At 64.8% G+C, this 46,874-nt stretch carries 38 protein-coding genes; 18 read left to right on the top strand and 20 right to left on the bottom strand.

The annotated features are described in order from the left end of the window. From SO156_RS35655 to SO156_RS35645, 3 genes are all read right to left on the bottom strand, one after another. A partial coding sequence (locus tag SO156_RS35655) for an EAL domain-containing protein (protein WP_498538037.1) occupies positions 1-2,459 on the bottom strand: 2,459 nt, incomplete at its 3' end. 156 nt (positions 2,460-2,615) lie between these two features. Next, positions 2,616-3,917, bottom strand: coding sequence for an MFS transporter (locus tag SO156_RS35650; protein ID WP_498538036.1), 1,302 nt, complete (start codon positions 3,915-3,917; stop codon positions 2,616-2,618). 116 nt (positions 3,918-4,033) lie between these two features. Further along, on the bottom strand, positions 4,034-6,436 hold the full coding sequence (locus SO156_RS35645) for a bifunctional diguanylate cyclase/phosphodiesterase (protein WP_498538035.1): 2,403 nt from the start codon (positions 6,434-6,436) through the stop codon (positions 4,034-4,036). Between the two features lie 314 nt (positions 6,437-6,750). Here SO156_RS35645 and SO156_RS35640 point away from each other — a divergent pair, with 314 nt between their 5' ends. Then, positions 6,751-7,911, top strand: a complete 1,161-nt coding sequence (locus SO156_RS35640) for an ABC transporter substrate-binding protein (protein ID WP_498538034.1) — start codon at positions 6,751-6,753, stop codon at positions 7,909-7,911. Positions 7,912-8,092: 181 nt separating this feature from the next. Further along, positions 8,093-9,157: a tetratricopeptide repeat protein gene (locus SO156_RS35635; protein ID WP_498538033.1), complete on the top strand. Its 1,065-nt coding sequence runs from the start codon at positions 8,093-8,095 to the stop codon at positions 9,155-9,157. A 143-nt stretch (positions 9,158-9,300) separates the two neighbouring features. Here SO156_RS35635 and SO156_RS35630 read toward each other — a convergent pair whose 3' ends face one another. From SO156_RS35630 to SO156_RS35605, 6 genes are all read right to left on the bottom strand, one after another. Continuing rightward, positions 9,301-10,389 carry a C45 family autoproteolytic acyltransferase/hydrolase gene (locus tag SO156_RS35630; RefSeq protein WP_498538032.1) on the bottom strand — a complete coding sequence of 363 codons (1,089 nt, stop codon included), beginning with the start codon at positions 10,387-10,389 and terminating at the stop codon, positions 9,301-9,303. Positions 10,390-10,543: 154 nt separating this feature from the next. Further along, a complete protein-coding gene (locus SO156_RS35625; RefSeq protein WP_498538031.1) occupies positions 10,544-10,933 on the bottom strand; it encodes a hypothetical protein in 390 nt (129 codons plus the stop codon). 99 nt (positions 10,934-11,032) lie between these two features. Further along, positions 11,033-12,010 carry a hydroxyacid dehydrogenase gene (locus tag SO156_RS35620; RefSeq protein ID WP_498538030.1) on the bottom strand — a complete coding sequence of 326 codons (978 nt, stop codon included), beginning with the start codon at positions 12,008-12,010 and terminating at the stop codon, positions 11,033-11,035. 13 nt (positions 12,011-12,023) lie between these two features. Next, positions 12,024-13,877, bottom strand: a complete 1,854-nt coding sequence (locus tag SO156_RS35615) for a TRAP transporter large permease (protein WP_498538029.1) — start codon at positions 13,875-13,877, stop codon at positions 12,024-12,026. Positions 13,878-13,884: 7 nt separating this feature from the next. After that, positions 13,885-14,916, bottom strand: coding sequence for a TRAP transporter substrate-binding protein (locus tag SO156_RS35610; protein WP_458144124.1), 1,032 nt, complete (start codon positions 14,914-14,916; stop codon positions 13,885-13,887). 370 nt (positions 14,917-15,286) lie between these two features. After that, the gene (locus SO156_RS35605; RefSeq protein ID WP_458144123.1) at positions 15,287-15,727 is read right to left on the bottom strand and encodes a DoxX family protein; all 441 of its coding nucleotides are present in this window, start codon (positions 15,725-15,727) and stop codon (positions 15,287-15,289) included. Between the two features lie 96 nt (positions 15,728-15,823). Between SO156_RS35605 and SO156_RS35600 the strand changes: the two genes are divergently transcribed. The 3 genes from SO156_RS35600 (at position 15,824) to SO156_RS35590 (ending at position 20,193) form a co-directional block, all read left to right on the top strand. Next, positions 15,824-16,744 carry a LysR family transcriptional regulator gene (locus tag SO156_RS35600; RefSeq protein ID WP_498538028.1) on the top strand — a complete coding sequence of 307 codons (921 nt, stop codon included), beginning with the start codon at positions 15,824-15,826 and terminating at the stop codon, positions 16,742-16,744. A 146-nt stretch (positions 16,745-16,890) separates the two neighbouring features. Beyond that, a complete protein-coding gene (locus tag SO156_RS35595; protein WP_498538027.1) occupies positions 16,891-18,378 on the top strand; it encodes a caspase family protein in 1,488 nt (495 codons plus the stop codon). Positions 18,379-18,525: 147 nt separating this feature from the next. Continuing rightward, on the top strand, positions 18,526-20,193 hold the full coding sequence (locus tag SO156_RS35590; protein WP_498538026.1) for a SulP family inorganic anion transporter: 1,668 nt from the start codon (positions 18,526-18,528) through the stop codon (positions 20,191-20,193). A gap of 6 nt (positions 20,194-20,199) precedes the next feature. Here the strand turns inward: SO156_RS35590 and SO156_RS35585 are convergent, their stop codons facing one another. From SO156_RS35585 to SO156_RS35570, 4 genes are all read right to left on the bottom strand, one after another. Further along, entirely contained in the window at positions 20,200-20,595 is a 396-nt protein-coding gene (locus SO156_RS35585) for a hypothetical protein (protein WP_458144119.1), read from the bottom strand. A gap of 122 nt (positions 20,596-20,717) precedes the next feature. Continuing rightward, on the bottom strand, positions 20,718-21,761 hold the full coding sequence (locus tag SO156_RS35580; protein ID WP_498538025.1) for a Spy/CpxP family protein refolding chaperone: 1,044 nt from the start codon (positions 21,759-21,761) through the stop codon (positions 20,718-20,720). Beyond that, positions 21,731-22,018, bottom strand: a complete 288-nt coding sequence (locus SO156_RS35575) for a hypothetical protein (protein WP_498538024.1) — start codon at positions 22,016-22,018, stop codon at positions 21,731-21,733. Before SO156_RS35575 ends, SO156_RS35580 begins: the two co-directional genes overlap by 31 nt. A 179-nt stretch (positions 22,019-22,197) precedes the next feature. Further along, entirely contained in the window at positions 22,198-23,616 is a 1,419-nt protein-coding gene (locus tag SO156_RS35570; protein ID WP_498538023.1) for an FAD-binding oxidoreductase, read from the bottom strand. Between the two features lie 85 nt (positions 23,617-23,701). Here SO156_RS35570 and SO156_RS35565 point away from each other — a divergent pair, with 85 nt between their 5' ends. Continuing rightward, positions 23,702-24,220, top strand: a complete 519-nt coding sequence (locus SO156_RS35565) for a thioesterase family protein (RefSeq protein ID WP_498538022.1) — start codon at positions 23,702-23,704, stop codon at positions 24,218-24,220. Positions 24,221-24,222: 2 nt separating this feature from the next. On the opposite strand, the gene SO156_RS35560 is transcribed toward SO156_RS35565, so the two are convergent. After that, on the bottom strand, positions 24,223-24,396 hold the full coding sequence (locus SO156_RS35560) for a DUF1328 domain-containing protein (RefSeq protein WP_027522311.1): 174 nt from the start codon (positions 24,394-24,396) through the stop codon (positions 24,223-24,225). A 253-nt stretch (positions 24,397-24,649) separates the two neighbouring features. On the opposite strand from SO156_RS35560, the gene SO156_RS35555 reads away from it, so the two are divergent. From SO156_RS35555 to SO156_RS35530, 6 genes are all read left to right on the top strand, one after another. Then, entirely contained in the window at positions 24,650-27,232 is a 2,583-nt protein-coding gene (locus SO156_RS35555; RefSeq protein ID WP_498538021.1) for an ATP-dependent helicase, read from the top strand. A 90-nt stretch (positions 27,233-27,322) separates the two neighbouring features. Then, positions 27,323-27,739 (top strand): hypothetical protein, encoded by a 417-nt coding sequence (locus tag SO156_RS35550; protein WP_458144114.1) that lies wholly within the window; start codon positions 27,323-27,325, stop codon positions 27,737-27,739. Continuing rightward, positions 27,739-28,419, top strand: coding sequence for an OmpA family protein (locus tag SO156_RS35545; protein ID WP_458144113.1), 681 nt, complete (start codon positions 27,739-27,741; stop codon positions 28,417-28,419). The genes SO156_RS35550 and SO156_RS35545 overlap by 1 nt, the downstream gene beginning before the upstream one ends. A gap of 169 nt (positions 28,420-28,588) precedes the next feature. Continuing rightward, entirely contained in the window at positions 28,589-29,107 is a 519-nt protein-coding gene (locus tag SO156_RS35540; RefSeq protein WP_458144112.1) for an Mpo1 family 2-hydroxy fatty acid dioxygenase, read from the top strand. Between the two features lie 32 nt (positions 29,108-29,139). After that, a complete protein-coding gene (locus SO156_RS35535; protein WP_498538020.1) occupies positions 29,140-30,171 on the top strand; it encodes an NAD-dependent epimerase/dehydratase family protein in 1,032 nt (343 codons plus the stop codon). A gap of 30 nt (positions 30,172-30,201) precedes the next feature. Continuing rightward, a complete protein-coding gene (locus SO156_RS35530; protein ID WP_498538019.1) occupies positions 30,202-30,831 on the top strand; it encodes a methyltransferase family protein in 630 nt (209 codons plus the stop codon). A gap of 119 nt (positions 30,832-30,950) precedes the next feature. On the opposite strand, the gene SO156_RS35525 is transcribed toward SO156_RS35530, so the two are convergent. Both SO156_RS35525 and SO156_RS35520 read right to left on the bottom strand, forming a co-directional pair. Beyond that, positions 30,951-31,928, bottom strand: a complete 978-nt coding sequence (locus SO156_RS35525; protein WP_458151593.1) for a LysM peptidoglycan-binding domain-containing protein — start codon at positions 31,926-31,928, stop codon at positions 30,951-30,953. Positions 31,929-32,050: 122 nt separating this feature from the next. Continuing rightward, positions 32,051-32,614, bottom strand: coding sequence for a DUF3016 domain-containing protein (locus tag SO156_RS35520; RefSeq protein ID WP_498538018.1), 564 nt, complete (start codon positions 32,612-32,614; stop codon positions 32,051-32,053). 92 nt (positions 32,615-32,706) lie between these two features. Here SO156_RS35520 and SO156_RS35515 point away from each other — a divergent pair, with 92 nt between their 5' ends. Continuing rightward, positions 32,707-33,834, top strand: a complete 1,128-nt coding sequence (locus SO156_RS35515; protein WP_498538017.1) for a threonine synthase — start codon at positions 32,707-32,709, stop codon at positions 33,832-33,834. A gap of 138 nt (positions 33,835-33,972) precedes the next feature. Here SO156_RS35515 and SO156_RS35510 read toward each other — a convergent pair whose 3' ends face one another. Continuing rightward, positions 33,973-34,701 (bottom strand): hypothetical protein, encoded by a 729-nt coding sequence (locus tag SO156_RS35510; RefSeq protein WP_458151589.1) that lies wholly within the window; start codon positions 34,699-34,701, stop codon positions 33,973-33,975. A gap of 274 nt (positions 34,702-34,975) precedes the next feature. Here SO156_RS35510 and SO156_RS35505 point away from each other — a divergent pair, with 274 nt between their 5' ends. Next, positions 34,976-35,899 (top strand): ABC transporter ATP-binding protein, encoded by a 924-nt coding sequence (locus tag SO156_RS35505; RefSeq protein ID WP_498538016.1) that lies wholly within the window; start codon positions 34,976-34,978, stop codon positions 35,897-35,899. Next, positions 35,896-36,657, top strand: coding sequence for an ABC transporter permease (locus SO156_RS35500; protein ID WP_458151587.1), 762 nt, complete (start codon positions 35,896-35,898; stop codon positions 36,655-36,657). Before SO156_RS35505 ends, SO156_RS35500 begins: the two co-directional genes overlap by 4 nt. Before the next feature lie 113 nt (positions 36,658-36,770). Here SO156_RS35500 and SO156_RS35495 read toward each other — a convergent pair whose 3' ends face one another. Further along, entirely contained in the window at positions 36,771-37,094 is a 324-nt protein-coding gene (locus SO156_RS35495) for a hypothetical protein (RefSeq protein ID WP_458151585.1), read from the bottom strand. Positions 37,095-37,374: 280 nt separating this feature from the next. Between SO156_RS35495 and SO156_RS35490 the strand changes: the two genes are divergently transcribed. Further along, positions 37,375-38,160 carry a L,D-transpeptidase gene (locus tag SO156_RS35490; RefSeq protein WP_498538015.1) on the top strand — a complete coding sequence of 262 codons (786 nt, stop codon included), beginning with the start codon at positions 37,375-37,377 and terminating at the stop codon, positions 38,158-38,160. A gap of 29 nt (positions 38,161-38,189) precedes the next feature. On the opposite strand, the gene SO156_RS35485 is transcribed toward SO156_RS35490, so the two are convergent. Then, positions 38,190-41,396 (bottom strand): CHAT domain-containing tetratricopeptide repeat protein, encoded by a 3,207-nt coding sequence (locus SO156_RS35485; protein ID WP_498538014.1) that lies wholly within the window; start codon positions 41,394-41,396, stop codon positions 38,190-38,192. A gap of 268 nt (positions 41,397-41,664) precedes the next feature. Between SO156_RS35485 and SO156_RS35480 the strand changes: the two genes are divergently transcribed. Continuing rightward, entirely contained in the window at positions 41,665-42,600 is a 936-nt protein-coding gene (locus SO156_RS35480; RefSeq protein WP_498538013.1) for a glycerophosphodiester phosphodiesterase, read from the top strand. A gap of 119 nt (positions 42,601-42,719) precedes the next feature. Here SO156_RS35480 and SO156_RS35475 read toward each other — a convergent pair whose 3' ends face one another. Continuing rightward, positions 42,720-45,011 (bottom strand): spermidine synthase, encoded by a 2,292-nt coding sequence (locus SO156_RS35475; protein WP_498538012.1) that lies wholly within the window; start codon positions 45,009-45,011, stop codon positions 42,720-42,722. Positions 45,012-45,175: 164 nt separating this feature from the next. Here SO156_RS35475 and SO156_RS35470 point away from each other — a divergent pair, with 164 nt between their 5' ends. Further along, complete coding sequence (locus SO156_RS35470; protein WP_498538011.1) at positions 45,176-46,786, top strand: phytoene desaturase family protein; 1,611 nt, start codon at positions 45,176-45,178, stop codon at positions 46,784-46,786. Positions 46,787-46,874 lie beyond the last annotated feature (88 nt).

Here is a 46,874-nt window from a genome sequence, read left to right as displayed (position 1 = left end):
GATGCCGGCGCGTAGAGGAAGCCCTGCACGACGTCACAGCCGAGCTCGGCCAAGACCCTGCGCTGTGCTTCGGTCTCGACGCCTTCGGCAACCACGGTCATGCCGAGGCCCTGGCCGACGCGCACGACAGCGGTCGCGATGGCGAGCGCGCCGGCATCGGCTTCGATATCGCGCATGAAGCTGCGGTCGATCTTCAGCTCGCGGATCGGCAGATGCGCAAGCCGGCTGAGGCTCGAATAGCCGGTGCCGAAATCGTCCAGCGACAGTCCGACGCCGAGCGCGCGGATCGCCTTCATGGTCTCGAGCGCAACCGCCCGCTCCTGCATGAATGCGCCCTCGGTGATCTCGAGCATTAGGGCGTCCGGCGGCAGATCGTGCGCCGCGAGGACGCTTGCGACATGCTTTGCCAGCACGACGTTACGGAAATTGATCGGCGAGAGATTGACCGACACGCTGGGGATGTCGAGCCCGGCGCGGCGCCAGCCAGCCATCTGGCGGCAGGCCTCGCGGATCGACCACAGCCCGATCTGCTCGATCAAGCCGCATTCCTCGGCGAGCGGAATGAATTTGGCCGGCGAAACGTCGCCGAGATCAGCGTCATGCCAGCGCGCCAGCGCCTCGACGCCATGGATCGCGCCGTCGGCGGTGCGAACCTGCGGCTGGTAGCGCAGGCTGAGCTTGTCCTCGGCGATGGCGCGACGCAGCGCCGCCGTGAGAGCGAGGCGCTGCTCGGTTAGTCCGTTCATGTCGGCGCAGAAGAAGCGATGGGTGGAACGTCCCGCCTGCTTGGCGTTGTACATCGCCGCATCCGCCTGCTGCATCAGCGCGTCGATATCGGTGGCGTGATCGGGATAGAGGCTGATGCCGATGCTGGCGGACATCTGCATCTGCCGCGCGCCGAGCCGCAGCGGCTCGGCCAGAGCCTCGGTGATCCGGCGCGCGACGCGCGCGGCACCTTCGGCGTCGCGGTTCGGCAACAGGATCACGAATTCGTCGCCGCCGAGCCGGCCGAGCATGTCGCCGGGCTCGATCTGCGCGCGCAGGCGATGCGCCAGCTCGACCAGGAGCTCATCGCCCGCGGCATGGCCGAGCGTGTCGTTGACGTCCTTGAAATGATCGAGATCGAGGAACGCCAGCGCGACATGGCTGCCGGGTCGACAAGCGTCGATCGCGGCCGTGATCAGGTGGCGCAGTTGCACGCGGTTCGGCAGACCCGTGAGGATGTCGTGGTAGGCGAGCCGCGCGATCTCGGCGCGCGCCTCTTTCCGTTCGATCGCGAGCGCACCGAGATTGACGCAGGCATCGACGATGCGCCGGTGCCAGCGGCTCGGCGCGCGCGGCTCCCTGTAGTAGAAGGCGAAAGTGGCGATGACCCGTCCGTCCTTGGACTTGACCGGCGTCGACCAGCAGGCGCGCAAGCCGATCGACAGCGGCATCGCCTTGTAGGGCTGCCAGCGCGGATCCCTGTCGATATCAACAGCGAGCACCGGCTTGCCGTAATAGGCCGCCGTTCCGCAGGAACCGACATCGGGTCCGATCGCGACGCCGTCCAGCGCCCGCGAATAGTCCTCCGGAAGACTGGGACCGCCGAGCGGATGCACGAAGCCGGCGGCATCGACATGAAGCAGCGAGCAGACGACGTCCGGCGCGATCTCCTCGACGCGCCGGCACAACCGGTCGGCGATCTCGGTGATCGGGACTTCGTCCGCCAGCGCAGACGTGATCAATTGCTGGAGCGATCGCAGTTGCTTGGTTTCGGTGATGTCCTCGAGCAGGGCGAAGATATGCTTCACCCTGCCCTTGCGATCGCGAAAGGCGTCGATCCTGGCAGTGACCCAGATCTCCTCGCGATCCTTGCTGTACAGCATCACCTCGGCTTCGCCGCCGCGGCCACCCGCCATCAGCCGTTTGCCGAGCCTTGCAAGCGCCCTGCGGTTGGTGTGACGTCCGGCCACGAGCTCGCTCACGCGCCGCCCTTCAGCCTCATCGGTGGCATAGCCGAACACGGCGGCGAAGGCCGCGTTGGTGTAACGGATATTCAGCTCGGTATCGGTGATGATCACCGCGCGATTGGTCTGGTCGGACACCGCGTTGAGCAGCCCGATCCGCACGCGGCGTTCGGCCTCCTCGGTGACGTCGCGAACGAAAACGGCGTGATGGGTCGTTCCGATGGACGAAAGCGATATGGCGGCCCTGAGCCTCGTGCCGTCGCGCCGCACGAGGCTGATCTCGTCGCGGATATCGGTAACCGGGTCGGCCTGCAGGCACTTGAGCGCGAGAATGCCGGCGTCACGTCCAAGCGCGTCCGTCCGCGGGAGTTTCCAGAGCCGCTCCGCGGCTGCATTGAAATGCGTGATTCTGCGGTCGGCGTCGACGATGACAACGCCGTCCTCGGCCAGCTCCAGCGCAGCCAGCAGGACTTCCGGAGTTCCGATCGCAGGGCAATCCTCGGCGGACATCGTTGGACCCGGGCGCGTCGCAAGGTGCGACAAGGGCTGCAAGCCTAGCGGTCCGATAGTGTCCAAGAAGTTGGCTCAACCTGGCGTCGGCTTGCCAAGATGAGACATGCTTAAGAAACCGCGAAGAGGACCACGGAATTTGTGAAGCGGGCGACCCTATCCGGCGCCGGCTCCGGGGTGAAGCTTGTGCAGCCGGCCGGCGACCGCCCTCACCTTGCGAGGTGCGGCCTGCCAGATCGACAACGCCGACAGACCGCTGACGACCATCGCGATGGCAAAGGCGAGCGTGTAGTCGCCGGCAAGGTCATAGAGGAGGCCCGTCGCCCATGGTCCGGCCGCGCCGCCCGCCAGCGCGGCCAGCATGATCATACCGAAGATGCTGCCCTGATTCCTGCCCCCGAAGATCTCGAACACCACCGCGCCCATGATCGATGTCAACCCGTAGCCGAGAGCCCCTTGCGAAAACACCATCACGTAGACGAGCCAGAGTGAGGCTTCGAATTTCAGGGCGATCAGCGCAGCAAAGCAAATCGCAAAGCCTGCGCAGCTCGTCGCCCAGACCCATTCCCGGCCGATCCGGTCCGAGACATGGCCGAGCAGGATCTGGCCGGGAATGCCGAGCAGGCTGACCGCGCCGAGCGCCCACACTGCGACGCGCGGGCTGAAGCCGATGTCGAGCAGGAATTTGGTCTGGTGCACCTGCACCGCGTACCAGATGTACAGGCCGCAGAAATAGCCGAGTGCGATCCACCAGAAGCGTGCCGTGCGCAGCGCGCTCTTCAGCGTCCATTCGGTACCGGCCCAGACGGGATCGACGATGTTGGAGACGGGCCTTGCCGCGCTTGCCGATGGCGCGGTGTCGCCGTCCGGCAGTAGACCTAGATCCTCGGGCCGCTTGCGGAGCAGCAGGTTGATCGGCGCCAGCGCGATCAGCAGCAACAGCCCCATCGCGGTGCAGGCGGTGCGCCAGCCGCTCTGCTCGATGATGTGCTGCACCCAGGGCAGCAGCGTCACCGAGCCGATGCCGGCGCCGGCAAAGGCGATGCCTATGGCGAAGCCACGCTTGCGGATGAACCAGTTCGGCAGGAACAACGACTGGCCGGAATAGCCGAGGCAGACGCTGCCGGCGCCGACCATGACGCCCATGGTGACATAGAGATGCCAGGGCCGGCTCGTCAGCGGCGCCAGCAGGAGACCGGCCGCCATCAGCGCGACGCCGACCTCCATCACCGCGCGGGGACCTGCGCGATCCATCAGCCGGCCGATCAGCGGGCTGACCACGCCCGAGACCACGAAGCCGAACGAGAAGGCGCCTGCGGTGACGCCGCGTTCCCAGCCGAACTCGGAGATGATGGGAGGAAAGAACAACGAGAAGGCGGTGCGCGCGTTGACCCCGATGGCCATGGTGACGAAGGTCACCGCGACTACCACCCAGCCATAGAAGAACGGAAGCCGCATTGTGTTTGTTTCATCCCTGGACGATCCTTCCGATCATCGGGGGATGTCCGGGTCAAGCGCTTTTCGTGCATGCCCGGGCCACGCTTGCGTGACGGACCTTTGCGCGGCGATGGGTCTCAAGCCGCGTCGAGCTGCGAGCCGGAGACCGGCGCCTCCGGCGCGATCAGTTCGATCGGCTGCGGCCGTCCCATGAGATAGCCTTGCGCAAAGTTGACGCCGAGCCCCTTCAGGCGCTCGAACTGTTCGCTGGTCTCGACGCCCTCGGCGGTTACCGACATGTCGAGGCCGCGCGCCAACGTCACGATCGAGGAGATGATGGCCGAGCTGCGCGGCCGGTGGCTGAGATTGCTGATGAAGGACTTGTCGATCTTGATCTTGTCGAACGGAAACGCCGTCAGGTAGCTCAGCGAAGAATAGCCGGTGCCGAAATCGTCGAGCGCCAGCTCGATGCCGATGCTCTTGAGCCGCTCCATGAAGGCGTGGTTCTCGAGACCGCGCTCCAAAAGGACGGACTCGGTGATCTCGATCTCGAGTCGCTCCGGCGGCAGGCCGGAATCTTCCAGCGCCGCGCAAATCACATCGAACAGCTCGGCTTCCTTGAACTGCACCGGCGACAGGTTGACGGCGACCCGTGTGTCCGAAGGCCATGACGCCGCGTCCTCGCAGGCGCGCCGCAGCACCCATTCGCCGAGCGCCACGATCAGGCCGGTCTCCTCCGCGAGCGGAATGAACTGGTCCGGCGGGATCAGCCCGCGCGTCGGGTGACGCCAGCGCACCAGCGCCTCGAAGCCGCGGCGCTGGCCGCTGGCGACATCTATGAAGGGCTGGTAGTGCAGCTCGAACTGGCAGCGCGCGATCGCGTCGCGCAGGTCGCCCTCGAGCATGTTGCGCGCCTCGAGGTCGGCCGACATCGCCTCGTCATAGATGGTGAAGCAGTTGCGCCCCGCACCTTTCGAGCGGTAGAGCGCGAGATCGGCCTTCTTCAGAAGTTGTTCCTGGTTGCTGCCGTGCTCCGGCGCGATCGCAATGCCGATGCTGGTGCCGATCTCCACGCGATGGCCGGGCAGGAAGAACGGCTCGGTGACGAGCTTGGCGATCCGGCTCGCGAGCTCGGTCGAGCATACCCGCTGATCGTCGCAGCCTTCCTGGATGATCGCGAACTCGTCGCCGCCGAGCCGCGCCAGCACGTCGCTCTGGCGCAGCGCGGATTTCAGGCGCTGGGCGACCTGGCGCAGCAAGAGGTCGCCGGCCCCGTGGCCAAGCGAGTCGTTGACGTTCTTGAAGCGGTCGAGATCGAGCATCAGGATCGAGAAGGTCAGCCCGTCCTCGCGCATCTGCCGGTTGATCTCGTCCAGCCGCGCGAGGAAGAATGCGCGGTTCGGCAGGCCGGTCAGGATGTCCGTCTGGGCGAGCTCGAGCACCCGGCGGTTGGCCAGCGACAGCCGCCGCGAGTTGCGGCTTGCGAGCGCGAGATAGCTCGCCAGCGACAGCGTCAGAAGCATGCCGACGACCAGCACCGTGAGCGCGCGGTCATAGGCGGTCTCCAGCGGACCGCCGACGGTCGGCACCGCACGCACCTGCCAATCGGTATCGCCGATCCGCAAGCCACCCGACCAGTGCACGCCCTTCGATACGTCGCTCATCGATTGCGGCGCGGTCGCCGAGGACGAGAAATCCGGCAGCGACTGCTCCAGGCTGACGATCTGCCCCGTGAAGGGCGGATAGACGTTGACGCTGATCGCGGGACTTGCCGCCGTCGTGGTGCGGATGGCACGCAGCAGCAGCGGCAGATCGAACACGGCGACGATGACACCCGCCTGGTTGCGGCGGCGATCGGCAACAGTGTCGCGCGAGGTGCCCTTGGCGTAGACGGGAACGACGACGAGGACGTTGGGCGACTGGCCGCCGTCGCGCGGCTCGTAGAGTTGCGTGCGCAGCGCCGCGATCCGGTCATTGTCGCGCGCGCGCTCGATCGCGGCATAGCGATCCGGAATGGTCGCGTAGTCCATGCCGTAGACCGGCGAGGTCTTCGGCTGCGTGGAATAGAAGACCGGGAAATACTCCTCGCCCTGCGGCGCGGTCGCAAAGCCTTGATCGTTTCCTTGGCCCTGAAGCGATTTGATGCGATAGCCGGACACGCCGTCCGCGACTGCGGCGGCCTCGTATTCGGCGCGCTCCTTGCGGTTGATGCGTGGCAGCCAGGCGACGCGGAGCATGCCTGGGTGATGCTCGAACAGCCGGCCGGCGAACGTCTCGAACTCGCTGCGGGTGACTTCTTCGTTGGTCGACTCGAACAGGGTGCGCAGCGCCACGAGCCGGCTGATATATTCGTTCATGCCGTTCTGCATGACGATGGCTTCGGTTTCGGCCGCGTTCTCGAACTCGACCTTGTTGACGCGGTCCTCCCAGCGCCCGACCGCAGCCGCGCCCACCACCGAGAACAATACGCCGAGGCTTGCTGCGACGAGCGCAGGACGGTAGAGCCCGGACAGCGGCGCAGGGCGCCATCGCCCGATCATGCGCTTCCGATCCTGATCATTCTGATCGCGATCGCCCATCTCTCTTAAGCCGTCCCTCTGGCGTGACGGGTCGAACTTCTGGTTGAGCCGTCAGGAAACGATCGGACATGGGGCTCGGTTAAGAAGTGCACAATTTCCTTGCGTCGCCGGGCGCGACTGCGGGGCTTAGTTAACTTTTCCTGCGCCAGTCGCCGCACCATGGAAACAATTGCAACAATTCTCCGGAGTAATACGGAGGGCGATCGGCCTTGCGGTTACGGACGGCGGCACTATCGTTCTCCCGTAATTCCCGCAAATCCCGTATCAGCGCCGCCATGACACGAGTCCGTTCCGCGACATGCATCGTTCTGGCCGTCGTGCTGGCCGCATTCGTTGCGCCGGAAGCCCGAAGCGAGGAGGTCGGCGTCAGCACCGATGCGATCCTGTTCGGCCAGGCTGCGGCGCTCGAGGGGCCCTCCTCCGCGCTTGGCTTACGCATGCGGCAAGGCATCGTCGCCGCCTTCACCGAGATCAATGCCAAGGGCGGCGTCCACGGCCGCAAGCTGCAATTGATCAGCCGCGACGACGGTTATGATCCCGACCGTTCGGTGGCGCAGACGCTGCGGCTCATCGACGAGGACAAGGTATTCGCGCTGATCGGCGCAGTGGGCACGCCAACCGCGATGGCGACCATTCCGATCACCAGCCTCAGGAACATTCCCTTCATCGGCCCGTTCAGCGGCGCGGAATTCTTGCGCGACCTAGAGCTCAGCAACGTCGTCAACATCCGCGCCTCCTATGCTGCGGAGGCCGAGGCCTGGATCAAGCATCTCACCGAGGAGCGCAAGTTCAGCCGCATCGGCATCTTCTACCAGGACGACGCCTTCGGGCGCGATGGTCTCCTCGGCGTGAAGCGCGCACTCGCCAAGCGCGGCCTCGAGCTTGCCGCCGAGGGCACTTTTGAGCGCAACACCAAGGCCGTCGCGTCCGCCTGGCGGATGCTCAGGCGCGCCGAGCCTGAAGCGATCGTCATGGTCGGGACTTACGGCCCGTGTGCGGAGTTCATCAAGCTCGTGCACCGCAGCGGTCTCAATCCGACCTTCGTCAACATCTCCTTCGTCGGCGCCAATGCGCTCGCCAAGGAGCTCGGATCCGAGGGCGAAGGCGTCATCGTCTCGCAGGTCGTGCCGTTTCCCTGGGACGCATCGCAAAAGCTCGTTGCCGACTACCAGGCGGCGCAGAAGGCGTTCGACCGGACGCTGACGCCCGACTTCGTGTCGCTGGAGGGCTACATCTCGGGACGCCTCGCGGCCGCCGCGTTGGAGAAGGCCGGACCGAAGCCGACGCGCGCCGGGCTGCTGCGGGTGATCAACGACGTCGGCCGCTTCGACATCAGCGGCAGCACCATCACCGTCGGCATCCGCATGATCGACACGCCGCCAAAAGTGTTTTTGACGGTGATCCAGAAGGACGGGACGTTCAAGCCGATCGACTAGGGTGTGGCTCCGGTCGATTGAACCAAGACTTCTTTACCGGCGACTAAGTCTCGGCATTTGGCGTATCGCTCGCCGCTATCCTCTGATCGTCATACCGAAGAGTCGGACGCAATGGATGAAGAGACATAATTCGCTGATTACGTCCGCCGGGATGATCTGTTCAGTCCTGTCATTTGCGTTGGTGCTGCTGACATTCCGCGTTCAGGCCCAGACTGTGCCGGACGCAAAATGCGCCGGCAAGCCTGATATCCCCTGGAGCGAGCAGATTGCGGGATGCACCAGCGCGATCGAATCCCGCAAATATGCCGGAAAAGATCTTGCGAAAGCCCTCCTATTTCGTGCCAGAGCCTATGGCCAGACGGGCGACCTCGATCGGTGCTTGGCCGATGTCGAGCGGGCGATCCAGCTCGATCCCAATGATCCCGTTGCTATCGGCTCGCGCGGCGACGTATATCTGGTGAGGAAAGATTACAACCACGCGCTGGCTGACTATACGAAGGCGGCCTCGCTCGACCCCACGAACGCCTTGGTCATCATCGGCCGCGGGATGGTCTATTTCGCGACAGGCGACCTCGACCGCGCCATGGCCGACTTCGATCAGGGAATCCGGCTCGATCCCAAGGCTGCCGCAGGTTTTGCCAACCGCGGCGGCCTCTATTATGCACGAAATGATTTCGATCACGCCCTCTCCGATTACACAACAGCAATCTCGATCGACCCCAACGGTGCGTTGCTCTACAAGAGCCGCGGCCACCTCTATTTGCTGAGAAACGAATTCGACCGCGCCATGGCCGACTTCGAGCAAGTCATCCGGCTCGATCCAAAAGCCGGCTACGGCTTTAATGGTCGTGGTCTCGTTTACACCGCCAAGGGCGACTTCGATCGCGCCCTTGCCGATTTTGACAGGGCCATCAGCCTCGACCCCAAGGAAGCATCCACCCACCTCGGCAGGGGTGCAATGTACTTTAACAAGGGTGATTTGGATCGCGCGCTCGCCGACTACACATCGGCAATCGCCCTCAATCCCAACTTTGCCATGGCCTACAAGAACCGCGGAGAGGTTTACGAGGCCAAGGGTGATCTGGATCGCGCCATTCTGGACTATGGCGAGGCGATCCGGCTGCAGCCGACCTTCGCCGATGCCCTGTACCGGCGCGGTAAGGCCAAGCACCTCAAGGGAGACGCAGCCGCGGGAGACGCGGATATTGCTGCCGCGAGGAAAGTGGATCCAGGAATTGGCAGGTAGATTCCAACAACGCAAACATGCTCGCCGCCCGAAAGCTGATGGTCGGCACGCCGCCAAAAGTATTTCTGACGATGATCTAGAAGGACAGGACGTTCAGGCCGATCGACCAGCGCGTGGTCTCGTAGACCCCGTCCGCTTCTGGCTTAGACCTTGCGCCACAGCCTCGCTCTCGCTCGCCGGGGCGATAGTCGACCCAGGCCGAGTTGCCCCTTGAGCTGCTTTGTCGGCAGATCTTCACCGGCGACCCACAGCTTGAAATCGACGTCCAGCATGTCCTCATCGAGCGCGGCGGCATCGCCGCCGATGCCAATCAAGAGCCGACGTTTGGCCGGCTCGGCGACGATGGTGTGCAGCGTTTGGGCGTTGCCGTAGTTGTGGAAAGCCGGCGAAGCGGAGAAGTTCAGCGCCGTGAAAGTCTGTTCGGCACTGAGCTCCCGCGCGGCCCAGCCTTCGAGCGGCGGCAGCCGGTCAATCGAGTGCGCAACACGTCGGTTCAGGCGCCTCAGTTGTGGCGTCTGGAAATGATTGGTGCAAGCCAGCCAGTCGCCCCTGCGCACTGCGACCGCGCCGGCCCCGGCTTCGACCACCGCAGCCACGCCGCCGGCGTCGAGCACCGAGTAGTTGTTCTGCGTGACGTGGGGCGTGCGACGCAGAAGGTCGATTGCCTCCGTCGTCGTCGCGCAGCTGTCGAGTACGCGCCTAACCAGCAACACGCTGGTGAGACCGGGCGATCGCGGTCGCGCCCTCACGAGATGGAGGCCGATGGCGAGCCCGTGCTCGTTCATGCCGTCCAGCCTGCCAGTCAACTGGTGGCTGCCGCCGATGCTGGCGTAGCTGCCACGCACCTGCAGGAGCGCGAAGCGCGCCTCGTAGCCTCGTGGCCGAAAATCATAGTTGCGGCCATAGACGCCACCGCTCATGACAGCCGAGCAGCCGCCGGTCGGCATCCGCAACCCGTCATTGCCGAAATAGGTGACCGCTTGCTCCATCGGGATGTTGAGCCCCTCGGCGATCCCACCGATCTCCTCCCACAGCGCCGGCGCGTAAGTCCTGAACGCGCGCTCTTCGGTGCGAATATTGAGCCACCACGGCAGCCGTACATTCTTGCGTCGGAGAAACGCCTTACCTTTGCGCGTCGCCGCAAAGGCATCAGCCTGCGCACGGCCGACCTCGTAAGGCGTGCCGCGACATTGCACAAAGCTGACGCGGAGCGTCTTGGTAGCGGACGCCATCGTGACGCCTTAACTGGGTTGAACTTCGAACGCGTGGATTGCTGCCTCTATAGCGTAGCACCCAGCGGTCGCAAGTCGGCCTGCCGATGTAACACGCCTGATTTCACAGCTGCCGACTGAATGTCCGTTCCCGGTCCAAACCACCAGCGGATGCTCAGGCGTTTGGCTGCCACCACCCAAGTATCGCCATAGCGAGGCACGCGAGAAAGGCTACTGTCTGGTGACCCATTTCCATCCAGTACCGGACCGGCGCGGTGTCTCTATGAAAAACCTGACTCGGCCAGCCCAAAAGACCGTCTACGAGCCAGTCCAGAATATCAGCACTGTGAAAGAAGGACGTGATTTTTCTCTCGACAAGGCCAGAGCGCACCTTGCGGATGCAATCGACGCACAAATAAATTGCGACGATGCGAGCGACGACTTCACAAAGGAAAAACTGCATTTGCGCGTCAATCGACAGGGTTAAGGGCCAGGTGCGGTCGTGAGCGCTACTTGGTCTTGCTATGACCGGATTTGGTGTTGGTTCAATTGCAGGAATGATCACGGCGCTGGTCGCCCAATCCAGGGCATGAGCGGGAATGCTTCGCTTGACCGCCGGGAAGCCGACATCAGCGTCACTATGAGTACTGCCCGGCTGCGCCCTTCACGGACGGCGCGTCCAGCGTTCGGCATTGACGGCGCCCGGCGGGACCTCGCCCTTGATGATCGCCTCGACCTGGCGCACGGTTTCCAGCGATTGATATTCGATCGCCTGCGGCGTCAGGCCGCCCACATGCGGCGTCGCGATGACGTTGGGCAGCCGTGCCAGCTCCGGCGACGGCATCTGGTCCGGCGCGCGGCCGACGTCCATTGCGGCGCCTGCGATGCGCCTCTCGCGCAGCGCTGCCGCAAGCGCCCCCTCGTCGACGAGATTGCCGCGCGAAAGATTGATGAAGACGGCATGCCGCTGCATGCGCGACAGCGCCGCCGCGCCGATCAGATTTTCCGTCTGCTCGTTGGCGATGGCGAGGCAGGCGACATAGTCGGATGCCGCCAGGAGTTCGTCGAGCGGGACGTGCCTGATCGCGGCATCGCTGATCGCCACGAAGGGATCGGCGACCAGCACCTCCATGCGCAGCACCTTTGCGATTTCGGCAAGATAACGTCCGATGCTGCCAAAGCCGATGATGCCGAGCTTGCTGCCGGCGAGCTGACGCCCCATCCGCGCCTCTACCTTGCGACCCGCCTGATAATCCGCCGTGGTTCGCGAGACGCCGCGCGAGAGATCGACCATGAAGCCGAGCGCGAGCTCGGCCACCGCCTGCACGAAGCCGGGACCGGCACGTGTCACCAGCACGCCAGCCCTTGAAGCGGCCTCGACATCGACGTTGCGGATGTCGACGGCGCAGCGGACGAAGGCGCGGAGGCGCGGCAATTGCGCAAAGATCTCGCCGCGCCCCTCGGTCATGCGGTCGGCCACGATGATGTCGGCGTCTTTGGCAACGCGGACGAGGCCGGCGGCATCGAGTGGCGCCTCGCCTTCGTGCAGGATCACCTCGGCCAGCGCCTGCAAGCCTCTCAGGCTGCGCTCGCCGTAATAATTGCTGCGCATCTCCGGCGTGTGAGCCAGCAGAACCTTCACGGCGACAACTCCTCTAATAGCCGAACGCGCGCGGCAGCGCTGTCGAGATCGACGGCACGAAGGCGATCACGAGCAGGCAGAGCATCAACAGCCCAAGATAGCCCATGATCGGCTTCACCGTCCGCTCGATCGGCACATTGCCGATCAGGCAGGCGCCGTACAGACCGAGCCCGAGCGGTGGCGCGAACAGGCCGATGCCCATCGCGATGACCAGCACCACGCCGAAATGCAGGGGATCGATGCCGAGCTGCACCGCGACCGGCAAGAGCAGCGGCCCGAAAATGATCAGCGCGGCCGCACCCTCCAGCACCGAGCCCATCACGATCAGCACGAGGATCGCGAGCAGCATGAACAGCCAGACGCCAGAGGTCTTGGACAGGCCCAGCATGAACTCACCGACCGCGTGCGGGACCTGCTGCAGGGTCAGCGTGAAGGCGAGGGACTGCGCGGCGGCGACGATGAACAGCACGAGCCCGGCGCGCGTCGCCGCCTGCACGAAACTATGCGCGGCGGCTTTCAGCGTGAGCTCGCGGAACACGAGGCTGCCGACCAGGATGGCATAGGCCGCGGCGAAGGCGGAGATCTCGGTCGCGGTGGCAAAGCCGGTCTTGAAGCCCGTGAAGATCATGAAGATCAGGCCGAAGGATGCGATCGCACCGCTCCACAGGCCGGACACCGGGATCTGCGCCTCGGCGTCCTCGGTCGCCGTCGGCGGCTTGCCGAAGATGATGGACACGGCGATCAGCACCAGCGCCATCAGAGCCGCCGGCAGCAGGCCCGCCATAAACAACCCGCCGATCGAGAGGTTTGCGACGAAACCGAGGATGATCAGGTTGATGCAGGGCGGAATCGTCTCAGCCATCACCGCGGAAGCCGCGAGCAACGCCACGGCACCTCCCGGATTCTGCCGCGAGCGGCGCGCCGCCGGGATCAGCACGGAGCCGACGGCGGCGACATCGGCCATCTTCGAACCGGAGATGCCGGAGAACAGCACCATCGAGGTCACCATCACGACGTTGAGGCCGCCGCGCATGCGGCCGACCGCGCGCTGCAATAGCTCGATCAGGCGCACCGACATGCCGTTGGCTTCCATGAGGTAGCCGACCAGGATGAAGAAGGGGATCGCGAGCAGCACGAAATTGTCGATGCCGCGCGCCATCTGCTGGGCGAAGATGACGCCGGGCAGCGCGCCCTCCACCCAGATGAAGATCAACGCCGCCAGCGCTAGCGCAAAGCCGATCGGCAGGCCGCCGAACAGCGTGACGAAGAAGCCGATCAGCATCAGCGTGCCTGATGACGGCACCGATGCGGGCAGCAGCGCATCCCAGGCGAGATAGAGACCGGTGACCACGATGATCGCGACGAGGCCCTTGGCGATCTCGGACAGCGGCCTTGCGCAGAGTTGATCGATCGCGAACACCGTCATGAACAGCGCGCCGACGCCCATCGGGTAGAACGTCAGCTCGAGCGGCAGCCCGGATCCTGTGGTCTGGCCCGTGGTCAGCGTCCCCAGCTTGATGGCGTTGTAGGCGACGTAGGCCGAGATCAGCACGATCAGCAGCGCGCTCACGGCATCGACCAGCGCGCGCAGCCGCAGAGCCAGCATGTCGCGGAAAAAGGAAACGCCGACATTCTCGCCGCGCGCAAGCGCGCTCGCCGCGCCAAAGAAGGCCGATCCGACCATCAGGCCGCGCGCGACGTCGTCGGACCATTCGACCGGTGCATTGAAGAGGAAGCGCAGCAGCACCGAGACGCAGACCACCACGAGGTCGGCGGCCAGCAAGATGGCCGCGATAGTGTCGCTCGCGCGCAGCAGAAGGGTGATGCTCCCGCGGCGGTCGCCTGAGAGGGACGCGGCGGCTGTCATCGCCATCTCAGGCCTGGGTCGCGCGGATCATGTCGATGACGGGCTTGGATTCGGGCCGCGCCTTGATGAAGTTATCGGTCTGCGGCATGACGCGCTTCCTGAACGCCTCGCGGTCGCATTCGGCGACCGTGACGCCCTTCTCGGTGAGCGCCGCCAGAGCTTCCTTCTCGACGGCGAGTCCGTGCGAACGCGTGTCGGCCGCGGCCTTCTTCGCGGCATCGAGAAAACCGTCGCGCAGCTTCGCATCCATGCGGTTGTAGGTCATGTCACTGAAGTAGATCGCAAGCGGCGAGAAGTTGTGCTGCGTCAGCGCATAGAACTTTGCCGTTTCGAAGAACTTGCTGGCCAGGATGGTCGGCGGGTCGTGCTCGAGCCCGTCGAGCACGCCGGCCTGCAGCGCCGTGTAGATTTCGCCGAACGCCAGCGGCGTTGCCGCAGCTCCCATCAGCCGCAGGCATTCAGTGATGACGGGATTGGGCAACGTCCTGATCTTCAGGCCCGCGAGGTCCTCGGGCGTCTTCACCGGCTTCTTCGCCAGCACGCTGCGCGAGCCGAAGTTGTAGGCCCAGGCGATGATGCGGATGTTGGCGCCCTTGAGCAGCGCATCCTCGATCGGCTTGGCGGCGCCGGCATCGAACGCCTTGGTCTGCTGCGGGAAGCTCGCAAAGAGATAGCCGAGGTCGAAGGTGCCAACGAGCGGCACCAGATTGGCCGAGATCGACGAGCCCGACACCATGAGATCAATGACGCCGAGCTTCACCGAATTGATGACGTCGATTTCCTGGCCGAGCTGGTTGTCGGGGAAGAACGCGACCTCGACCTGTTCACCGAGCCCGTTGGCCTTCAGCTGCTTGACCAGATTGTCGTAGTAGACACGGCCGTTGGCATATTTTGGATCGTTCGGCAGCGACGAGGAGCATTTCAGCTTCAATGTCGCGGCTTCGGCGCGGCCGATGATGGCGGGAGAGAATAAGAGGCCGGCGGTTATCGCCGTCGAGGATTTGATGAACGCGCGACGGCTCACTGGCACTGAGGTCATTGTGCTCTCTCCCCAAGCGTTTTTTCTTTGTGCCGCGGTCGTTGCCGCAGCCGTTTCATTGACTGTAGGGCCAAAGCGACAAGTCAGGCAAGGGTAGCGGGAGCATCGTCGCACGAGCGCCGCGATGGCGAGCGCATGGGTGGAACGGCAGGCAAAAGCCTGCGCTTGCCGGTGTTTCCGGCACGCGGCACGGCGGCACGATGAGTGCCACGCTTCTTGATCCGGCAAAGGCCTATCGATCCAATTCAGGTATGGATCGATGCAGAAGTCATATTGATTGCGCTCGGCCTTCGCCATTGCGCGCTACGAAACGAGAAAAGGCTGCGGGAGGTGATCCCGCAGCCTTTCTCTTGATCAGACCTTACGGGCGTCAGCGCGAATGCGCGCCGCTCAACTGGCCGACCGCGTCGTTCTGGCGCGAGGGGCGAAGCGCATAGGCGCCGTCGCCGAGCAGCGCCTGCGCAAGCAGCGCGATGGCCCAGAAAGCGGGATATTCCCAGCCCCCCTTGGGGTTGGTGAAGAAGAAACCGGCGGCGCCGTGCACGGTGAAGATGGCGCCGAGCAGGATCGGAATGCCGGCGAGCGCGGCGTAGCGGGTCCACACCCCGAGGATCAGGGCGACTCCGCTCAGCACCTCAACCGTCATCACGAGGTAGGCGAGCTCGGGCGGAAAGCCGAGGCTGCCGAAGAACTTTGCGGTCCCGGCAGGGGTAAAGACGAAAAACTTCAATGCGGCATGGGCAAGAAACAGCGCACCCAGTGTCACGCGCAACACCAGCGCCGCATAGGGCGCGGTACGGGAATCGATCATAGCGGTCTCCTTCGATTGCCGGCCTTATGATCTATTCTCAATTCGGCGATAATCTGCTATTTTGGAACAATAGTTCACACCCAGAGAGTGAAATCGTTGCTAGACCGCCTGACCAGCCTGGAAGTCTTCGCCAAGGTGGCGGCGGTCGGCAGCCTGTCCGGCGCCGCGCGCGCGATGGGTCTGTCGCAGACCATGGTCACCAAACACGTTGCGTCGCTCGAAGGCCGGCTCGGCATCAAGCTGTTCCATCGCACCACGCGCCGGCTGTCCATCACGGAGGCAGGGCGCAGCTATCTCGAATCCTCCGAGCGCATCCTGGCTGACATGGAAACCGCCGACGCCGCGGTCGCCGCCGAACGGGTCGAGCCGCGCGGGCTGCTCCGCGTCAACGTACCGGTGGTGTTCGGCACACGACAGATCGCCCCGCTGCTCGGTGATTTTGCCGAACGCTATCCGAAGGTCACGACCGAGCTCGGCCTCAACGACCGGCTGGTCGATCTCGCCGAGGAAGGTTGGGATCTCGCGATCCGCATCGGGCGCTTACGCGACTCCAGCATGGTGGCGCGGCGGCTGGCACCGAACCGTCTCGTGGTCTGTGCCGCGCCGTCTTATCTTGCCAAATACGGCACTCCGCGCACCGTTGCCGACCTCGCCGCCCATAACTGCCTTGGCTACACACTGTCGCAGCAGACGAGTGCCGCCGAGTGGCTGTTCGGCGCGGACGGCGAGATCCGCGTCCAGGTCAACGGCAACCTCCGCGCCAACAATGGCGATGCACTGCGGGCCGCGAGCCTCGCCGGCCTTGGTCTTGCTCGGCAGCCGACCTTCATCGTCGCCGATGATCTCCGGGCCGGGACCCTGGTGGCACTGAAGCTCGACCAGCCGGAGGTCCGGTCGTCGGCGGTGCATGCGGTCTATCTGCCGGATCGGCGGCCGCCAGCGAAGGTCCGCGCATTCATCGATTTCCTGGCGGCGCGCTTTTCGCCGGAGCCACCCTGGGATTGCGGCCTGTTCTGACGACGGCACCAGGGCAAGGGGCATCTCCGCCGGGAGAACTGCCCAATTTGCCGCACATCCCAGAGTGAGCTGGCGCACAGACTCCATCATGGCACGAGGCTAGAAAAGCTCTCACCCTCGCGCGCATTGCCGATGGAGGTGACACCATGCGCCGTCCGGCCCTTTGCAATTGGCTTCTTGCATCCAGCCTTCTCGTTCTTTCTCAGCTCATCACACTGACGGACGCCTCCGCAGAAACGCGACTCGCGCTCGTAATCGGCCAGTCCGCCTATCGTGCGGTTCCGGAACTGCCCAACGCCGCCAACGACGCCAAGGGCATGACGGAGCTGCTCGGCAATGCCGGCTTCGATGTCACTACCGCACCCAATCTCGCCCAGAACGAGATGCGCCAGGCGATCAGCGATTTCGCCGGCAAGGTCAGCGCCAGCGGCGCCGACGCCGTCGCGCTGGTGTTCTATGCCGGTCACGGCTTGCAGATCGACGGCGAGAACTATCTGGTGCCGGTCGATCTCGATCCGAAGCGCGAGGCCGACATTCCCCTACAGGGCGTGCGGCTCAACGACCTGCTCAACACGCTCGGCGCACTGCCGACGCGTGCGCGCATCTTCATGCTCGATGCCTGCCGCAACAATCCCTTCCCGGCGCTCAGCGGCGCAGGTCACGGGCTTGCGATCGTCGACACCAAGGCCGGCGCCCCCGGCTCATTCATTTCCTACTCGACCTCGCCCGGCGCGGAAGCCGAGGACGGCTCCGGCATCGACAGCCCCTACACCACGGCGGCGCTGACGATCGCCAAGCAGCCGAACCTGCCGATCGAGGAAGTCTTCAAGCGCATCCGCATTGCCGTCGCCCAGTCGACGGACGGCCGGCAGATCCCGTGGGAAAGCTCGTCGCTGACGGCCGACTTCAAGTTCTTCGGCGACAGCAGCGGGCAGCAGCCTTCCGCTCCCGGGACGGGTTCGTCCGCGCTGGCCAGCGCGGGCCGCACCGTCGAGGACTGGCGCCAGGAGCTGCGCGGCAAGGAGCCAAAGGTCGCCTATGATCTCGTGATCGCCGACGACACCGTCGCCGCATATCAGGCCTATGTCGAGCTGTTCGCACAGGCCTCCTACACGCCGCGTCTGCGCACGATCCTGGAGCGCCGGCGCCAGATGCTGGCCTGGGAGCTGGCGGTCGCGATCAACACCCGCGCCTCGTACGAGACTTATCTCACCAATTGGGGCAACAGCGACCTCGCGGCAACCGCGCGCAGGCTTCTGCTCCGCGTGCAGAACCGCAACTACGGACCGACGGCTGCGGCCGCCGCAGTGCCGGTCGCCGTCGCGATGGCGCCGACCTGTCCGTGCTCGACGCCGCCAACGCCGGCAACGCCGATCAACCCGGTCGTCGCGCCGATCATCAAGAAACGCGTCGACGACACGCCGCCAAAGAGGAAAGTCGTCGACACGCCCAAGCGCAGGCCGCCGCCGGTTGAGGTCGTGGTCGATCGCCGTCCGCCGCCGCCACCACCGGACCGCGGCCCACCACCCGGCGCCATCATGGAAGGCATCGGCATCGGCGTCGGAATCGGCCTCGGCATGGGAATGGGCGGCGGCCGCGGTGGCGAGATGAACCACGGCGACCGCAGGTACTAAGGCTGTCGCCCGAGCCGGAAAGGAATGCCCGCAGGTGCACAATGTGCCTGCGGGCAATTCATGTTGCGTCGAACATTTCCCCCATTTGCTGCACGGGCGATGCTGTAGTTTGATGCCGGAAATATTGTCGTCCGGGGATTCGAACTGATGGCGCACGACGCTCCCACTGCCAAATCATGGCCGCTGTTCCGGTCGCTTGCGTCCTATTCGTTGCCGGGAGACCTGATGGCGGGCCTGACGCTCGCGGCGATCGCCATCCCCGAGCAGATGGCGACCGCACGCCTCGGCGGCTTCGCGCCGCAGATCGGCTTCTTCGCCTTCATGGCAGGCTCGCTCGGCTTCGCGCTGCTCGGCAGCAACCGCTTCCTGTCCTGCGGTGCCGATTCGACCATCACGCCGATATTCGCCGGCGGCCTTGCCGCGGTAGCCGCGACCGGCTCGCCGGAATATCAGTCGCTCGCGATCGCGCTCGCGCTGATGGTCGGCGCGATGCTGGTCGCGAGCGGCATCTTCCGCCTCGGGGGCATCGCAAATCTATTGTCGGTGCCGGTGATGATCGGCTTCCTCGCCGGCATCTCAGTCCACATCATCGTCTCGCAATTGCCGGGCGTGCTCGGCGTGGAAGCGCCCAATGGACCGACGCTCGATCGCATCGGCACGCTGGCGCGCGAGCTCGGCCGGTCCAATCCCTACACGATCTTTATCGGCTTCGGCGTGCTCGCCGTCGTCTTCCTCGCAGAAACGATCAGCCCCAAGATCCCCGGCGCGCTGATCGGACTTGTCGGCGCGACGCTCGCGGTGATCGGGGCCGGGCTCGAAGCCAAAGGCGTAAAGGTGGTCGGCACTGTCCCGGGCACGCTGCCGATGCCGACCTTGCCGAACCTTGCGCCCGAGGCGTGGGTGCGCCTCGTTCCGCTGGCCTTCGTGATCTCCGTCGTCGTGATGGTTCAGACCGCGGCGACGACGCGATCGTTTCCCTCCGATCCCGACAAGCCCGCCGACGTCGACCGCGATTTTCTCGGCGCCGGCGCCGGCAGCCTGCTCGCGGGCGTGTTCGGCGCCTTTCCGGTGAATGCGAGCCCGCCGCGCACGGGCATCGTGGTCGAGACCGGTGGACAGTCGCAACTGTCGGGCCTTGCCGCAACGCTGATCGTGCTGGCACTGCTCGCCTTCGGAACCGGGCTGCTGCAGCACGTGCCCGACGCGGCGCTCGGCGGCATCCTGCTGTTCGTGGCGCTGCGGATCATCCGCGTGACGCAGATCGCCACGATCTATCGTCAGTCGTTCAGCGAGTTCCTGCTGATCCTGGCCACTGCCGCGCTGATCATCGTGCTGCCGATCCAGCAGGGCGCGTTCCTTGGCATCGTGCTGTCGCTCCTGCACGGCATCTGGAGCACGACCCGCGCAAGGCTCATCGAGTTCGATCGCGTGCCGGGCACCACGATCTGGTGGCCGGCGCATCCGCATATAGCGGGCGAGCGCCTGCCCGACGTCGCCGTGATCGGATTGCAGGCGCCGCTGTCATTTCTCAATGCTCCAAGTTTCCGCAACGACGTGGCGGATCTCTTGAAGGACTCGACGCCGAAGCTGCTGGTGCTGGAAGCAAGCGGCATGGTCGAGATCGACTTCACTGCTGCGCAGGCCCTGCTCGAGATCTTCAGGGCATGCAGCGAGCAGGGCGTCACCGTCGCAGTGGCACGGCTGGAATCGGTGCGGGCGCAGAAAGCGTTCGAACGTTTTGCGCTGTTCGACATCCTGCCGAGAAACCACGTCTTTCACAGCGTGCATGAGGCCGTCGTCACGCTCGCCAAATAAGGGCCATCACTGCCCGAGCGCCGGATAGTCCTTTTGCGCGGCCTCCCGAATCCAGTTCGCGTGGATCGCGCGATAGAGGATATGCGCGGTTTTGATGTCGCCCGCCTTCATGCAGAGATCGATGATGTGGCGGACGGCGTCGTCGCGCATCAGGTCGTCCGAGATCTTCATCGCGATCTCCATCGCAACGCGCGCCGCGCGTTCATAACGCTCGCTTTCGCACTTGCGCTGTTTCTCGAGCGATTTTCCGCCGTGGTCGGCGGGGCCACCGATCAGTTCGGCGCTTGCGGACGCGGACTGGCAGATGTTGCGGATACGATCGGCAGCCGCGATGTCGCCGATCGGCCACTGGATCGGCTCATCCCAGACGTCGGACGGCTTTTGCCTTGCGAACAACTTCATCGCCCCGCCACCCGTGGTCTTCTGGCCTTCGCATTGTCGCGCTTCAGCTCCGCCCAGCATAGAGAACCCCGTCGCCCTCGGCGAGGCGGTTTTTCCGGCCACGGCTTTGGCTTGCGGCGCGCTCAGGACGTCCGACGCGGGCCTATCGCCTCGAACTGCGCCTTCTGCTCGTCATTGAGCGTCGCATAGAAATCCTCGAGCGCCGCGCGCACCGATTTGACGCCGTCGAGCATCACGTCGAGCCGCTTGCGGATCGCGGCCATGCGCGCCGGCGGCGTCATCACGTCGCTGGGCTCGCAGGCCGCCTTGAGCGACGCGCTGACCTTGGCGCTGGTATCCTGGAGCACTTGCAGCGCGGCGCGCTGGGTATCGTCAGGGTGAAGCCGCGCTTCGATTTCGGCTCCTGGCCAATCGAGCCCGACAGGCGTACCGCAATTCTGCGCGAGCGATGCATTGGCGTTGTTTGAGGCCGCTCGGCGCTGGTCTTCGGCCAGCGCGTTGAAGCGCGCCTTCTGCTCGTCGGTGAGCGCGCCGTAGAATTTGTCGAGCGCGGGCTGAACCAGATCGACAGCCTTCACCATCGCCTCGACGCGCTGCTGCATGGCCGCGAGCCGGCCCGGCGCCGTCGCTGCGACCTGCGTCGGGCAGGACGCGCGGATCAACTCGGCCGCCTGGATCGAGGCATTGCCGAGTGCATCGAGATCGGCGCCTTGCGCGTCTGTCGGCTGCACCGCGTCCGCGATCTGGTCGATCGGCAACCCGACAATCTCGCGGCGGTCACTGCCGCAGAGCTGATCGAGCGGAACGCCTCTCGCATGCCTGCGCCCGTACGGCCGCTGCGGCAGATAGGTCGCGAGGCCGTCATAGCCATAGGGACCGAAGATGCCGGCATAGATATCCGGGTAGCCATAGCCCCAGAAGCCGAGACCATCGCCCCAGATCGTATAGTCGTACAGATCATAATAGGCGAAGGGCCAGAACAATGGCCCGACCCAGCCGTAGAAGCCGCCGGGATGCTGCCACCATCCGTTGCCCGCGCCATGCCAGCCGACCAGCGCGGCGGCTCCTGCGATCTGGGCGCGGGCCAAGGGATTGCTGATCAGTCGGCTGTTACGGAAGGTTGCGGGAGGCAGGTTCAGCGCATTGCGGAAACCGGCGGGATGCACGGCTGCATTGCGGATCTGGCCGAAATTTGCGCGGCCATGCTGGACCCCTGCGTGCGCAAATGAATGCCCGGCGAACCGCGGGCCGCCGCCATGATGGCCACCACCAACGTGAACATGTCCAAATCCATGGCCGGCGAAATGGCCACCACCACTGTGATGGCCGCCACCACCGAAATGACCACCACCGCCGAAATGACCACCGCCGGGGCGACCACCACCGCCATGGCCGCCACCACCACCGTGTCCGCCCCCGCCACCGCCGCCCCTCGCCAGCGCTGCACCCGCCAACGCGCAGGCGAGCACCATCACAGCGATTCCCATGACCGGTCGCAACATCGCATCCTCCCGAATACCGTTGCATTTGAGGCATCGGAAATTGACGAGAATTGGAACCAGCGAGGGAATCAAAAGTTCCGGGTGCGCGACCGCGCCGGATCTAGTCGACCGGCACGATCTTGCCGGGGTTGAGGATGTTTTGCGGGTCGAGCGCCTTCTTCAGCGCCCGCATTGCGTCGAGCGCTTCGGGGCCCAGCTCGGCCTTGAGGTATTTCTGCTTGCCCTGGCCGATACCGTGCTCGCCGGTGCAGGTGCCGTCCATCGCCTGCGCGCGCTCGACCAGGCGATGCATGAACTCCTCGCCTCGCGCCATCTCGTCGGCATCGTCGACGTCGCAGAGCAGCGAGCAGTGGAAATTGCCGTCACCGACATGGCCGACGATCGGCGACAGCAGGTTGAGGCGCTTCAAATCCTCCTCGGTCTCGGTAACGCAATCGGCAAGGCGCGAGATCGGCACGCAAACGTCGGTTGCGACCACGCCGGCGCCCGGCCGCAGCGCCTTCACCGACCAATAGGCATCGTGCCGCGCCTGCCACAGCTTGGTGCGGTCCTCGGGCTTGGTGGTCCAGGAGAAACCACCGCCGCCGCAGTCCTTGGCGATCTCGCCGAATGCCTTGGACTGCTCGGCAACCTCGATCTCGCTGCCGTGGAATTCGAGCAGCAGCAGCGGCGTTTCGGGCAGCGTCAGCTTGGAATAGGCGTTGCAGGCCCTCACCTGGGCGGCATTGAGGAGTTCGATGCGCGCCACGGGAATGCCGGTCTGGATTGCGAGAATCACCGCCTGGCAGGCGCCATGCACCGTTTCAAAGGAGACCGCGCCGGCCGCGATCATCTCGGGGATGCCGCGCAGGCGGATGGTGAGCTCCGAGATGATGCCGAGCGTGCCTTCGGCGCCGATGAAGAGATGCGTCAGATCGTAGCCGGCCGACGACTTTTTCGCGCGCGTGCCGGTCGTGATGATCTCGCCATCGCCCCGCACGACCTTCAGCGCCAGTACGCTCTCACGGATGGTGCCGTAGCGCACCGCATTGGTTCCCGAAGCGCGCGTCGAGGCCATCCCGCCGAGCGAGGCGTCGGCGCCGGGATCGATCGGGAAGAACAGGCCCTGGTCGCGCAGATGCTCGTTGAGCGCCTTGCGCGTCACGCCGGGCTCGATCACGCAGTCGAGGTCCTCGGCATGCACGGCGAGCACCTTGTTCATGTCGCGCAGGTCGATGCAGATGCCGCCGGCCGGCGCATTGACCTGGCCCTCGAGCGAGGTACCGGTGCCGAACGCAATCACGGGCACGCCGTTGCTGGCGCAGATCCGCACCACGTCCTGGATGTCTTTGGTCTCCTGCGCCATCACCACGCCATCCGGCGGCTGATTGGCAAGCCATGTCGTGGTGTGACCGTGCTGCTCGCGCACGGCCTGCGAAGTGATGAAGCGATTGCCGAAGCGCACGGTAAGCGCTTCCAGCGCACTGGCCAGGGCTTTCGGCTCGGGCCGCGGCGGCTTATTGGTGATGGTCATACCCACGGACATTCCTCCCGACAGAGAAGCGTGGCAAAGGACATATACCCGGTCAAGTCAAGCGATCGGACGCATAGCTAGGGAAGGAAACATGCCGGAGACTGCCGCTTCAGCGCCCACGACCGAGGACAAGACCGAGCCGTTCCGTTCCTCGATCATGCAGATCGAGCCGCAATGGATCGACCATAACGGCCATCTCAACATGGCCTATTACAACGTGATGTTCGACCGGGCGATCGACCAGCTCTGGCTGAAGCTCGGGATCGGGCCGACCTATATGAAGGAGCGTCACGGCTCGACCTTCACTGCCGAGTGCCATGTGCGCTATCTGCGCGAGATCCATCTCGGCGATCCCGTGCAGATCTCGGTGTGGTTGCTGGAAGCCGACGACAAGCGGCTGCACACTTTCGAGGAGCTGCGTCACGCGACCGAGGGCTGGCTGTCGGCCACCTCGGAAAACATGTCGCTGCACATGGACATGGCCTTGCGAAGAGTGGCCCCCTTCCCGGCCGACATTCGCGAAAACATCGCGTCCGTGGTCAAGGATCACAGCGCGGTGTCGCGTCCCGAGGGCATCGGGAGAAACGTCACGATGCCCTCGAAACGCTAGCGCTACACCCTTGTGCGGCCGCGGGCCAATCCAACCACGGCCGAGATCAGGAACAGCACGACCGCGATGAAGAAGATGACCTTGGCGATCTCGATCGATGCGCCGGCGATGCCACCGAAGCCCAGGATACCGGCGATCAGTGCGATAACCAGAAACGTCACAACCCAGCCAAGCATGGTCAAAACCTCTGTCTCGATGTTTGTCTGCGGTCAGCGCAGCTACGCGCCACGCCGCGTTTGCACAGACAATCTCGACCTCGAAACGAAGGTTCCGGGCTGAGCGGGGCGGAAATTCGCCGAGGTGACAGGAACAAATCGGCCTTCGGCGTACGTGGAAAACCCCTCGCCGCCGCCCCATATAGGGGCTAATCCCTGTTATGAAGGCTCCCTTCCGCCACCCCGCGGTGCCATCGTGGGGCCACTGATTCGCATGACCGAGCCGAGCAAAATCACCTCTCACGTTTCCGACCACCAGCCCGCGGCCGGCGGCATTGCCGCGCGCGCCCGCGCCTCGGTGGGCCCGAAATATCTGACCGGCCTCAATCCCGAGCAGCGCGACGCGGTGGAGACGCTGGACGGCCCGGTGCTGGTGCTGGCCGGCGCCGGCACCGGCAAGACGCGCGTGCTCACCACGCGTATCGCCCATATCCTGAGCCAGGGCCGCGCCCGCCCCGGCGAGATCCTGTCGGTAACCTTCACCAACAAGGCCGCGCGCGAGATGAAGCACCGACTCGGCCAGATGCTGGGACAGGCGGTCGAGGGCATGCCGTGGCTCGGCACCTTCCATTCCATCGGCGGCCGGATCCTGCGGACGCACGCAGAGCTGGCGCAGCTCAAGTCCAATTTCACCGTGCTCGATGTCGACGATCAGGTGCGGCTGTTGAAGCAGCTCCTGCAAGCCGAAAACATCGACGACAAGCGCTGGCCGGCGCGCATGCTGGCCGGCCTGATCGACGGCTGGAAGAACCGCGGGCTTAGCCCGACGCAGGTGCCGTCAGGCGAAGCCGCGATGTTCGCCAACGGCAAGGGCGGCAAGCTCTATGCGAGCTACCAGGAGCGGCTGAAGATCCTGAACGCCGCCGATTTCGGCGACCTGCTGCTGGAGAATATCCGCATCTTCCGCGAGCACCCGGATATCCTCCGGCAGTACCAGCAGCGCTTCAAATACATCCTCGTCGACGAATATCAGGACACCAACGTCGCGCAGTATCTGTGGCTGCGGCTGTTGTCACAGGCACCGTCAGCAACCAAGGTCGTCATTCCGGGGCGCGTCGAAGACGCGAACCCGGAATCTCCTGATGAGTTCACGGATCGAGATTCTCAGGTGCGCAATTGCGCACCGGAGTTCGATGCTGCGCATCGCCCTGGAATGACGGTTGCTCCTGCGGCCCACGTCAAGAACATCTGCTGCGTCGGCGACGACGACCAGTCGATCTATGGCTGGCGCGGCGCGGAGGTCGACAACATCCTGCGCTTCGAGCACGATTTTCCCGGCGCCAAGGTCATCCGGCTCGAACGCAACTATCGCTCGACCGGCCACATCCTCGCCGCCGCCTCGCATCTGATCGCGCATAATGAAGGCCGGCTCGGCAAGACGCTGCGCACCGAAGACGAGGATGGCGAGAAGGTGACGGTCACCGGTGCCTGGGATTCGGAAGAGGAAGCGCGCGGCATCGGCGAGGAGATCGAGCAGCTCCAGCGCCAGGGCGAACGGCTCAACGAGATCGCGATCCTGGTCCGCGCGTCCTACCAGATGCGCGAGTTCGAAGATCGTTTCGTCACGCTCGGCCTGCCCTATCGCGTGATCGGCGGCCCGCGCTTCTATGAGCGCGCCGAAATCCGCGACGCGCTCGCCTATTTGCGCGTCATCAACTCGCCCGCCGACGATCTCGCCTTCGAGCGCATCGTCAACACGCCCAAGCGCGGGCTTGGCGACGCCACCGTGCAGATGCTGCACGATCATGCCCGCAAGCGCCGCATTCCGCTGTTCGAGGCGGCGCGCGCCGTGGTCGAGACCGACGAGTTGAAGCCGAAGGCGCGCGGCTCCTTGCGCGATCTCGTCACGCAATTCGATCGCTGGCGCGCCCAGCGCGAGGTCACTTCGCATACCGATCTCGCCCAGATCGTGCTCGACGAGAGCGGCTATACCGAGATGTGGCAGAAGGACCGCTCTGCGGACGCCGCGGGCCGGCTCGAAAACCTCAAGGAGCTGGTGCGCTCGATGGAAGAGTTCGAGAACCTGCAAGGGTTCCTCGAGCACATCTCGCTGGTGATGGATCGCGACGGCGGCGCCGAGGAAGATGCGGTGTCGCTGATGACGCTGCATTCGGCCAAGGGGCTCGAATTCGACAATGTGTTCCTGCCGGGCTGGGAGGAAGGCCTGTTCCCGAGCCAGCGCACCCTGGACGAACAGGGCCGCGCCGGCCTCGAGGAAGAGCGCCGGCTCGGCCATGTCGGCCTGACCCGCGCCCGACGCCGCGCAAAGCTCTATTTTGCGACCAACCGCCGGATCCATGGCACCTGGTCGACCACGATTCCCTCGCGCTTCCTCGACGAATTGCCGGCGGCCAATGTCGAGATCACGGAATCCAAGGGCGGCTCGGCCTGGGGTGGCAGCGGCGGCTACGGCGCCTCGCGCTTCGACGACATGGAAGCCTTCGGCTCCAGCTATTCGACGCCGGGCTGGCAGCGCGCCCAGGCCAATCGCAACCGTGGCCAGGGTGGCCGCAACGGCGGCGGCCGCGGCGGCCTCGAGGAAGAGCCCTCGTCGTTTTCCTCCGCGCCCGATTTCGGCGGCAGTTTTTCATCACGCCGGCGCGGCCCGATGACGATCGAAGGCGAGCTGGTGGCAAAATCGACCGGCACGACGTCCGAATTCTCGATTGGCGACCGCGTCTTCCACCAGAAATTCGGCTACGGCCGTGTCGCCAAGATCGACGGCAACAAGCTGACCATCGCCTTCGACAAGGCCGGCGAGAAGAAGGTCGTGGACAGTTTTGTGCAGCGGGCGTGAGGCCGCCCCTGTTGCGGCGACGTTACGCCGCCGGCTTTCCTTGCTCCACGCCCCTTGACCATGGCGAACTTCCCCGTATCAGATGCGGCCATGGCCCGGGGCTTCATCACACTCGCCGTACTTGCATGTGGCATGCCGTCGCTGGCGGCAGCCGAAACGATGAGCTTTGGCGATGCCATCGGCATGCTGGCCAAGAGCTGCGGTGCGGAGATCGTGGCCAATTGCCGCGGCGTGAACCCGGATTCGACGCGGCTGAAGGAATGCTTGTCGCGCAACCGCGACGTGCTGTCACCGCAGTGCCAGACCGGTTACCTCGCGGCCTTCGACGCGATCCAGAAGCGGGTCGCCGCGCGCGTGACCGTGGCGAACGCCTGCCAGCGCGAAATCGTCAAGGTGTGTGGCGGCTCGACCAAGGAGACCAGCAAGTCGATCCCCTGCCTGATCTCGACACCCAAGGGCATCAGCAACAACTGCCTGAAGGCGGTCGACGACGCGGGGTATCGCTGATGCGCGCCGCCGGGCTCACCCTGCAATCGATCGGCCTCGGACTCGCGCTCGCCCTGGCGCTCGCGACAGGACCCGTGGGCGCGCAGACGGCGCCGCCGACGCGCGACGACATCGTCGCCAAGCTCAATCATTTCGAGCAGGCGCCCGATCTCGACCTCGCGGCGCTGAAGCAGCAGGTGATGGAGCGGGCGAGGACGCGGATCAAGAACGATCCGGGCCCGGTGAATCGCCCACTCATCGCGCCTGACCTTGCGAGCCTTCCGGCTTTCAACACGACGATCCAGTTCGACGACGACACGCCGATCATCCAGCCTTCGTCCTACCAGACGGTGGGCCGCACCGCGGATGCGATGGTTCATGCGTCGCTGCTGCCCTACACTTTCTTGATCGTGGGCCATGTCGAATCCAATTCGAAGACGCGCGAAGCCAATGCGATCCTGAGCCAGCGCCGTGCCGACGCGATCCGCGACGTGCTCGTCAACACGTTCAAGATCTCCGCCAAGCGCATCCAGTCGATCGGCCTTGGCGAGGAGCAATTCCTCGACCGCGCACGTCCGACCTCGGCCGCAAACGGGCAGTTGCAGATCCTGACGCTTGCCAAACTCCCCGAGGAGCAGGCCGCCCAACCTGCGGCGCCCAAACCTGCGGCGCCGGCCAAAAAGCCGGCAAGAAAACGCTGATCGATCACATTTCGGCGGTGCTCGGAACCCCTTGAACCCCTGACTGTTTTTTGCGCGCACACCGCCTCGAATACCTGCTCTGCGCGACAAATGCGCCGGTTTGTGCGGGGGACGAGCAGATGCTATAGGCTTGTCGCTTCCTCCGACCAGCATCCTCAGTGAGACCAAGATGGGTGGCTTTTTTCAACGCCAACTTGCCGTTTATGTCGAGTACCATCGCGATCCCCGGAACACGGCGATGCATGTCATTGGTATCCTTTTGCTGTTCACGGGCGCGGTAATGCCACTGACGCTGGTGAACGTCCCGCTGTTCGGATTCGAGTTCAGTCTTGCGCTGATTCTGGCTTTGCCGGTCCTCATCTATTGGCTGCTGCTGGATGTAGCGCTCGGGGCCGGCATTCTGGCGGTATCGATCGTGCTGTTTTCAATCGCGACGACCATTGCAGCGCAAGTCAGCACCGTGACGATGTGGGCGATTTTCGCCACGCTGGTCGCGCTCGGCTTCGCCGCGCAGGCCATCGGCCACAAGGTATTTGAGGGGCGCGAGGCCTCGTTGTTCACCTTTCCGTCTCATCTTCTGCTTGGACCGATGTTCGTAATGGCGAAATTATTCATTGCGTTGGGTTTTCGTCGTGACCTTGCCGCGATTCTCGCGCCTCTTCCGACCAACTCCCTTTCAACCCGATAAGTTTCCAGAGCGGAACAGCAGCAACCTTCTTCATGGCTCTCGTACTGGTTACCGGTGGCAGCGGCTTCATCGGACATCATCTTGTAGAAGCGCTCCGCGCCAGGGGGCAGCGGGTGCGCGTTCTCGATGTGCGGTCGCCAGCCGCGCCGTGCGCTGATGTCGACTACGTCGCGGGCTCGGTGCTCGATGGCGAGGCCGTCGATCGCGCGCTCGCGGGCGTCGATCGAGTCTATCACCTCGCCGGCCTGCCCGGCATGTGGGTCGCCAACAAGCAGGATTTCCACGAGGTCAATTGCCGCGGCACCGAGGTCGTGCTGACGGCCGCGCAACTGCACGGCGTGTCGCGGTTCCTGCACTGCTCGACGGAATCGATCCTGTTCCCCTACTCGCAGCTCAGCGGAGTTCCCGCAGAGGAGGCGCTGCAGCCGGCCGACGCGATGCCGGGCGCCTATACGCGATCGAAGTCGCTCGCCGAACATTGCGCGGCAAAGGCCGCGGCGGCGGGCTTTCCGCTCGTCATCGGCACACCGACCATGCCGATCGGCCCGGTCGATCACGATCTCACGCCGCCGACCGCGATGCTGTGGTACTTCCTGCAAAAGAAGGTGCAGCCGCACGTCAACTTCCTCGTCAACCTCGTCGATGTGCGCGACGTCGCCATGGGCCTCCTGCTCGCGATGGAGCGCGGCCGCATCGGCCAGCGCTATATTCTCGGCGGTGACTGCGTCCGGCTCGGACAGATCCTGCGCATGATGTCGGTGATCAGCGGCCGCAAGCAGTACCCCATCGCAGTACCCGGCAAGCTTGCCGAGCTTTCGGCGATCATGCTCGAATACATCTCCGACCACGTCACGCACCGGCCGCCCAACGGCACGGCCGAGGGCGTGCGCATCGCACTTGCCGCCAGCGACCTCTCGATCGACAAGGCGCGCACCGAACTCGGCTATGCACCCCGCCCGGTCGAACCGGTGCTGCGCGAAACCATCACCCATCTGCTCGCACGCGGCAGCCTGCAAACGCCGGCCGGCATCGAGCACCACGCGCTCAGCTCCCGCGCGAGCTGAGCCCAAGCCCAAAAGCAAGAACCTTTCCGCATGTCTTTTGATTTCAGCAAGCTTCTCTCTTTCGCCTGGGGTGGCTGGACCACGACCTGGCCGACCAAAATCCTGGCGCTGATCTGGCTCGCCTGGCTTGCAAGCTGGGTTGGAGCCTCGTTCTGGCAGGGCCGCACCAAGAAGCAGGTGATGACGCTGGACTCGCAACGCTATCGCCTGCCGATCCTGATCGGCGGCATCCTGTTCACCCCGTGGACCGCCGAAGTGCTGAACGAGAAGCCGCTGTGGGTGTTCGGCGAGACCGGCGTCTACGTCGCAGCGCTCGTCGTGCTCGCCGGTATCTCCTTTACCTGGTGGGGACGCCTTCATCTCGGCAAGTTCTGGTCGAACACCATTACCCACAAGGAAGATCATCGCGTCATCGACACCGGCCCGTATGGCATCGTGCGTCATCCGATCTACACTGGCCTGATCGCCGGCATGCTCGCGACCGGCATCGCGGTCGGCACGGTGACGGCGATCCTCGGCGCCATCCTGATCTCGCTCGGCATGTGGCAGAAGGGCCGAATGGAAGAAGTCTTCCTGTCGAAGGAACTCGGCGAAGACGCCTACGGCGCCTATTGCCGCCGCGTCCCGATGATCATTCCGTTCCTATCACCTCGGCAATGAGCACGGGCTGAGGCGTTGCTCACAACGGCTTCAATGTCGTCATTACGAGCGCTGCGGCAGTCTGGATGCAGCGCGTTGCCTCAACTCGCATCCTAAATCACGAACGCGCCTCGCGAACGTCAGCGTACCGACTTAGCGACCGACTTGGCGACCGACTTGGGCGGAGTGGCGGCCGCCTGCTCCGGCATGGCGGGCAGCAGATGGCGCGGGATGATGACGTCCTGAGCGGCGGCAAGCGGCGTGCTTTCAGACAACCCGTTGGCCTGCGCGAGCGACCACACCGGAACGTGATATTGCGCGGCGATGCGCTCGAGCGTGTCGCCGGCACGCATTGGAAGCTTCACGCCCGAGTCCCACAATTCCACCAGCGTGTCGCCGGGAACGAGATAGCGCAGCGGCACGGGATCGCCCTGCGCCTGCGCGGGCACGCGCGGCAATTGCGCGACCATGTCGACGATCTGGCGGTGGATGTCTTCAGACTTCTCGATGTTGATGTGCGTGACGCGCTTGTTCTCCTTCAGGTCGAAGCTCGCATAATGGCCGCGATAGCCGGGCTCCGCGACCACGTCGCCGCCGCCAAGCACGCTGTCGGACAGGTAGATGTTGATGAAGCGCTCGACATTGAGCGGCACGTTTCCGGTCGCATGCGCGGGATCGATGGTGATGACCAGGCTGACCGGGATCTTCTCCTCGGCGAGCATCTCGGCGAAAATGATCGAGCACAGCCCGCCCATGGAATGCCCCATCAGCACGATCGGCGCAGGCTGCTCGCGGTAGGCGGAGATCGCGCGCTGGGCGACCAGCCGGCAGATCGTGAATTCGTAGACGTCGGCCTTGAAGCCGGCTTCCGTGAGCCGCTCCGCGAGCCGATCCATGCCGGTCGAGAAGATCGGCCCGAGCGCGCCGCGGAAGAGATAGACGCGCGGGGACGGCCCAGGTTCGGCCTCGGCGGGCAGCGGGGGCGGTTGCGGCAGTGACGGCAGTGCCACGATCGCGGCCGCCTTCTTGGGCTTTGCCGGCGGAGCGGCCGCCACGGCCGTCGAGACGGCGAGCAGCACTCCGATCGCCAGCAGGACCACTCGCCTCAAAACAACCATTCGTCCTGCAACCCCACCGCGGGAAGGCGGGCGCCTTCCCTATTCCGGCCTTACTGACCACCGATTTGGCAGAATTTGGGGCGCAAAGCCTGCCCAATTGCACGCCAACGCCTGTCGCTCACTTATCGCGAACCGGCGATACGCCTGAACCAGTCATCCAGAAGCGCCTTCTCGTAGCCGTAGCGGCCACCCAGGCGACCGGAGGAGTTCATCAGATAGTTCATGTCGCTCAGATCGTCCTCGCCGCTCCTCGTGCGCCTGCCTCCGCTCAGCGTGTAGCGCAGCTTGATGCGCGGCGGCGTGACGTCGCGCATCACCCTCACCTCCGTGCCACGCCCCCGCGGCTCGTCCTGCCCGGCGAGGTCGATATCCAAAACATCGATGCTCAGATTCTGCCCCGGTGCGAGAAGCCGCCTGCCCAGGGTTTCGAGATAGGCGGCAAACTCGGCCAGCGTGGCCTCGCGCGACCCACCACCGTAGGCATCCGCGTCGGTGTACCGCTCGGGATTGATGAAGCGGACCTTGACGCCGGCAACGCCGGACGACGGACAGAGCAACGCAGCCATCAGCACAGCAGCGGCAACAGATCTCCGGATCACGTGAGCCTCGCCTTCCGAACGCGTCCAGTCGCAGCGTCCCGCGAACTTGGGAACGCCGGAATTGACATCGATATTCCGTTTCGGCACTTAGAATCGTTCAATCGGGCCGCCACTTTCTCTCTCGCCTGATCATCAGGCGGCGTGATCGGCCTCGAAAGCTCGTGCCCGAGATCCGCCCCATGACGATGCCATCCTACATCGAACCGATCAGCGGCACGCTCTATCCGCTGGACCAGCCGCGCTGGTGCTCCGACGATCGCAAGCCGCTGATGGTGACGCCGCTGCGCGGCATCTCGCGCGACGAGGTCGATCGCGGCGTGCGCTCACTGTGGCGCTATCGCGCCGCGCTACCGGTCGATATCGCAAGCCCGATCTCCATGGGCGAGGGCTGCACGCCCCTCGTCCAGAGGGAGTGGGGCGAGTTGAGGCCCTACTTCAAGCTCGAATGGTTCAACCCGACGGCCAGCTTCAAGGATCGCGGCACCACGGTGATGCTGTCTTTCATCCGCCAGCTCGGCGTCAATGCAGTGCTCGAGGACAGCTCAGGCAATGGCGGCGCATCGGTCGCCGCCTATGGCGCGGCTGGCGGAATGAAGATCAAGATCCTGGCGCCCGCGTCCACGTCTCCGATGAAGATCGCGCAGGTGCGCGCTTATGGAGCGGACATCCAACTCGTGGAAGGGCCGCGCGAGGAGTCGGAGGCGGAAGCGATCCGCCAGTCCAGCAACATCTTCTATTCGAGCCACAACTGGCAGCCCTTCTTCCTCGAAGGCACCAAATCCCTCGCCTACGAGATGTGGGAGGATTTCGGCTACTTGGCCCCCGACAACGTCGTAGTTCCCGTCGGTGCCGGCAGCAGCCTGCTCGGCTGCTATCTCGGCTTCAAGGAGCTGCTCGCGGCAGGGCAGATCGCGCGGATGCCAAAACTGTTCTCCGCGCAGCCGCTGAACTGCTCGCCACTCGATGCGAGCTTCACGGCCGGCGTCGACACGCCGGTGGCGCGCGAGGTCCGCAAGACCATCGCCGAGGGCACCGCGATCAAGAGCCCGCTGCGCCTGCGTCAGATGGTGGCGGCACTGAAGGAAACGGGCGGCGACACGGTGGCCATTCCCGAAGAGGGCATCATCGCGGGGCTGAAGAAGCTCGCGGGCACGGGCCTGTTTCCCGAGCCGACATCGGCAAGCGCCGCCGCCGCGCTCGACGAGCTTACCCGGCGCGGCGCCATTCGCTCGAATGAGCGCACCGTCGTCGTCATCACGGGCACGGGGATCAAGGCGGCATCGCTCATCACCGAGATCCTCGGCTAGAGCATGATCCGGAAAAGTGTGAAGCGGTTTTCCGAAAAGATCATGCTCAAACAAAAACCTAAAGCGCGATGACGATTCATCCCAATCTCATTGCGCTTTAGTGCCGAGGACATCAAGACAACGCGCGGCAGGGCTCGCCTAGTTCCGCGACGGCGTCGTTGCCGCTGCCGAACGCGCGACAGGCCTCGCCGCACGCGGCTCGGCCTGCGGGGCCGCTGGCGCGCGCGAGCGCATCACCACGGCATCGATCTCGGCAATCACGCGGCGCTGTATGTACTCGTTCTTGTCGATCGTGATGTGGCCGGCGCCGGTGCCTCGCACGTCGACATTGTCGAGCTTGCCGCGAAGGCCATCGGCTGCGCGCACCGGCTCGCCGGGACCGTCGCCGATATAGAGGTTGATGTACCGCTCGGCACCGGTCGAGAGCCTGGTCTTGAAGACCGAATCGAGCCCGATTGCGAGCTTCACGGGCACGCCGAGATGATTGAGCTTGGCGATCATATCGGGCAGCGCGGTCGCACCCGAGGAATGCCCGACCAGGATGATGGTCTTCAGCTGACCGGCCCTGTAGGCGGCGGCGGCTTCATCGGCGAGCGAGGACCAGGAGACGAAGTTCGCAACCGTCACGGGGATGCCCTGCGCCTCGAGGCGCGAGCCGATGGTATCGAGCCCGAGCGAGAAGATGTTGAGCACGCCGCGCAGCAGATAGACATGCGTGGTCGCGGCCGCCGGACTCGGCGCCGTCGGAGCGGCCGTCGCGGGCCGCGGGCTGATGGCGAGTGCCGTCACCAGGCACAGGCATAACGCCCACGCCTTGAGTGCCGACAGGTGGCTTGTGCCGGCTGCGCTACGACCGTCTGGTCTCATTGATCTTCCCTGGGAACATTCGCTTTGCGATTGCCGGGAATCGTAGCCTCCCCCTGCTCGCACACGCAACAAAGAGGCGCGTGAACGGCAATCTTTGGCCACCGCGCGTGTCCCTGCTGCAACAGTCGCCCGGAACCCACCACCTAAGAGCCTGTTTTGAGACCATTTTTCTCCGGGTGATTGCGAGGGGGAGATCGCGTTCCTATTTCAGGGCTCCGCTGGACAGCCCTTGATCGGGCAGGTTCCAGCCTCCCTTTCCCAGCCTCCGGCCATCATGTCCTCCATCATCTCCGTCGCCAACCTGTCGAAGACCTATGGGTCCGGCTTCAAGGCGCTGAAAAACGTCAATCTCGACATCAAGCACGGCGAAATCTTTGCGCTGCTCGGGCCCAACGGCGCCGGCAAGACCACGCTGATCTCGATCATCTGCGGCATCGCCAATCCGAGCGAAGGCAAGGTCATGGTCGGTGGCGAGGACATCATCAGCTCCTGGCGCAAGGCGCGCTCGCTGATCGGGCTGGTGCCGCAGGAGCTGCACACCGACGCATTCGAGAGCGTGTGGGCAACGGTGAGCTTTTCCCGCGGCCTGTTCGGCAAGCCGAAGAACCCCGCCCATATCGAGAAGGTGCTGAAGGACCTCTCGCTGTGGGACAAGAAGGACAACAAGATCATCACGCTTTCCGGCGGCATGAAGCGTCGCGTGATGATCGCCAAGGCGCTGTCGCACGAGCCGCAGATCCTGTTCCTGGACGAGCCTACCGCTGGCGTCGACGTCGAGCTGCGCAAGGGCATGTGGGAGGTAGTGCGCACCCTTCAGCAATCCGGCGTCACCATCATCCTCACTACCCACTACATCGAGGAAGCCGAGGAGATGGCCGACCGTATCGGCGTCATCAACAAGGGCGAGATCGTGCTGGTCGAGGACAAGGCTACCTTGATGCAGAAGCTCGGCAAGAAGCGGCTCACGGTGCATTTGCAGGGCAAGCTCGACGCGCTGCCGGAGAGCCTGGCGCCCTACGAGCTCGAGCTTTGCGAAGAGGGGACGAGACTGGTCTACGACTACGACACCAAGGGCGAGCGCACCGGCATCACCAGCCTGCTCGGCGACCTCCGTAGTGCCGGCATCCGCTTCTCCGACCTCGACACGACGCAATCGTCGCTCGAGGATATCTTCGTCGACCTCGTGAGGACGTCATGAATTTGCACGCCGTTCGCGCCATCTACCTGTTCGAAATGGCGCGCACCTGGCGCACGCTGCTGCAAAGCATCGTCTCGCCGGTGGTTTCAACCTCGCTCTATTTCGTGGTGTTCGGCGCCGCGATCGGATCGCGCATCGACCATGTCGAGGGCGTGAGCTACGGCACCTTCATCGTGCCGGGCCTCGTGATGCTGTCGGTATTGACCCAGAGCATCGCCAACGCCTCGTTCGGCATCTATTTCCCGAAATTCGTCGGCACGATCTACGAAATCCTGTCCGCGCCGATCTCCTACTTCGAGATCGTGCTCGGCTATGTCGGGGCGGCCGCGACCAAATCGATCATCCTCGGCCTGATCATTCTGGCCACCGCGGGGCTTTTCGTTCCGCTGCATATCCACCATCCGATCTGGATGCTGACTTTCCTTGTGCTGACCGCAGTGACCTTCAGCCTGTTCGGCTTCATCATCGGCATCTGGGCCGACGGCTTCGAGAAGCTCCAGATGATCCCGATGCTGGTGGTGACGCCGCTCACCTTCCTCGGCGGCAGCTTCTACTCCATCAACATGCTGCCGTCAGGCTGGCGCACGGTCGCGCTGCTCAATCCGGTGGTCTATCTGATCTCCGGCTTCCGCTGGAGCTTTTACGAGATCGCCGATGTCAGCGTCGCCTTGAGCATCGGCATGACTACCGCCTTCCTGGTGATCTGCCTCGTCATGATCGGCTGGATCTTCCGCACCGGCTATCGGCTGAAGAATTGAGGCGAAGTCGCGTAGTCCGGATGGAGCGCGGCGAAATCCGGGACCCGTGTCGCCTCGATGCACGAGCGAGCGACCCGGATTGCGCTTCGCTCCATCCGGGCTACAGAACCGCGTCACCTGTAGCAATGGAAGTGGTGGTAGCCGTCATAATAACCGCGGCAGCGATGGCGCCAGCCGTGATGGGGAATGCCGAACACGCCCTCGACCGCGCCCACGGCGCCGCCAACACCGGCCCCGACAGCGCCTCCGACCACGCCGCCGACCGGCCCGGCGACGCGGTTGCCTTCATAGGCACCTTCCTGCGCGCCGCGCACGATGCCCTGGGTGTGTCCGGGCTGCGGCAGCGCCATGAGCGCAAGCAGGAGGCTTGCGGCGAAAAGCAGGCGGAATGGCAAACCGGCCGGCAACGCGGCCGCGGTGAAGCGAGCTTTGTTCATCTTGATATCCCAGTGGATGGACCGGCGAGTTGACCGGTGAAGGCAGGCAGTCTGAAACGCCGCGGCGGCCAAATGGTTGCGCATCCGTGACGAATTGGCGATGCGCCCCGCTCGCGAAAATGTCAGCACGATTCGTGATGATGCAGCCTTGCTTACGCCCGGCGCCACGTTAACGATCGCTGGGCAGGCCACTGGAACCGAAACCTGATTGCGGGCATAGTACATGCGGGGGACGGAGAGCCGCGGCGCTTGCGCGAACAGGCCGGAGGCCGGAAGTAAAATGCGTACCTTATTTGTTGCAATCGTCTCATTGATGTTTTTCAGCGCGGGTGCCGCGCAGGCCAAGGTCGACATCACCATCGACAAGGACAATCAGCGGATGATCGTCGCGGTCGATGGCGTCGCGCGCTATCACTGGCCCGTGTCCACCGGGATCCCCTCCCGCGAGACGCCGAGCGGCAGCTTCCGCGCCTTCCGCATGGAGGAGGACCACTACTCCAAGGAATTCGACGACGCGCCGATGCCGCACTCGATCTTCTTCACCAAGATCGGGCATGCGATCCACGGCACCGACTCGGTCGGCCGGCTCGGCACGCCGGCGTCCCATGGCTGCGTGCGGCTGTCGCGCGAGAACGCCTCGACGCTCTACGCGCTGGTTCAGGAGCAAGGCGTGCTCAACACCACGGTTACGCTGACCGGCTCGGCGCAGGTAGCCTTGATGCGCAATCCGCGTGGCCGCGGCACCAACGCCGTGGCGCGTGCGGCGCAGCCGTACGGCGACCAGTACAGCGCGGCCGGCGAACCCGTCGACCTGACGCCGCAGGTGCAGCCCGGCCGCCGCATAGTGCCGCAGGACAACGGCTATATCTATCCGGCCGATGGTAGCGACACCGGCGCACGCTATCCGGCGCCGCGCGGCACGCGCCAAGTCTATGATGCTCAGGTCTATCAGCCGCAGCAGCAGTACCAGACTTACGATCCGAGCTACGGCCAGCAGGGCTCTTACTATCAGCAGCAGCCCCGCCAGTACTATCAGCCCCGCACCTACTATAATTACCAGAACTGACGGCTGAAGCGGCCGGCTATCTGAACGCGCTAACCTCCTTCGCCTACCAGCACGAACGGCGCCCAGACGGCAGGATCGGCATTGCGCGGCGAGGCGCGGTCGGCGATCAGCGCGCGCATGGACCGTCGCAGCGCCTCGGCGCGTCCGATGCCGGGGTGCGAGGCGAGCTCGGAGAAGGCGCCGGTCGTCAGCCGCACGGCCGCCTCGGAATCGACCGGCCAGTGCGACACCAGCAGCGCGCGGGCACCGGCGTAGAAGAATGCGCGCGCAAGGCCCGACAGGCCTTCGGCGCCGGGCCTGTCGCCAGCCGCCGTGTTGCATGCCGAGAGCACTGCCCAGTCGGCATCGAGCTTGAGCCTTGCGATACGGCTCGCGGTGAGCAGGCCGTCGTCCTCGCTTGTCGGCCTGTCCGGCAAGGTCAAGACGAGGGCGGGCTCAGTGAGACCGTTGACCTCGCCGGCCACGAGGCCGTGGGTCGCGAAATCGACGACGCGATACTGATCGAGCGGCATCGCGCTGACATTGGTGACGGTCGCGGCCGGGCCGAGCTTGACATCGTCCTGCGGCGAGGCGCCGAGCGCGCGCGCCACCGCCTGCAATTCGCCCGCAGTTTCAGGCAGCGCCGGCAAGCCCGTGCGCAGCCGCTCCAGATCGACGCTCGTGCCATCATAGTAGCTCTGGTAGGGCTGCACATTGCGTCCGGCGCTCACGCGCTTTTCGCCGGCAGCACGCTGGAACACGGGATCGCCGAATCCGACGAACGGTCTCGACGCGCGCGAGTCCTTCGCAAAGCTGCGCAGCGCGCGCAGGCTGGCCACCGAGGGCAGCACGGTGATCGCGCGCTCATTGAGCAGCCAGGCCGCTTGCCGGTAGCGATCATCCTTGCCCTGCGCGGAATCAGGTTTCTTCGTCACCAGCACGTGGAACGGCAGGCTGGTCAACGCGCCCGCGGGAACCACCAGCAGTTTCGGCTTGCCTGAGATGTCCGCCATGACCGGACCAAGCAGCGCGGTGTAGAGTTCGAAGGATGCATCGAGATCGAACGAAGTCTGCGGTGTCTCGGAATTGGCAAGTCCGAGCCGAAGATGCGCGACGCGGTCGCCGATCGCCTTGCTATCGAGCGCGACCTGGCGCAGCGCGCTCGTCTCGCGCGTGACGGCAAAGACGTAGGTTGTCTTGCTCAGCGACAGAAAAGAAACCAGCGCTTCATCTGGTCTCAAGAGGGCCTGCGCCTGCGTGACCGGCAGCGGCTGGGGGTTCGACAGTTCGGCGTAGGCCGGAAAGCCCTTGTCGAGCTGTGCCGAGACGTCGTCATAGGATTTTTGCGTTCGCGCGAACTCTGCGCGCAGGCTGCCGATCAGCGCGTCGTTGCGCTTGCCGTCGGGTTGGCCGAGCTCGGTCGTGACGCGTTTATCGAGCGTGTCGAGCATGACCTTCAAATCCTGCTGCCGCCGCACCAGCACTGCGATCGCGTCATTGCCGGCGCCGAACCGGGCCGCCATCTGCGACAGGGCCGCGCCCGCCTTGGTCTCATGAGCCCGCTGCGCCGCGCCAAACGCCTCATCCCTCGCCGCATCGTCGGGCGTGCCGTCCGAAACGCGCCAGATTGCCTCGATCAACGCCGGGTCGATCTCGGTGAAGCGGGTGAACTGCGCATTGCGCTGAGCGTTCAACGCTGCCGAAGCCCGCCGCAGCATTGCGAGCGCATCGGCCCATTTGCCTTCGCGTGCGTCGATATCGGCGAGATTGACCATCGTGGCGATGGTGTCCTGATGGTTCGCGCCGAGCCTCTCCTGTGCGATGGCGAGCGCGCGGCGCAGCTCGTTGCGTGCTTCAGTGAGCTGACCGGTCCCGAGATCGAGCACCGCGATGCTGCGGAGATCGCCGATGAGCTGCGGATGCGTATTGCCCAGCAGGCGCTCGTCGATCTCGAGCGCTCGGCCGAGATATGGCCTGGCCTCGTCGGCGCGCCCGGCCTCCATCAAGGCCTGGCCGAGCGAGTTCGCCGCGACGGCGGTCTGGGCGGCGCCCTGGCCGAACTTCCGCTCCATCAGCAGCAGGGAGCGCTGGTAGAGCGGGATCGCCTGTTCGGCGCGGCCGAGGCTGCGATAGCTGTTGGCGAGATTGGTTAGGATGCGCCCGACATCGGCACTTTCGGCGCCGAACGCCTTCTCGTCGATCGCAAGCGCGCGCTCTTGCAAGCCCACCGCAGCCTCGACCTTTCGCTGATCGACATAGTTGTTGGCGAGGTTGACGAGCGCAATCGCCGTGATCGGGTGGTTGGGGCCGTATTGCTTCTCATAGGCCTGAAGCATCTGCTGATAGAGCTTCTCCGCTTCCGCAAAGCGCGATTGCCGCTCCAGCACGATTGCCAGATTGCCCGTCGTCCCCGTAACGAGCGGATGATCCTCGCCACGGCGCGCGCGGCCAACGGCGAGTGCACGCCGGAAGATCGCCTCGGCATCGGCAAAGCGGCCGACGGCCTGATAGAGGTTACCGAGATCGTTGAGTGTCTTCTCGTAGTTGGGGGTCGCCTCGGCACCCCGGCCATAGGCGCTGTCGAGCAGGTCCAGCGCTTGCTTCAAAAGCCGCTCGCCCTCGTCGAAGCGTCCGAGCAGGCCATAGACGTCGCCGAGGTCGTCCATCGCCGTGGCAATCTCATGCGGCGGCGCATTCGGGGTATTTTGCCAGCTCGCGAGCGCAGTCTCGAAATAGCGGGCAGCCTCGCCAAAATTCTCCTTGTCGCGCGCGAGCCCGCCGAGGGCGGCAAGGGTGCTTGCGAGCCTGACGTCGTTCGCGCCGAAGGCGGATGTGCCGAGCGCCAGCGCGCGTTCGGCAACCGCCGCCGCCTCAGTGCGTCGGTCGAGCATGCCGAGGGAGCTGATCAGGATGTTCGAGGTGCGCAGCGTCGAGGCAACGTCGGTGTTGCGCAGCTTGATTGCGAGCGCCGCATTCAGCTTGTCGACGGCCTCGCCGTAGCGTCCGAGATTGTGCAGGCACAGGCCCTGATTGTGCAGCACCCCGGCATAGTTCATGTTGTCGGTGCCCTGCCGCCGGCGAACAAGCACCTCGAGTTTCTCGGCGGCCGCCAGGGCCTCGGCCATGCGGCCGGCCTGGATGCTCGCGCCCATCCGCGCCTGGAGCGCATCAAAATCGTTGCCGCGCTGCGCGAAAGCCGGGGCTCCGAACAACGAGGCCGCCAGCATGAGGGCGGCGAAGACGCGAGCGTGGCGCATATCGAGGCCCCCGTCACACGCATCAAATGACAATGGCCTCAAGAGTAAAGGCCGCAACCGCTGCTGTCGACAGCGTGCCAGGACGCCGGGCCACCACGGTCTCCGATCAGTACTCGGGCGAGCCAACAGGCGCGAATGCCTGTAGACTGGCCAAAGCCGCCGAAAAGCGGTTCAAATGTTCCGTTTCCCTCTTGCCCTGCGTGCCCCGATGCCATCCCCTGCTGTGACGATCCTGACGGCCTTTTGTGTTCTCATCGCTGGACGGGCCATGGCACTCGATCCGACCTTCGATCTCGAAGCGCATCGCGGCGGGCGCGCGCTGCTGCCGGAAAACACCTTGCCCGCCTTCGCCAACGCTCTGTCGATGGGCGTCGACACGCTGGAGCTCGACGTCGGCGTCACCGCGGACGGCGAGGTCGTCGTGTCGCATGAGCGCGGCCTCAATCCGGATCTCGCGCGCGATGCCGCAGGCGGCTATGTCGCCGCGCCCGGTACGCCGTTCGTCAAGCTGCGGCTCGACGAGGTCAAGACATATGACGTCGGCCAGATCCGCCCCGACAGCGCCTACGCCAAGCAGTTCCCCGAGCAGCGCGCCGTGCAGGGGACGCGGATTCCGACGCTGAAGGAGGTGTTCGCGCTGGCGGAAAAATCCGGCAACACGCGCGTGCGCTTCAACATCGAGACCAAGATCGATCCGACCCATCCGGACGAGTCGCCGGATCCGCGAGCCTTTGTCACGCGGCTCCTCGGCGTCATCGACGCCGCGGGATTTTCGGGCCGCGTCATGATCCAGTCCTTCGACTGGCGGACGCTGCTTTTGGTCCAGCAGCAGGCGCCGAAAATTCCGACGGTCTACCTGACGCTGCAGCGCGGCTCGACGCCGACCAACGCACTCGACCGCGCCACCGACTGGACGGCGGGCTTCAATCCAGCCGATCGCGGCGGCTCGCTGCCGCGCACGATCAAGGCGGCCGGCGGCGCGGTCTGGTCGCCCTATTTCGGTGACGTGACTGCGGCGCTGGTCACGGAAGCCCACGAGCTCGGCCTGCGCGTCGTGGTCTGGACCGTCAACAAAGCGGACGACATGGCTCGGATGATCGAGATCGGTGTCGACGGCATCATCTCCGATCGCCCCGACCTGCTGCGGCGAGTCGCCGGCGAAAAAGGCATCGTCCTGCCCGCGGGCACGCCGGTCAGTCCGTAAGTTTCTCCACTCGCGTCGCACCTGTAGCCCGGATGAAGCGCAGCGAAATCCGGGGCCGCCATCGGTCCAACGATATGACCCGGATTACGCTGCGCTTCATCCGGGCTACGGACTTTCATCTACTCCCCGTCCCGCAGACGCCGATACAGCGCGCCGATGATGTTGGAGTAGTCGTCGGTCCAGACCCGCACCTTGTCGTCGGCCTCGGTCTCCTCCCATTGCTTGGAGGAAGCGAGCTTGCCGACATCGGCTTCCTCGCGCGCGGAGACGACGACGTCGGTCGAGAAGATGTAGTCGGCGTCCCGCCCCGAGTCCTCGTTGTAGACCCAGCTCTTGAGATCGTTGGCATCGGCAATCCCGACCACGACCGGCTCGAGGTCGAGATGGCGGTTGGAGATGTGCATCACGACCGCGCCGTGCGGAGCGAGCTTGTCCTTGTAGATCTTCATCGCTTCTTCGGTCGCAAGATGGATCGGGATCGCGTCCGAGGAGTAGGCATCGACGATGATGAGGTCGTAGATGCCGTCCGGCTCCTTGGCAAAGGTCAGCCGCGCATCGCCGATCACCGGCTTGAAATCGGGCGCGCAGCTCGAGATGTAGCGGAAATATTTGGGATCGCTCGCGGTATCGACCATGGTCTGATCGATCTCGAAGAACTTCCAGCTTTCGCCGGGCTCGGCGGCGCAGACGAGCGTGCCGGAGCCGACGCCGATGGCGGCAACCCTCAGCGGCGCGCCCTTACGCTCGCGTATCGCGGCGATGGCCTGACCGATGCCGCCATCCCGGTGGTAGTAGGTGATCGGCTCGGGCCGCCCCGCGACAGGCGTGCCGTCATTGTTGAGGAAGCGCTCGGCGCCGTGGATCGTGGTGCCGTGCATCAGCACGTGGAAATAGCCGCCGGGCGTCACAACGATCTTGTGCACGCCGAAGAAGCTGCGCACGGTCTCGACGCGGCCTTCATCCGCCGGATAGACGCGGGTCAGCGCCAGCGCGAGCACGAACGTTGCAAAGATCTTCCAGCGGTTGGCATTGAGCGCGAGCGCCAGAAGCGCTGCGAGCAGGCCGACGGCGCCGGCGATCCAGACGCGGTAATCCTCGAACCAGGTCGTGACCTGCTCTGGGATTTGGCCGGTCGAATAGGACGGCGCCACCAGCGCGATCGCGAGCGCGGCGAGCACGAGCCAGTACCACTTCATGACGGGAGCAAGCCGCTCGCCTGCCGATGGCCGGCATAGCGCGGCCAGCGCGATCAGGATCGGATATTCGGCGATCCAGGAGAAAGTGAAAGGCGCGACGAGGCCGGCGAACAGGCCACCCACCATGCCGCCGAATGACAGCGCGACATAGAAGCCGGTGAGATATTTTGCAGCCGGCCGCGTGCGCGCCAATTCGCCATGGCAGGCCATCGCGATGACAAAGAAGCAGAGCTGGTGGCCGCCCAGCGTCAGCAGCAGGTTCTGTTCGCCGCCGAAAGCCAGCAAGATCACGGTGCCGGCGATCGCGAGCGGCTGAAGCATCAGCATCCATTTGTGCGGCAACAGCGGCCGCGACTGGAACACCAGCACCCAGGTCAGGAGATAAAGCGACAGCGGCACCACCCAGAGAAGCGGCGCGGCGGCGACGTCGGTCGAGATGTGCGCGGTCACCGCGATCAGAAGGCCGGAGGGCACCGCGGCAAGGAAGATCCAGCGTGCACGAACGACCCAGCTCGGCGCCGGCGAGCTCGTGTCCTCGGTCCGCGCATCAGCCGCCGCCAACGCCGGCGAGCGCAGCAGCAACACGCCACAGCCGGCGATCAGCAGGATCAAGAAACCATAGCCGCCGGTCCAGAGCCAATTCTGGGTGCGCAGCGTGAATACCGGCTCGAGCAGCACCGGGTAGGACAACAGCGCGAGGAAGCTGCCGATGTTGGAGGCGGAGTAGAGGAAATAGGGATCGGGACCATCGGGGTGGCCGGTGCGGACGAACCACGCCTGCAACAGCGGATTGTTGGCGGCAAGCGCGAAGAATGGCAGCCCGATCGACACCGCGAACAGGCCAAGCAACCAGAACGCATAGCCCGAGGTCGGCGGCTCGCCGAACGAATGCGCGATCCCGAGCGGCAGCGTCAGCAAGGCCACCACCAGCAGAACCAGATGGATGGCGACAGGAATCGCGCGATTCCTGATCTGCATCAGGAAATGCGCATAGGCGTAGCCTGCGAGCAGCAACGACTGGAAGAACACCATCGCCACCGACCAAACCGCCGGCGAGCCGCCGAGCCGCGGCAGCACCATTTTCGTGAACAGCGGCTGCACCGAGAACAGCAGCAGCGCGCTGACGAAGATCGCGGCGGTGAAGACCGTCAGCACCAGCCGGTTGCGCGAGACCGACGGCTGCTCGGTGACGGCAGGAGGCACGATCGAATCCATGAAAGCTCCGGCAAAACCCCGGCGTCCGCCGGGCGCGCGCAATGGAGCACAAGGCGCATGAACGGGCAATAAATGGTGGGACTGTCGCGACAGGGAATGCCTGATATACAGGCGTCATTTCCGGGATCGCCTCTGCGGCGACAGTCGAGAATGTTGAAGCTTTCATGACCGAAACCGACGTCGTCATCATTGGCGCTGGCCACAATGGCCTCACCTGCGCGGCCTATCTCGCGATGGCGGGCCTGAGGGTGACGGTGGTCGAGCGGCGCAAGGTGGTCGGTGGGGCCGCGGTGACGGAAGAGTTCCATCCGGGTTTCCGCAATTCAGTCGCGGCCTATACGGTGAGCCTGCTCAATCCGCAGGTCATCAGCGATCTCAAGCTCGCAGAGCACGGCCTGCGCATAGTCGAGCGGCGTGCGCAGAATTTTCTGCCTGCGCCCGACGGCAACTATCTCCTCACCGGCGAGGGTCGAACGAAAGACTCCGTGGCCCGGCTCAGCGCGCACGATGCCGGCGCACTTGACGGCTTTTCGCGCGAGCTCGAGGCCATCGCCGACGTGCTGCGCCAGTTCGTGCTGCGCGCGCCGCCGAACCTCGTGGAGAGCTTTGGCGCGGGTGCGATTCGCGAGGCCCTCAACGCGGTTCAGAGCACCAACATCCTGCGCCGCTTGAGCCTGGAGCAGAGCCGCAGCCTGCTCGACCTCTTCACGCGGTCAGCCGGCGAGATGCTGGACGAGCGTTTCGAGCATGATCTCGTCAAGGCGCTGTTCGGCTTCGACGCCATCGTCGGCAATTATGCGAGTCCGTATGCAGCCGGCTCCGCCTACGTGATGCTGCACCACGCCTTCGGCGAGGTGAACGGCAAGAAGGGCGTCTGGGGCCACGCTATCGGCGGCATGGGCGCGATCACGCAGGCCATGGCGCGCTCCGCTCGCGACCAGGGCGTCGCGATTCAAACGGATGCCGGCGTGCGCGAAGTGATCGTCGAGCGTGATCGCGCTGTCGGCGTCGTACTCGAAAGCGGCGAGAGCATCCGTGCAAAATACGTTGCTGCGAACGTCAACCCAAAACTGCTCTACACGCGCCTCGTCGCGGCGGACGCGCTGCCGGCCGATTTCCTCGCCCGCATCCGGCACTGGAAGAACGGCTCTGGTACCTTCCGCATGAATGTCGCGCTGGATCGCCTGCCGTCGTTCACGGCGCTCCCAGGCGACGGCGATCATCTGACCTCCGGCATCATCATCGCGCCGAGTCTTGGTCATATGGACCGCGCCTATCTGGATGCGCGCGCGCAGGGCTGGAGCAGTTCACCTGTGGTGGAGATGCTGATCCCATCGACGCTCGATGACACGCTGGCGCCGGCGGGCAAGCACGTCGCGAGCCTGTTCTGCCAGCACGTCGCGCCGGAGTTGCCCGAGGGCAAATCGTGGGACGACCATCGCGAGGAGGTCGCCGACCTCATGATCGCGACAGTGGACAAATACGCGCCGGGCTTTGCCGCGAGCGTGCTCGGCCGTCAGATCCTGTCCCCGCTCGATCTCGAGCGGCAATTCGGCCTGCTCGGCGGCGACATCTTCCACGGCGCGCTAACGCTCAACCAGCTCTTCTCGGCGCGTCCGATGCTGGGACACGCCGACTACCGCGGGCCGCTGAAGGGCCTTTATCACTGCGGCTCCGGCGCCCATCCCGGCGGCGGCGTCACCGGCGCCCCCGGCCACAATGCGGCGCGCACGATTTTAAGGGATCACCGCTCTCCGTTCGCACGCCGTGGATAGGCGTGTGGATGGCCTGTGGACAGGTCTGTCCGGCGCATGGGGAGAGGTCGCGCGGGGATCGCGCGGAAATCTGGGACCAGACCGGGGA

The sequence above is a fragment of the Bradyrhizobium sp. UFLA05-125 genome (assembly GCF_059803515.1).
Note: the sequence above shows the minus strand (reverse complement) of the source record. Positions and strands in the feature narration are given on the sequence as shown.

Bases quoted from the DNA above. Each gene is read 5' to 3' on its own strand.
- SO156_RS35555 (WP_498538021.1), top strand. From the start codon at position 24,650: ATGACCGAGCCGAGCAAAATCACCTCTCACGTTTCCGACCACCAGCCC.
- SO156_RS35595 (WP_498538027.1), top strand. From the start codon at position 16,891: ATGCGCCGTCCGGCCCTTTGCAATTGGCTTCTTGCATCCAGCCTTCTC.
- SO156_RS35615 (WP_498538029.1), bottom strand. From the start codon at position 13,877: ATGACAGCCGCCGCGTCCCTCTCAGGCGACCGCCGCGGGAGCATCACC.
- SO156_RS35510 (WP_458151589.1), bottom strand. From the start codon at position 34,701: ATGAGACCAGACGGTCGTAGCGCAGCCGGCACAAGCCACCTGTCGGCA.
- SO156_RS35500 (WP_458151587.1), top strand. From the start codon at position 35,896: ATGAATTTGCACGCCGTTCGCGCCATCTACCTGTTCGAAATGGCGCGC.
- SO156_RS35535 (WP_498538020.1), top strand. From the start codon at position 29,140: ATGGCTCTCGTACTGGTTACCGGTGGCAGCGGCTTCATCGGACATCAT.
- SO156_RS35585 (WP_458144119.1), bottom strand. From the start codon at position 20,595: ATGAAGTTGTTCGCAAGGCAAAAGCCGTCCGACGTCTGGGATGAGCCG.
- SO156_RS35530 (WP_498538019.1), top strand. From the start codon at position 30,202: ATGTCTTTTGATTTCAGCAAGCTTCTCTCTTTCGCCTGGGGTGGCTGG.
- SO156_RS35650 (WP_498538036.1), bottom strand. From the start codon at position 3,917: ATGCGGCTTCCGTTCTTCTATGGCTGGGTGGTAGTCGCGGTGACCTTC.
- SO156_RS35475 (WP_498538012.1), bottom strand. From the start codon at position 45,011: ATGGATTCGATCGTGCCTCCTGCCGTCACCGAGCAGCCGTCGGTCTCG.
- SO156_RS35540 (WP_458144112.1), top strand. From the start codon at position 28,589: ATGGGTGGCTTTTTTCAACGCCAACTTGCCGTTTATGTCGAGTACCAT.
- SO156_RS35480 (WP_498538013.1), top strand. From the start codon at position 41,665: ATGGCACTCGATCCGACCTTCGATCTCGAAGCGCATCGCGGCGGGCGC.
- SO156_RS35525 (WP_458151593.1), bottom strand. From the start codon at position 31,928: ATGGTTGTTTTGAGGCGAGTGGTCCTGCTGGCGATCGGAGTGCTGCTC.
- SO156_RS35545 (WP_458144113.1), top strand. From the start codon at position 27,739: ATGCGCGCCGCCGGGCTCACCCTGCAATCGATCGGCCTCGGACTCGCG.
- SO156_RS35590 (WP_498538026.1), top strand. From the start codon at position 18,526: ATGGCGCACGACGCTCCCACTGCCAAATCATGGCCGCTGTTCCGGTCG.
- SO156_RS35515 (WP_498538017.1), top strand. From the start codon at position 32,707: ATGACGATGCCATCCTACATCGAACCGATCAGCGGCACGCTCTATCCG.
- SO156_RS35565 (WP_498538022.1), top strand. From the start codon at position 23,702: ATGCCGGAGACTGCCGCTTCAGCGCCCACGACCGAGGACAAGACCGAG.
- SO156_RS35645 (WP_498538035.1), bottom strand. From the start codon at position 6,436: ATGATCGGGCGATGGCGCCCTGCGCCGCTGTCCGGGCTCTACCGTCCT.
- SO156_RS35470 (WP_498538011.1), top strand. From the start codon at position 45,176: ATGACCGAAACCGACGTCGTCATCATTGGCGCTGGCCACAATGGCCTC.
- SO156_RS35610 (WP_458144124.1), bottom strand. From the start codon at position 14,916: ATGACCTCAGTGCCAGTGAGCCGTCGCGCGTTCATCAAATCCTCGACG.
- SO156_RS35505 (WP_498538016.1), top strand. From the start codon at position 34,976: ATGTCCTCCATCATCTCCGTCGCCAACCTGTCGAAGACCTATGGGTCC.
- SO156_RS35640 (WP_498538034.1), top strand. From the start codon at position 6,751: ATGACACGAGTCCGTTCCGCGACATGCATCGTTCTGGCCGTCGTGCTG.
- SO156_RS35490 (WP_498538015.1), top strand. From the start codon at position 37,375: ATGCGTACCTTATTTGTTGCAATCGTCTCATTGATGTTTTTCAGCGCG.
- SO156_RS35495 (WP_458151585.1), bottom strand. From the start codon at position 37,094: ATGAACAAAGCTCGCTTCACCGCGGCCGCGTTGCCGGCCGGTTTGCCA.
- SO156_RS35630 (WP_498538032.1), bottom strand. From the start codon at position 10,389: ATGGCGTCCGCTACCAAGACGCTCCGCGTCAGCTTTGTGCAATGTCGC.
- SO156_RS35605 (WP_458144123.1), bottom strand. From the start codon at position 15,727: ATGATCGATTCCCGTACCGCGCCCTATGCGGCGCTGGTGTTGCGCGTG.
- SO156_RS35485 (WP_498538014.1), bottom strand. From the start codon at position 41,396: ATGCGCCACGCTCGCGTCTTCGCCGCCCTCATGCTGGCGGCCTCGTTG.
- SO156_RS35560 (WP_027522311.1), bottom strand. From the start codon at position 24,396: ATGCTTGGCTGGGTTGTGACGTTTCTGGTTATCGCACTGATCGCCGGT.
- SO156_RS35550 (WP_458144114.1), top strand. From the start codon at position 27,323: ATGGCCCGGGGCTTCATCACACTCGCCGTACTTGCATGTGGCATGCCG.